Origin of the sequence: [Flexibacter] sp. ATCC 35208 (assembly GCF_001975825.1) — a bacterium.
In the GTDB taxonomy this organism is placed as follows: domain Bacteria; phylum Bacteroidota; class Bacteroidia; order Chitinophagales; family Chitinophagaceae; genus Chitinophaga.
The window spans coordinates 1-57,671 of the sequence record NZ_MTKN01000032.1; the positions used below are offsets into that span (position 1 = coordinate 1).

52 protein-coding genes, 1 tRNA gene and 1 riboswitch (1 of these 54 running past the window's edge) are annotated in these 57,671 nt (G+C 43.1%); of the genes, 32 read left to right on the top strand and 21 right to left on the bottom strand.

Annotated features, from left to right (window positions below; all coding sequences use genetic code 11):
• Positions 1 to 5 precede the first annotated feature (5 nt).
• Complete coding sequence (locus BW716_RS19830) at positions 6 to 1,049, bottom strand: MBOAT family protein (RefSeq protein WP_235643908.1); 1,044 nt, start codon at positions 1,047 to 1,049, stop codon at positions 6 to 8.
• Positions 1,050 to 1,476: 427 nt separating this feature from the next.
• Here BW716_RS19830 and BW716_RS19835 point away from each other — a divergent pair, with 427 nt between their 5' ends.
• Positions 1,477 to 2,343 (top strand): AraC family transcriptional regulator, encoded by an 867-nt coding sequence (locus BW716_RS19835; RefSeq protein WP_083725187.1) that lies wholly within the window; start codon positions 1,477 to 1,479, stop codon positions 2,341 to 2,343.
• 75 nt (positions 2,344 to 2,418) lie between these two features.
• On the top strand, positions 2,419 to 2,961 hold the full coding sequence (locus BW716_RS19840) for a YbhB/YbcL family Raf kinase inhibitor-like protein (RefSeq protein WP_083725189.1): 543 nt from the start codon (positions 2,419 to 2,421) through the stop codon (positions 2,959 to 2,961).
• Positions 2,962 to 3,145: 184 nt separating this feature from the next.
• Here BW716_RS19840 and BW716_RS19845 read toward each other — a convergent pair whose 3' ends face one another.
• Positions 3,146 to 5,254, bottom strand: coding sequence for an outer membrane beta-barrel protein (locus tag BW716_RS19845; RefSeq protein ID WP_083725191.1), 2,109 nt, complete (start codon positions 5,252 to 5,254; stop codon positions 3,146 to 3,148).
• A gap of 185 nt (positions 5,255 to 5,439) precedes the next feature.
• Between BW716_RS19845 and BW716_RS19850 the strand changes: the two genes are divergently transcribed.
• Both BW716_RS19850 and BW716_RS19855 read left to right on the top strand, forming a co-directional pair.
• Positions 5,440 to 6,474, top strand: a complete 1,035-nt coding sequence (locus tag BW716_RS19850; RefSeq protein WP_083725193.1) for a sensor histidine kinase — start codon at positions 5,440 to 5,442, stop codon at positions 6,472 to 6,474.
• On the top strand, positions 6,440 to 7,135 hold the full coding sequence (locus BW716_RS19855) for a LytTR family DNA-binding domain-containing protein (protein WP_083725195.1): 696 nt from the start codon (positions 6,440 to 6,442) through the stop codon (positions 7,133 to 7,135). Before BW716_RS19850 ends, BW716_RS19855 begins: the two co-directional genes overlap by 35 nt.
• A 73-nt stretch (positions 7,136 to 7,208) precedes the next feature.
• Here BW716_RS19855 and BW716_RS19860 read toward each other — a convergent pair whose 3' ends face one another.
• A complete protein-coding gene (locus BW716_RS19860) occupies positions 7,209 to 9,338 on the bottom strand; it encodes a GH92 family glycosyl hydrolase (protein ID WP_083725197.1) in 2,130 nt (709 codons plus the stop codon).
• A gap of 55 nt (positions 9,339 to 9,393) precedes the next feature.
• Positions 9,394 to 9,488: riboswitch (TPP riboswitch) on the top strand.
• 43 nt (positions 9,489 to 9,531) lie between these two features.
• Between BW716_RS19860 and thiM the strand changes: the two genes are divergently transcribed.
• From thiM to BW716_RS19930, 14 genes are all read left to right on the top strand, one after another.
• Positions 9,532 to 10,338: a hydroxyethylthiazole kinase gene (gene thiM, locus BW716_RS19865; protein WP_083725199.1), complete on the top strand. Its 807-nt coding sequence runs from the start codon at positions 9,532 to 9,534 to the stop codon at positions 10,336 to 10,338.
• Positions 10,331 to 10,957, top strand: a complete 627-nt coding sequence (gene thiE / locus BW716_RS19870; protein WP_083725201.1) for a thiamine phosphate synthase — start codon at positions 10,331 to 10,333, stop codon at positions 10,955 to 10,957. The genes thiM and thiE overlap by 8 nt, the downstream gene beginning before the upstream one ends.
• Positions 10,954 to 11,787, top strand: coding sequence for a bifunctional hydroxymethylpyrimidine kinase/phosphomethylpyrimidine kinase (gene thiD, locus BW716_RS19875; RefSeq protein WP_083725203.1), 834 nt, complete (start codon positions 10,954 to 10,956; stop codon positions 11,785 to 11,787). Before thiE ends, thiD begins: the two co-directional genes overlap by 4 nt.
• The gene (locus tag BW716_RS19880) at positions 11,774 to 12,418 is read left to right on the top strand and encodes a TenA family protein (protein WP_083725205.1); all 645 of its coding nucleotides are present in this window, start codon (positions 11,774 to 11,776) and stop codon (positions 12,416 to 12,418) included. Before thiD ends, BW716_RS19880 begins: the two co-directional genes overlap by 14 nt.
• 38 nt (positions 12,419 to 12,456) lie before the next feature.
• A complete protein-coding gene (locus BW716_RS19885; protein ID WP_143708925.1) occupies positions 12,457 to 13,320 on the top strand; it encodes a CPBP family intramembrane glutamic endopeptidase in 864 nt (287 codons plus the stop codon).
• A gap of 10 nt (positions 13,321 to 13,330) precedes the next feature.
• On the top strand, positions 13,331 to 14,077 hold the full coding sequence (locus tag BW716_RS19890) for a patatin-like phospholipase family protein (RefSeq protein ID WP_083725209.1): 747 nt from the start codon (positions 13,331 to 13,333) through the stop codon (positions 14,075 to 14,077).
• 91 nt (positions 14,078 to 14,168) lie between these two features.
• On the top strand, positions 14,169 to 14,870 hold the full coding sequence (gene pxpB / locus BW716_RS19895) for a 5-oxoprolinase subunit PxpB (RefSeq protein ID WP_083725211.1): 702 nt from the start codon (positions 14,169 to 14,171) through the stop codon (positions 14,868 to 14,870).
• Positions 14,871 to 15,887, top strand: a complete 1,017-nt coding sequence (locus tag BW716_RS19900; RefSeq protein WP_083725213.1) for a biotin-dependent carboxyltransferase family protein — start codon at positions 14,871 to 14,873, stop codon at positions 15,885 to 15,887. It begins immediately after the preceding gene.
• Positions 15,863 to 16,627, top strand: coding sequence for a 5-oxoprolinase subunit PxpA (locus tag BW716_RS19905; RefSeq protein ID WP_235643910.1), 765 nt, complete (start codon positions 15,863 to 15,865; stop codon positions 16,625 to 16,627). Before BW716_RS19900 ends, BW716_RS19905 begins: the two co-directional genes overlap by 25 nt.
• Positions 16,624 to 17,793, top strand: coding sequence for an NRAMP family divalent metal transporter (locus BW716_RS19910; protein ID WP_235643911.1), 1,170 nt, complete (start codon positions 16,624 to 16,626; stop codon positions 17,791 to 17,793). The genes BW716_RS19905 and BW716_RS19910 overlap by 4 nt, the downstream gene beginning before the upstream one ends.
• Positions 17,794 to 17,809: 16 nt before the next feature.
• Positions 17,810 to 18,916 (top strand): multiheme c-type cytochrome, encoded by a 1,107-nt coding sequence (locus BW716_RS19915; protein ID WP_083725215.1) that lies wholly within the window; start codon positions 17,810 to 17,812, stop codon positions 18,914 to 18,916.
• A gap of 41 nt (positions 18,917 to 18,957) precedes the next feature.
• On the top strand, positions 18,958 to 19,845 hold the full coding sequence (locus tag BW716_RS19920; RefSeq protein ID WP_083725217.1) for a metallophosphoesterase: 888 nt from the start codon (positions 18,958 to 18,960) through the stop codon (positions 19,843 to 19,845).
• A 327-nt stretch (positions 19,846 to 20,172) separates the two neighbouring features.
• Positions 20,173 to 20,988, top strand: a complete 816-nt coding sequence (locus BW716_RS19925) for a hypothetical protein (RefSeq protein WP_083725219.1) — start codon at positions 20,173 to 20,175, stop codon at positions 20,986 to 20,988.
• A 432-nt stretch (positions 20,989 to 21,420) separates the two neighbouring features.
• Positions 21,421 to 21,807: a hypothetical protein gene (locus BW716_RS19930; RefSeq protein WP_143708926.1), complete on the top strand. Its 387-nt coding sequence runs from the start codon at positions 21,421 to 21,423 to the stop codon at positions 21,805 to 21,807.
• A 19-nt stretch (positions 21,808 to 21,826) separates the two neighbouring features.
• Here the strand turns inward: BW716_RS19930 and BW716_RS38660 are convergent, their stop codons facing one another.
• From BW716_RS38660 to BW716_RS19945, 3 genes are all read right to left on the bottom strand, one after another.
• A complete protein-coding gene (locus BW716_RS38660; RefSeq protein ID WP_083725223.1) occupies positions 21,827 to 22,417 on the bottom strand; it encodes a phosphatase PAP2 family protein in 591 nt (196 codons plus the stop codon).
• Positions 22,418 to 22,665: 248 nt separating this feature from the next.
• Positions 22,666 to 23,250: an RNA polymerase sigma factor gene (locus tag BW716_RS19940; RefSeq protein WP_083725225.1), complete on the bottom strand. Its 585-nt coding sequence runs from the start codon at positions 23,248 to 23,250 to the stop codon at positions 22,666 to 22,668.
• Between the two features lie 59 nt (positions 23,251 to 23,309).
• Positions 23,310 to 25,463: a cellulase family glycosylhydrolase gene (locus BW716_RS19945; RefSeq protein WP_083725227.1), complete on the bottom strand. Its 2,154-nt coding sequence runs from the start codon at positions 25,461 to 25,463 to the stop codon at positions 23,310 to 23,312.
• 101 nt (positions 25,464 to 25,564) lie between these two features.
• On the opposite strand from BW716_RS19945, the gene BW716_RS19950 reads away from it, so the two are divergent.
• From BW716_RS19950 to BW716_RS19965, 4 genes are all read left to right on the top strand, one after another.
• Positions 25,565 to 26,659, top strand: a complete 1,095-nt coding sequence (locus BW716_RS19950; protein ID WP_083725229.1) for a FecR family protein — start codon at positions 25,565 to 25,567, stop codon at positions 26,657 to 26,659.
• Positions 26,660 to 26,752: 93 nt separating this feature from the next.
• Complete coding sequence (locus BW716_RS19955) at positions 26,753 to 30,166, top strand: TonB-dependent receptor (RefSeq protein WP_179091198.1); 3,414 nt, start codon at positions 26,753 to 26,755, stop codon at positions 30,164 to 30,166.
• Positions 30,167 to 30,178: 12 nt separating this feature from the next.
• A complete protein-coding gene (locus tag BW716_RS19960; protein WP_083725233.1) occupies positions 30,179 to 31,645 on the top strand; it encodes a RagB/SusD family nutrient uptake outer membrane protein in 1,467 nt (488 codons plus the stop codon).
• 5 nt (positions 31,646 to 31,650) lie between these two features.
• On the top strand, positions 31,651 to 32,814 hold the full coding sequence (locus tag BW716_RS19965) for a M14 family metallopeptidase (RefSeq protein WP_083725235.1): 1,164 nt from the start codon (positions 31,651 to 31,653) through the stop codon (positions 32,812 to 32,814).
• A 62-nt stretch (positions 32,815 to 32,876) separates the two neighbouring features.
• Here BW716_RS19965 and BW716_RS19970 read toward each other — a convergent pair whose 3' ends face one another.
• The 6 genes from BW716_RS19970 to BW716_RS19995 form a co-directional block, all read right to left on the bottom strand.
• Positions 32,877 to 33,899: an alpha/beta hydrolase gene (locus BW716_RS19970; protein ID WP_083725237.1), complete on the bottom strand. Its 1,023-nt coding sequence runs from the start codon at positions 33,897 to 33,899 to the stop codon at positions 32,877 to 32,879.
• 174 nt (positions 33,900 to 34,073) lie between these two features.
• Positions 34,074 to 34,907 (bottom strand): archaemetzincin, encoded by an 834-nt coding sequence (locus BW716_RS19975; protein ID WP_083725239.1) that lies wholly within the window; start codon positions 34,905 to 34,907, stop codon positions 34,074 to 34,076.
• A 6-nt stretch (positions 34,908 to 34,913) separates the two neighbouring features.
• Positions 34,914 to 35,906 (bottom strand): hypothetical protein, encoded by a 993-nt coding sequence (locus BW716_RS19980; RefSeq protein ID WP_083725241.1) that lies wholly within the window; start codon positions 35,904 to 35,906, stop codon positions 34,914 to 34,916.
• Positions 35,907 to 35,986: 80 nt separating this feature from the next.
• Positions 35,987 to 37,825 (bottom strand): arylsulfatase, encoded by a 1,839-nt coding sequence (locus tag BW716_RS19985; RefSeq protein WP_083725243.1) that lies wholly within the window; start codon positions 37,823 to 37,825, stop codon positions 35,987 to 35,989.
• A gap of 21 nt (positions 37,826 to 37,846) precedes the next feature.
• Positions 37,847 to 39,400, bottom strand: coding sequence for a RagB/SusD family nutrient uptake outer membrane protein (locus tag BW716_RS19990; RefSeq protein ID WP_083725245.1), 1,554 nt, complete (start codon positions 39,398 to 39,400; stop codon positions 37,847 to 37,849).
• An 11-nt stretch (positions 39,401 to 39,411) separates the two neighbouring features.
• Positions 39,412 to 42,471, bottom strand: a complete 3,060-nt coding sequence (locus tag BW716_RS19995; protein ID WP_083725247.1) for a TonB-dependent receptor — start codon at positions 42,469 to 42,471, stop codon at positions 39,412 to 39,414.
• 614 nt (positions 42,472 to 43,085) lie between these two features.
• Between BW716_RS19995 and BW716_RS20000 the strand changes: the two genes are divergently transcribed.
• Together BW716_RS20000 and BW716_RS20005 are read left to right on the top strand one after the other, a co-directional pair.
• Complete coding sequence (locus BW716_RS20000) at positions 43,086 to 43,460, top strand: AraC family transcriptional regulator (RefSeq protein ID WP_083725249.1); 375 nt, start codon at positions 43,086 to 43,088, stop codon at positions 43,458 to 43,460.
• A complete protein-coding gene (locus BW716_RS20005; protein WP_083725251.1) occupies positions 43,457 to 44,320 on the top strand; it encodes an aldo/keto reductase in 864 nt (287 codons plus the stop codon). The genes BW716_RS20000 and BW716_RS20005 overlap by 4 nt, the downstream gene beginning before the upstream one ends.
• A gap of 75 nt (positions 44,321 to 44,395) precedes the next feature.
• Here the strand turns inward: BW716_RS20005 and BW716_RS20010 are convergent, their stop codons facing one another.
• The 3 genes from BW716_RS20010 to BW716_RS20020 form a co-directional block, all read right to left on the bottom strand.
• Positions 44,396 to 45,202: a zf-HC2 domain-containing protein gene (locus tag BW716_RS20010; protein WP_143708927.1), complete on the bottom strand. Its 807-nt coding sequence runs from the start codon at positions 45,200 to 45,202 to the stop codon at positions 44,396 to 44,398.
• Positions 45,141 to 46,178, bottom strand: a complete 1,038-nt coding sequence (locus tag BW716_RS20015; RefSeq protein ID WP_083725255.1) for a sigma-70 family RNA polymerase sigma factor — start codon at positions 46,176 to 46,178, stop codon at positions 45,141 to 45,143. The genes BW716_RS20010 and BW716_RS20015 overlap by 62 nt, the downstream gene beginning before the upstream one ends.
• A 276-nt stretch (positions 46,179 to 46,454) precedes the next feature.
• Complete coding sequence (locus BW716_RS20020) at positions 46,455 to 46,823, bottom strand: helix-turn-helix domain-containing protein (RefSeq protein ID WP_083725257.1); 369 nt, start codon at positions 46,821 to 46,823, stop codon at positions 46,455 to 46,457.
• 71 nt (positions 46,824 to 46,894) lie between these two features.
• On the opposite strand from BW716_RS20020, the gene BW716_RS20025 reads away from it, so the two are divergent.
• A complete protein-coding gene (locus tag BW716_RS20025) occupies positions 46,895 to 47,695 on the top strand; it encodes an enoyl-CoA hydratase/isomerase family protein (protein WP_083725259.1) in 801 nt (266 codons plus the stop codon).
• A 31-nt stretch (positions 47,696 to 47,726) separates the two neighbouring features.
• On the opposite strand, the gene BW716_RS20030 is transcribed toward BW716_RS20025, so the two are convergent.
• The 3 genes from BW716_RS20030 to BW716_RS20040 all read right to left on the bottom strand — a co-directional run bounded on the left by BW716_RS20030 (position 47,727) and on the right by BW716_RS20040 (position 49,664).
• Positions 47,727 to 47,798, bottom strand: a tRNA-Met gene (locus BW716_RS20030).
• A gap of 58 nt (positions 47,799 to 47,856) precedes the next feature.
• Positions 47,857 to 48,774, bottom strand: coding sequence for an AraC family transcriptional regulator (locus BW716_RS20035; protein WP_083725262.1), 918 nt, complete (start codon positions 48,772 to 48,774; stop codon positions 47,857 to 47,859).
• Between the two features lie 59 nt (positions 48,775 to 48,833).
• Positions 48,834 to 49,664 carry an SDR family NAD(P)-dependent oxidoreductase gene (locus BW716_RS20040; protein ID WP_083725264.1) on the bottom strand — a complete coding sequence of 277 codons (831 nt, stop codon included), beginning with the start codon at positions 49,662 to 49,664 and terminating at the stop codon, positions 48,834 to 48,836.
• A gap of 99 nt (positions 49,665 to 49,763) precedes the next feature.
• Here BW716_RS20040 and BW716_RS20045 point away from each other — a divergent pair, with 99 nt between their 5' ends.
• The 3 genes from BW716_RS20045 to BW716_RS37665 all read left to right on the top strand — a co-directional run bounded on the left by BW716_RS20045 (position 49,764) and on the right by BW716_RS37665 (position 52,127).
• Positions 49,764 to 50,624, top strand: coding sequence for an AraC family transcriptional regulator (locus BW716_RS20045; protein WP_235643912.1), 861 nt, complete (start codon positions 49,764 to 49,766; stop codon positions 50,622 to 50,624).
• A gap of 76 nt (positions 50,625 to 50,700) precedes the next feature.
• A complete protein-coding gene (locus BW716_RS20050) occupies positions 50,701 to 51,792 on the top strand; it encodes an FAD-dependent monooxygenase (RefSeq protein WP_083725266.1) in 1,092 nt (363 codons plus the stop codon).
• A gap of 104 nt (positions 51,793 to 51,896) precedes the next feature.
• Positions 51,897 to 52,127 carry a hypothetical protein gene (locus BW716_RS37665; protein WP_220388793.1) on the top strand — a complete coding sequence of 77 codons (231 nt, stop codon included), beginning with the start codon at positions 51,897 to 51,899 and terminating at the stop codon, positions 52,125 to 52,127.
• Between the two features lie 163 nt (positions 52,128 to 52,290).
• Here the strand turns inward: BW716_RS37665 and BW716_RS20060 are convergent, their stop codons facing one another.
• Together BW716_RS20060 and BW716_RS20065 are read right to left on the bottom strand one after the other, a co-directional pair.
• Positions 52,291 to 53,313, bottom strand: coding sequence for an LLM class flavin-dependent oxidoreductase (locus BW716_RS20060; RefSeq protein WP_083725268.1), 1,023 nt, complete (start codon positions 53,311 to 53,313; stop codon positions 52,291 to 52,293).
• A gap of 221 nt (positions 53,314 to 53,534) precedes the next feature.
• Positions 53,535 to 53,921, bottom strand: coding sequence for a hypothetical protein (locus BW716_RS20065; RefSeq protein ID WP_143708929.1), 387 nt, complete (start codon positions 53,919 to 53,921; stop codon positions 53,535 to 53,537).
• A 332-nt stretch (positions 53,922 to 54,253) separates the two neighbouring features.
• Between BW716_RS20065 and BW716_RS20070 the strand changes: the two genes are divergently transcribed.
• From BW716_RS20070 to arsB, 4 genes are read left to right on the top strand one after another with little or no spacing between them, the layout of a single operon-like run.
• Entirely contained in the window at positions 54,254 to 54,586 is a 333-nt protein-coding gene (locus BW716_RS20070) for a helix-turn-helix transcriptional regulator (RefSeq protein ID WP_083725272.1), read from the top strand.
• A 56-nt stretch (positions 54,587 to 54,642) separates the two neighbouring features.
• Complete coding sequence (locus tag BW716_RS20075; protein ID WP_083725274.1) at positions 54,643 to 55,485, top strand: arsenite methyltransferase; 843 nt, start codon at positions 54,643 to 54,645, stop codon at positions 55,483 to 55,485.
• Between the two features lie 12 nt (positions 55,486 to 55,497).
• Entirely contained in the window at positions 55,498 to 55,917 is a 420-nt protein-coding gene (locus BW716_RS20080; RefSeq protein ID WP_083725276.1) for an arsenate reductase ArsC, read from the top strand.
• Positions 55,917 to 56,957 carry an ACR3 family arsenite efflux transporter gene (gene arsB / locus BW716_RS20085; RefSeq protein WP_083725278.1) on the top strand — a complete coding sequence of 347 codons (1,041 nt, stop codon included), beginning with the start codon at positions 55,917 to 55,919 and terminating at the stop codon, positions 56,955 to 56,957. The genes BW716_RS20080 and arsB overlap by 1 nt, the downstream gene beginning before the upstream one ends.
• Positions 56,958 to 57,035: 78 nt before the next feature.
• Here the strand turns inward: arsB and BW716_RS20090 are convergent, their stop codons facing one another.
• Positions 57,036 to 57,671 carry the 3' portion of an acyl-CoA desaturase gene (locus BW716_RS20090; protein ID WP_220388794.1) on the bottom strand. 483 nt of this gene lie beyond the right edge of the window, so 636 of the gene's 1,119 nt are visible here — the last part of the coding sequence; its start codon lies beyond the right edge, outside the window; its stop codon occupies positions 57,036 to 57,038.

A 57,671-nucleotide genomic window follows, 5' to 3' on the forward strand; every position in this document is an offset into this window, starting at 1 on the left:
ATAATTCAATACACCTCAATCAGCACTAACTGTGTTTTAGGAAAAACTTCTGGTGTGCTAAACAGGGATCGGCTAAATATTCCTTTTATGTAGTTAAATGCATAACGGAGACTCTCTGCTCTGAAAAAGATCCATGCAAAGGTCACCTGCGCAAAGGTGATGAGAATAGCGACCAGTTCTCTGAATGAGGGTAATAATTTTCCTTTAGCGGCGATTTCTATGTTATTTCTGTTCCTGTTAAAAAGCAACAGGGGTAAAAAATAGATCGCATTTAATCCACCCCAGAATATAAAGGTCCAGTTGGCCCCATGCCAGAACCCGCTCAGCAAAAATATAATAAAGGTATTGCGAACTGCATTCAGCTTTCCTCCACGGCTACCTCCAAGCGGAATGTATACATAATCTTTAAACCAGGAAGACAATGATATGTGCCATCTTCTCCAAAATTCAGCGATATCTCTCGAAAAGTATGGATAGGAGAAGTTTCTTAACAGTTCAAAACCTAATAACCGGGCTGTTCCTAATGCAATGTCTGAATAACCGGAGAAATCTCCATATATCTGGAAGGCAAAAAGGACAGCACCTAGCACCAATGTGCTTGCATGGAGGTGCGCATTGGATGAAAAAATTTCATTGGCGTACATCGCGCTGACGTCTGCAATCACAATCTTCTTGAAAAGCCCCCAGAGAATTTGTCTTAAACCGTCGCTGGCTCTTTCGGATGAAAAGTGCCTGGGATGCTGAACCTGTGGTAATAAATGGGAAGCACGTTCAATAGGACCAGCCACCAGTAAAGGAAAGAAGCTAACAAATACAGAGTAGTCAATAAGGTTCCGGGTTGGTTCACTTCTACCTTTGTATATATCAATTACATACGAGAGGCCATGAAAAGTATAGAATGAGATCCCTACCGGAAGGATGATTTTAAGTGTCCAGACGTTTGCCTGCAAACCAAAGTTGGTGAGCAGATCAGCGAAGGACAGCACAAAGAAATTATAATATTTGAAGAAGAGTAAAAATCCCAGGTTGATGGTAATACTTGTAATCAACCATAGCTTTTTCGACCGGGGAGTAGCTGCTTCACTAATTTTGATACCACTGTAAAAGTCCAGTAAGATCGAAAACGATAATAAGAAAAGGAATCGGTAATCCCAGCATCCATAGAAGAAGAGGCTGGAAACTAATATTATAATATTTTGTACTTTAGTATTTCCTTTTCCTACGAACCAATAAAGAAAAAATACTATTGGAAGAAATATTGCAAACTCTATGGAGTTAAATAGCATTAGCGTAAATGGATAATGGTTTAGTTTAGGTAGTGTCCGTTTGGAAATTAGAAAATTAAGTTGACTTTTTATTTTGTAACATTTACTTAAACAAAATTGTACTTGTTTAAGTAGTGTATAGTACCTGTTTGTCCTTGTTTAAATTATTGATAATAGTATCATAATTCTGGTAGGTTCCTATCTTTGTCACATGGATACGTTCAATCTGCCAATGGATCTGGTACAGGAAAATGACAATGTGCACATCATCGGTTACCAGTCTTCAGCAAATCTGGTGAAGAATAAGATCACCATGAACACCAACCTGTTTAGTTTCCTGCTGGCTGGCGTAAAAACAACGTTTTATGCAGAAAAGAGCGCCCGGATTGACCCATCTCAGTTCATCCTGTTATCTTGTGGCAATTGTATGATGAGCGAAAAAAATGCCCCTGAAAATGGCATTTACAAGAGTATCCTGTTTTTCTTCGATAATAAGATCCTCTCAGATTTCTTTATCAAATACCCCGGCCCACCCCAGGTTCATGTTGAACAGGCTATGAGCATAGCGGAACAACCTTTTGTTACCTTCCGGCTGGATCCTTTTTTACAGAATTTCCTACACTCCCTGGAGCTGATGCTGGCTACCGGCAAACCCATTTCAAGAGCGATGCGGGTGCTCAAGTTCGAAGAGCTGATGTTGTATATGCTGGACAAGTACCCTCAACAGGTAATGAGTCTCCGTACTGCCAACAAAGACGAGCATGACTTCCGGCAGGCGGTAGAAGCACATATCGAAAACAATATCACCGTCGATGAACTGGCTTTCCTCTGCAATATGAGCACCTCTACTTTTAAGCGTCGTTTTGCAAAGATCTATGGTGTAGCGCCCAGTAAATGGTATTTACAAAAAAGGATGGAAATAGCGGCGACCTTATTATTAAACAACCGTGAAAAACCCAGTGATGTATATCATAAAGTAGGGTACGAAAACCATTCAAGCTTCACCCAATCCTTCAAACAGGTATTCGGTCTCACCCCCAGTGAATACCAGCAACAGAAATTGACCGTTTTACAATAGCTTTTGACCTGTTAGCTGTAAACCCGCTCCTATGGCGCGTCGTACTTTTGTATCACAAACAAAATACGAGGAACTATGAAGAAATTAAGCGCCTTATTAGGAATGATAGCCATCTTCGCTATCAACGTACATGCACAGACCTTTACCTTGAAAAGTAGTGACCTGGGTGGTCAGTTCTCCAACAAACAATATAATAGTATTATGGGGTATACCGGTGAAAACCAATCACCGGCACTATCATGGGAAAATGCCCCTGCTGGTACCAAAGCTTTTGCTGTAACTATGTATGATTTTGATGCTCCAACCGGTAGTGGTTTCTGGCATTGGGTGGTGTACAATATTCCTGCAGATGTAAAGGAAATAAAAGCGGGTGCCGGTAATGCTGCGAAGCAATTATTGCCTGCAGGAGCTATTCAGGGAGTAACCGATTTCGGTCAGCCAGGTTATGGTGGTCCTGCACCTACGCCGGGTTTGCCACATATGTACCTGATCACAGTATATGCTTTGAAAGCATCGTTAACGTTAGATAAGGGCGCGACTGCGGCGTATGTAGGGTTCAATTTAAATATGACAATGCTGGGTAAGGCTTCTATTATTGCTTACGCACAACATCCATAATTTTTGTTTTTAAGCTGGTTGCAGGCTTTTCTTTCAGGCTCTTTCCAGTTCTTTCCAGCCGGCTGCAGGCCACGCCGCCAACAAAAAATCCTTTTGCTGAAGGCAAAAGGATTTTTTGTTGGAATTTTATTCTATAAATGTCGTTTTCTTCCCCTTATAATATACCAGTATCTTCAACTTTTCATCACTTCGCCCTTTCCTGTTCCTGATCAGCCGTATTATCACTGTGATTCCGCTTCCGCGCAAATGTTTCTTTACCAAAGCGATATGTAAAAGCTATTCCTACTTTCTGAGAATCATACAGGCCTCTATGTGTATAATAACTGTCCTTCACGCCGGCTGAATGATCGTTCTGTCCAGATGAACGGAAAATATCATCCATATTCAGTTTCAATGTTGCCTTGTTGTGCCACAGTTTCTTCTGCACAGCTGCATATATAATATACCGGGGATTGATGACTTCCTGTCCATTGATATTCTTACCTGAGTAATCGCCACTTGCTTCCGCACTCCATCCATGTGTCAGATCAAACTGGTTATACAATCGTACCCTCACGGAAAAAGTACCTGAATTTAGCGCTGTGGAGAATGCTTCTCCATGCAGCTGCATTTTTCCCGCCATTATATTTGCATTCATGTCCCACCATTTCGCAGGGTGTAAATTCAGATTGACAAGTAGCATGGCAATATATCCCTTCGCCACATTATCGGGTTTGGTAATGTAAATATTATCCACCACGTCACTCATCGTAAAGATGATATCCCTAAACCAGTTGTATTGCAAACCTAATCCCAGCCATTGTTTATACTGGTACTTTAACTCAGTCCTGTAATTCGTCTGTGGGCGCAGATTAGGATTACCCGTTTCATAAGTATAACTATTCGCAAAAGCCACAAAGGGATTTAATTGTTGATAATTCGGTCTGTTCACTCTTCTGCCTATGTTCCAGGTCAGTGTTTGATTACCTGCGCTATCTAATTTGTAACTCAGGAACACAGTCGGAAATGCCTGTGTATAATTCCGCTTAAACACAGATGTTGCATACGCGGAATTCCCCGGTTGTCTGCCTGTAATGTTTGTATTCTCTACACGCAAACCAGCCTGTGCACCCCAGCGTTTCCATTTCTTCTTTGCACTGATATATGCTGCATTGATATTCTCATCATAAATAAAATGATTGGAATTACTATCCACCTGCACCCATTTCTCATTATAATACCTGGAATCATAATCGTTTTTAACAAAACTGGATTTTGCGCCTGCTTCAATACCAATAGGATGTACATAATCAGCCTTCACCGCAAAGATGTGCATATCAGACCATAACCGATAATGGAAGAAATCATCGTCATTATTCAGGTTTTGTTCATCGTGATTGTTATAAGAAATATAACTGGCATCGGCAGAAAGTTCGTGTCCTTTATTATTGAATCTATGCAGGAAGTTCAGGTTGCCACTAAAGTTCTTCCAGTTGGCATCACTATAAGTAAATCCTTTGCTGATGCTATCATTGCTAGCATCACTGGTATATCCCCTGGTATAAATACTGGGTCTGTGCTGTGCATTTACTTCAAACCCGATTACATTTTTTGCATTTAAATTATAATCCATACCCAACCTGATCCCCTTGGTATTGGACCTGCCTTTTACATGCGTATGCAAATACACACTCAGGCTATCTGCAAAGTAATCCCTGTTTGTTTTATCATCATCATACGCTGCATCTTTGTTATAACTGAAACTGGCAAACCAGTTCATCTTTTTATAATTGTAGTTGATATTCAAAGAATTGTTGGATCTGTTATAAATACCCTGACTGGTACTGAGCGAAACATTGCCTGTCAGACCAAGAATGGTGTTTTTCTTCAATCTTAAATTGATCACAGCACCCCCACCTGCATCATATTTAGCCGGTGGCGCATCCATCAGTTCTATCTTATCGAGGGTGCTACCGGGTAATCCTTTCAGGTAGTTCGCCAGATCCTGGCCAGACATATAGGTGGCTCTGCCATTGATCAATACCAATACTCCTTTTCCATTTAGTTGGATGGTACCATTATGATCTACAGTCACCCCCGGTGTTTTATTCAGCACTTCCAGGGTGTTGCTGCTGGCGGCACTGATCATCGCATCTACATTCACGACAGTTCTGTCAATACTTTGTTCCAGCAATGGTTTTTTGCCAGTGACTTCTATACTCTTAAGCTGTACCTGTTTAGGTTTGGTGGTATCCTGTGCAGATGCCTGGATAATAGAAAATAGGCTGATAAAGATGGCGATTATGGGTTTCATTGCTGTGTTATTTTTAGCAAAGATTGGCCAGCAGCAGGGGGAAGCGAAATTTTAGTGATGTAACTGGCCATATCCGTGACGAAAACCTTATTTTCAAGGTTCGTCAGTCATTTTCACAGGTTCATCATTATTAGGTTGCAAAATGGGGGTTGTTACTCATATTTGTACCCAGAAATACAATCGATATGAAAACAGTGGGAAATTTGAGGATACATCTTATAGCCGCCGTGAGTTCAGGGGTGGTGTTGTTTATTCTGATAAGACAATTTGTACATACCATTACCGTCATGGACGATGAGGAGATTGCCTTTGCATTGACCGTAGGATTTCTGGGGGCAGTATATACAGGACGGTTTTTATCTTTCTTATTCATTAATGAAAAAAGGGAGGTATCATACTTTTCCCTTATTATTCTTTCCATTATATTTTTATTATCCAGCTGTTTTACTTGTCTCTTTATAGGAAAGGCCCTTCAGCGGCAGGATTTCTTCCACGATTTCCTGTTCCCGATGTCGTTCCTGATCATGAGCCTGACCCTGGGCATGCTCATCAAACTATTCCGTACCCGGATCTTCGCACACTTACATGAGGCGCAGATCCTGGCGGCCAACAGCCAGAGTGAGCTGCAAAATCTGCAATCACAGTTAAGCCCGCATTTTCTATTCAATACCCTCAATAATATGTATGGTCTTTCTATTACAGCACCGGACAAAGTACCGGCACTGCTGTTGCAATTGTCCGACCTGCTGCGATACTCCGTATACGATGCCAAGGAAATGTTTGTACCTTTAAAAGATGAGCTGACATACATCAACAACTACATGGAGTTTGAGAAGATCAGGGTAGGAGAGCGCCTGCACCTGAACACGGTAATAGAGCCTTTTGACGATACAAGTGATATGATCGCACCGATGCTCCTGATCGTATTTATAGAAAATGCTTTTAAGCATTCTAAAAATACCACCAATGACAAGATCTATATCGAAATCATGATCAGGCGTTGGAGTGATAGCATCCTCTTCTCCGTAAAAAACTCCAAAGGAGAAGTACCAGAACACAGTGGTGGCCTGGGACTGGAAAATGTAAGAAAGCGCTTATCTTTACTGTATCCCAATCAGTATGACCTGAACATAGATGATGGAGATAAATATTTCACGGTACAGTTGCAGCTAAAAATTAAGAATCATGAGAAAGATCAATTGTCTGATAGTAGACGATGAGCCAATAGCGAGGCAGATAATACAAACGTATTGTAGTCACTTCCCGATGTTGAACATCATCGCCTCCTGCGGCAATGCGCTGGAAGCAAAAGCTATTGCACAACAGGAAGACATCGAACTTATATTTCTCGATATCAACATGCCGGTGCTGAATGGACTGGCATTTTTAAAAACACTCAAGTACCAGCCACAGGTGATCTTTACCACTGCTTACAAAGAGTATGCAGTAGAAGCCTTTGACCTGGCGGCTACAGATTACCTGTTAAAACCTTTTTCATTGGAAAGGTTCATTATAGCAGTGGATAAGGCATTGGAGAAATTAACAGAACCTGAATTCACCGCCAGCAAAAAGGAAAACTTCATCTTCATCAAGGCAGATGGAAAGATCTATAAAATACTGTACGAAGATATTTACTATGCAGAGGCCAGTGGTAATTATACCAAGGTAGTCACTAAGCAACGTACCATTCTCCCTACTATTACCTTCTCTGGTTTTGAAGAGTTATTACCTGCTCATTTATTCATCAGGGTACATCGTTCATTTATCATCAACAAGGGCAGCATTACACATATAGAGGGTAACCGGGCATTTATCAATACCACAGAGATCCCTATAGGCAGCAATTACAAAGACAATTTTCTGAAACAACTGGGGTTGTAAGCTAATTATGCCAGACTCAAAAATGCCTGGCATAATAAGTTTACGTAATCACCTAACTCATTGGTTTTGCTTTTTAAAAAAAGAAAACCAATTCGCCACCCTGCATTATTTGTTCATATGTAATCGCATGTCCTTTCAGTTCTTTTCCATTATAAAGCATACTCTTCCTGCCGCCTCTCTGAACAGCTTTCAACTGGAATTTTTTATTATCAGGCAATAAAATAGTGATCTTATCAAAAATAGGTACAGACAATTCATAGTTGTTACTTACCGGATCTACAGGGTAAAAACCCATCGCAGCAAACAGGTACCAGGCAGACATCTGTCCTGCATCGTCATTCCCACTCAGACCACCCGGTCCGTCAGAATATTCTTCTGCCAGAATTTTATGTACGGTTTTACTAGTCTTCTCAGGTGCAGTAGTGAAGTTGTACATAAAAGGGATCTGGTGCCCCGGCTCATTCCCATGCCAGTATTCATTCTTTCCAAACAAACTATCCAGTGAAGCTTTCAGGTTTATTATTTTAGCCAGTCCAGTTACATCCTGTGGAACGTAGAATGTGTACTGTCTGGGTGTTCCTTCAGTAATATAAGGTTCCTTCTTATCAGCATTGAATGGACTATACCAGGTACCATCTGCATACTTACCTCTTGCCATGCCTACCTTTGGATCAATGACATTATTATAATTCTGCGCACGCTTAGTCAATATTTCATAATCTGCTGTTTTGCCCAAAGCTTTCGCCACTGTAGACAATGCATAATCATCATACGCGTATTCCAGTGTACGGCTCACCTGTTCCTTCTTATGAAATGCAATGGGTACACTATCTTCCATCGGAATATATCCATACTTTATATAACTATCCAGTGCTCTTCTGCCTTTCCCATTTAAGTAATCATCGCCTTTGCTCATTTCAAAAGCGTTCTTCCGCATCAGTTCATAAGCTGCATTCACATCATAATCCCTGATCCCTTTATTGAAAGCAGAAGCAATAAAAGCCGTAGCGTGGTCCCCGATCATTGCAGCTGTATAACTATTCCAGCAGGGAAATATAGGTAGCCACCCACCTTGCTGTCCTTTCAACACTAAAGAGTTGACAAAGTCATTCACCAGGGTTGGCTGTAATATTTCAAACAAGGGTAATTGCGCCCTGTAAATATCCCACATAGAGAAATCATCATAATAATTCCCTTTGCTGACACGCTCATTCTGATAATCTCCTGCAAATCGCGGATACTTGCCATCTACATCATTGAACAACCTTGGGTGCTGCATAGCATGGTATAACGCCGTATAGAAAATACGTTTGTCTTTTTCCCTGGTTGTTTCCACCTGTATCTGGCTCAGTGCTTTGTTCCAGACAGCTTCATTCTTCGCTTTCAAGGCAGCAAAATCCCAATCGGGTATTTCAGCTTCCAGGTTTTTACGGGCATTATCAATACTTGTAAAAGAGGTTCCAATACGTACCCTTACCTGTTCACCTTTTTGCAGGTAATAAGCCGCATAGCCAGATTTATCTATGGTAGTCACTGTCTCAATCTGCATCACAAAGAAGCCACAAAAACCTGCCGGTTCTCCCCATCCCTGGTAAATACGATGCACAGGATTGTAACCTGTAATCTCATGTCTGTATGCGTTAATCTTCACAATACCTTCCTGCCGGTCACTATTTGCTGTCAGCAACAGGTACAGACTATCCGTCTTTTCCATAGTGAACTGGATCATGCTACATCTTAAAGTGGCTGTGATCTCCGTACTAACAGCAGGTAGGGTTAATTTGTAATAAGCAGGGGTACTGATTTCCTTGTCATGGGAAAACGGTGTTGCATAGTTAGTCGTAAAGTGCCCGGTGATAGGCATAATGGTGAAACTACCATAATCCTGGGTACAGGATCCACTCAGCCAGTGTGTACCTCTAAACCCGGTCAACAGGCTGTCTCTGTAAGTATATGGCGGAAAACATTTGTTTTCGGTCGTATTTGTTTGTGGAGTCCATTGCGTCATACCAAAAGGCAGTCCAACTGCCGGAATGGTATTGGCATAAGATTCAGTGCCGCTGCCATGTTTCCGGGAAGAAGCCGTAGTGCTGGCTGCTGTGCCAGAAAGTGGCTGAACATAACGTAGAAGGTCTGATGTTTGGGCAGAAACACTTCCGTGGAAAAGGCAGGCGATGGCCGCCATTGATACAATTAACCGCATAGACACAAGTATAAAAAATAATTATGTCATTTTCTCCCGTTGTTTGCTAAATTTGAGCAGGCTTTAGGGGTGTTCCTTCACTGGGACTGAGAATTACTCTTCGAACCTGATCCGGCTAGTACCGGCGTAGGGAAAAGCAGCAGCTTAGCGCATGCGTACTCCTGGCCATTATACTTAAAATTTATATGGCATTATGAAGGAGTTTATCAGGGAACAGATCCTGGCTGTTCGGCAACAATCCCCGCTGGTTCACAGTATCACAAATTATGTAGTCATGAATAATACTGCCAATGCATTGCTGGCAGTAGGTGCATCTCCCATTATGGCCCATGCTCATTCGGAAATGGTGGACATGGTCAGGATTGTAGGAGCACTCGTCATCAACATCGGTACCCTCGATGAATACTGGGTAAAGAGTATGGAACTTGCTATCGGTCAGGCGAATACCCTGGGTAAACCATGGATACTGGACCCTGTAGGAGCAGGTGCAACCCCCTACAGAGATGAAGTATTAAAACAATTACTGGAACTGAAGCCTACCATTATCCGTGGCAATGCGTCTGAAATCATGGCCCTTGCCCGTAAGAATGCCGGCACCACCAAAGGCGTGGATAGCACACAGGAAAGCGCTGCCGCTGTAGAAGCAGCTCGTTTTCTGCAACAGGAGTTTGGCAGTGTAGTTTGTGTATCTGGTGCCGTGGATATCATTGTTGGCAAAGACACCACGATATTATTATCAAACGGACACCCATTGATGGCAAAGGTGACAGGTATGGGGTGTACAGCTACTGCCCTGATTGGCGCTTTTGCAGCAGTTAATCCCAAAGATCCATTTTGTGCAACCGTTTCAGCCATGGCGCTCCTGGGTATAGCAGGTGAAAAAGCGGCTAAGGTATCTGCCGGGCCGGGTAGTATGCAGGTACATATACTGGACCAGTTATATCAACTGACAGATGAGGTAGTGGCTTCACTGATTAAAATAGAGGAATCTAATGTTTAATCGCAGATTATACCTGGTTATCAGCGAAGAAGCCTGCAAAGGCAGGGACCTGGTTGCAGTGGCGAAAGCAGCTGTGAAAGGGGGCGTAGATTTAATTCAGTTACGCGAAAAGCAACTGGATAATCCTGCATTTTTAGAACGAGCCCTTCGTCTCAAAGAAGCGCTCATTCCTCACAGGGTACCCTTGATCATCAACGACAACTTATGGGTGGCACAGCAATGTGGTGCTACAGGTATACATGTTGGTAACAGTGATCTGGCGCCATTGACTATCATGGCTCAATGGCCTTCCTGCGGGATTTTAGGGTATTCTATAGAATATGAAAAACAGATCTATACAGCCGATGCGGTGGCTTCGGATTACCTCGCACTAAGTCCCATTTTTGCAACACCAACCAAAACGGATACCGTTACAGAATGGAAACTGGAAGGGATCAGGCATATCCGTGCACTCACAGATAAACTACTGGTAGCGATTGGCGCTATTCACGAAGGCAATGCTGCAGATGTGATTAAAGCAGGAGCAGATTGTCTGGCCATTGTATCTGCTATTTGCGGGGCACCTGATCCTGAAAAAGCAGCAGCCGCCATTCGTCTTCAAATAGAAAAAGCACTATGACAAAATATAAATATGTACCTGTGTTGACCATCGCAGGTTCTGACAGTGGGGGAGGGGCAGGCATACAGGCTGACCTCAAAACCTTTGCTGCATTGGGTTGCTTTGGAACATCCGCGATCACAGCGATCACGGTACAAAATACATTGGGTGTAACGGGGATCCATAGTATTCCCCCCGAAATTGTGACAGGCCAGATACGTGCCGTGATGGATGATATACAACCTGCTGCAATAAAAATAGGGATGATACATTCACCTGCGTTAGCATCAGCGCTTGCCGAAACGTTGGTATTATATCCCAATGTACCTGTAGTACTCGATCCGGTCATGGTGGCAACCAGTGGAGACCGGCTGATAGAATCAGCCACCATTTCAATACTGAAAGAGAAATTATTCCCTTTGGTATCATTGGTTACACCCAACCTGGATGAAGCGGCTATCCTGGCAGACATGCCTTTGCAGAACCTTGCTGATATGCAACAGGCAGCAGATCGTATTTTACAAACAGGTTGTAAAGCCGTGTTGGTAAAAGGTGGTCATCTGGCAGGTAAAGAATTGTTTGATGTTTATAAAGATCAGGGAAATATTGTGCATATCATATCCAGTCAGCACATAGATACTGCAAATACACATGGCACCGGGTGTACCTTATCTTCTGCTATCGCAGCTTATCTGGGTCGTGGAGAAAAGTTGGTGACAGCCATTGATAAGGCCAGTCAATATATACATACCGCCATTGCCGCAGGGCAACATGTACAAACGGGGAAGGGCCATGGCCCTGTGAATCATTTTTTTGCACCTGAAAAACAAATTACACATGAGTTGGAGTGAAAGGGCCTGGCAGCGTACTGCCCATATTTATGATGAGATTATTGAGATGCCATTTATAAAAGAACTGATAGATGGTACATTGCCCATAGAAAAATTTAAGTTTTACATTGCGCAGGATGCACTGTACCTCGAACAGTTCGGGCGTGCACTGTCCTTGATAGCGGCAAGAGCATATACAGTAGAACAGGTATTGCAATACACCCGTTTTGCAGAAGGTGCTATTGTAGTAGAAAACGCTTTGCATGCCGCTTATTTCAAAGAATACGACATTACAGAAAAGACGACTGCTTCTCCTTCCTGCCATCATTATAACAGCTTTTTATTGAGTACCTGTGCATTGGCTTCTGTAGAAGTTGGCATGGCGGCAGTACTGCCTTGTTTCTGGATTTACAAAAGAGTAGGTGATTACATCTATGCACAACAAACAGGGGCAGATCATCCTTATCGTAACTGGATAGATACGTATGCGGGAGAAGCCTTTGGCGAACTGGTAAAGAAAGCGATCGCCTTCTGCGATGTAGTGGCCACACCCGCTTTGGAAGAGGTTATGCATGGGGCATATGAAAAAGCATGCCAGCTGGAATTTATGTTTTGGGACAGTGCATACAGACTTGAAAAGTGGAGTGTTTAAGTGATTGGTAGTCCTGATTTTTTTGCTATATTGAGGGCATGACCCAACAACAAAATCCACGAAAAACAATCGTCATCTTCCTGCTGATCACCTTAGCTATCAGTTCTATTTTTTATGCCTTCATCATTCATACAGGAAAAATCATGGGTGGTCGGGGTGTTTTTGTCACTGGTATGATGTGGAGCCCGGCATTGTCTTCTTTTTTGACCTCATGGATCATAAAAAGGCCCATCAGTGCCATGGCCTGGAAATGGGGAGAGTCCCGTTACCAGTTATGGAGTTACCTGGTGCCACTATTATATAGCCTTGCCGGTTATTTAATTATATGGACGGTGGGTTGGGGTAAGTTTTATGATCCGGAGTTTGTAGGTGGTGTTGCTGAATCTTTTGGTTTGGAAAAGCTACCCAAAGGAATTGTGATAGCATTATATATACTATTGATGGCAGGTTTCGGTATGGTGCGCAGTGTGTCGAGCGCATTGGGAGAGGAGATAGGCTGGCGTGGATTCCTGGTTCCTGAAATGTACAAGGTAATGGGGTATACAAAGACCTGCCTGATAACAGGTTGTATCTGGGCGCTCTGGCACCTGCCTATATTGTTGTTTGCAGATTATAATAGTGGTACCCCTGCCTGGTATGGTTTCTCCTGTTTTTCCATGCTGGTGATCAGTGGTAGTTTTATTTATGCCTGGTTCCGCCTGAAGTCTGGTAGTTTGTGGACGGCGGTGTTGTTGCACGCCAGTCATAACCTTTTTATACAGGCAATTTTTACACCACTCACCCTTACTTCCGATAAAACTAAGTACTACTATGATGAATTTGGGATAGTAATTCCTATCTTGAGTGTGTTGGTAGCAATTTATCTCTGGAACCGGAGAGGAGAGTTACCGGCGCCAAAATAAGAACAGCTACATGAATGCATCTACGCGTCCCTTTGTATTATCGGGAGGGGGAGCCAGGGGATATGCTCACCTGGGAGTACTGAAAGCCTTTGCCGACCAGGGGATTACACCATCCGCCATTGCCGCTACGAGTGCCGGTTCTATTGCCGCCGCTTTTATCTGTGATGGGTATACAACGGATGAAGTGAGAGAAATATTCCAACGCAATAAGATCGGTCTCTCCATGGAGTGGCGTAACTGGCGTACAGGCCTCCTCTCGTTAAAAACAGTAGAGAAGGTATTGACGCAAACCCTTCGCCATCAAAACTTCGAAGAGTTAGCAACACCATTGTACATCGCGGCTACCGACTTCAACAAGGGTACACAAATGATTTTTGACAAAGGTCCGATCATCCCTGCCGTCTTAGCGGCATCTTCCATTCCATTATTATTTCAGCCGGTAGTGATAGATGGAAGTCCTTATGTAGATGGAGGTCTCACGGGCAATCTGCCTGCCGAACCTTTGCTGGAAAAATACAATGACATCATTGGCGTGCATGTAAATCCGCTGACAGAATATCACCCTGAAAATGGGTACCTGGCCAATATCGATCGCACCTTACATCTGGCCATCCGTGAGCCGGTGTTGAAAAATAAAGCACGTTGTCAGTGGTTTATAGAACCGGATGGGTTAGGGAAGTTTGGGATGTTTGATTTTAAGCACTTTGATGACATTTATAACATAGGATTGGAATACACGCGTCAGCTTTTTTCCTGATAAAACAGGACATTTTTCCCATGCTGGCAGGGGCAATCCTAAAAATAATTCTGAACTTTTTCCTCAATATCGCGTACCTTATTCCTGAATTATGAGCATCGATTACACTATCAACCCGCTAGGCGATCACTCCCTGATCATTGAATGGTCACAAGAAATCTCACCAGCTGTTCACGACAAGGTCATGAACGTGTATAATCACCTGCTTACCATGCAGCTGCCATACATTCTCGATATCATACCAGCTTACGCTTCGCTTACAATCGTATACGACATCCTGTTAGTTCGCCGCGAGCAAAACAACAATGCCTTTACGACGATGCAGTCATTGATCGCACCGGCATTAACCGCTCCGCTCGTTATACAAGAGAGGACATCACGCCTCCTTGAAATTCCTGTGTGTTACGATCCTTCTCTCGGGCTGGATCTGGTTACTATGGCATCTCAGAAGGGCATGAGCGAAGCCGACATCATCGACCTACACACATCACAGACATACACCGTTTACATGCTGGGTTTTCTACCGGGGTTCCCATATATGGGCAAGGTAGACGATCGCCTTGCTACGCCAAGGCAAAAAAAGCCCCGCTTAAACATTTCGGCGGGCAGTGTCGGCATAGCCGGGGGGCAAACCGGCATCTACCCATTAGCATCACCAGGGGGCTGGAACATCATCGGCCAAACACCTATCAGAATGTTTGACCCTGCATTAGATTCCCCCTGCTATTGTCATCCCGGCGATGAGGTAAAATTCATACCTATCTCGCTGCGTGAATTCCATAAAAAGATATAAATGATACAGGTCATCCAACAGGGTTTACTGGATACAATACAGGACGGGGGCAGATATGGCTACCAGCATCTGGGCATCAATCCCGGAGGCGCCATGGACAGAGCCGCCATGTATGTCGCAAACATTCTCGTAGGCAACAATCCGGAAGCCGCCGTAATAGAGTTACATTTTCCTGCAGCTGTATTACTGTTTGAACAGGATACCCTCATCGCCCTTTCCGGTGGCGACTTCGGCGCGATGGTGAATGAACAGGCTTTAGTTACGAATCAACCCATCTGGATATCGCAGTTGTCGATATTACGTTTTACTAAACCAGTCTCTGGCGCACGTTGTTATATCGCTGTGAGAGGCGGGCTCTCGACCACGCCCTGGCTGGGTAGTCACAGCACCCATCTCAAAGCGGGTGCCGGTGGGTTTGAAGGCAGGAAGTTGCAAAAGAACGATCGTATTCCGGTGAATCATGTTGATGAAGATATCGACAAGGCCTTGCGAAATAAATACCTGCATGCTACCCAACAAGCCACGCCATTACCCTGGCGGGCAGATGTGCGGGATCTGTATTCAGATGGCAGTGAGATCAGGGTGGTGACAAGCCTTGAATATCCTGAACTGACGCCCGCTTCGCAGTCGGTATTTACCACCCACCAATTTACCTTGTCGGAACATTGTGACAGAATGGGATATCGCCTCAAAGGACCGGTACTACACATGATCAAAGAAGAAGAGCGGCTCTCGGCCGGAATTACCAGGGGTACCGTACAATTATTACCAGATGGCCACCTGATCATACTCATGGCCGATCATCAGACAACCGGCGGTTATCCGCGCATCGCCCACGTTGTAAGTGCTGACCTCCCTATATTAGCACAGTTACTACCACACAGCCAGATTACCTTCAGGATCATTCCTCATGACGAAGCCGAAGAGTTGCTTATCGCAGCAGAGCAACACTTGCATTTTCTACAAAATGCCTGTAACTTACGATGGCAGGAATGGCTGCAACACAACCAAAAATAAGTATGTACATCGACCTGAACTGTGACATGGGCGAAGGTATGCCTAACGATGCCGAAATAATGCCTTACATCAGCAGTGCAAATATTGCCTGTGGCTATCATGCCGGAGATAACGGCACCATGGAACAAACAATCACCCTCGCACTGAAACATCAGGTGGCGATCGGTGCACACCCGGGGTTCAGGGACAAAGAGAATTTTGGCAGAACAGAACAACGATTGTCAGATGCTGAAGTCTACGATTTGATTGCTACACAGTTATATACTTTAGACAAAGTATGTCTTTCGCTGGATGCTACTATCCGACATGTGAAACCACATGGCGCATTATATAATATGGCAGCCAGAGATCAACACTTATCAACCATCATCGCACAAGCCATCAGAGATACCAATCCGGCCCTATGTTTATTTGGACTGAGTAACAGCTGGCTCATAAAAGCGGCGGCAGCTATGGGCCTTAAAACAGCCAGTGAGGTATTTGCAGACAGAACTTATCAGGAGGATGGCTCCCTTACACCACGCAGTCAACCCAATGCCCTGATAGACAATGAAGCAGATGCGCTGCAACAGGTATTACAAATGGTAACAAAGCAGGAAGTAACGACTGTCAATGGAAAGACAGTACCGATTCGTGCCGAAACCATTTGTCTGCATGGTGATGGTGCGCATGCAGTGGCTTTTGCAAAAGCAGTGCATAAAACTTTAGAAGAACACCACCTAACCATACAACACACTTGAACAAACAACGCTCTTCCATCCTGCTGGGTGCCGCCTTTTTGATGGCTACATCGGCAATAGGTCCGGGGTTCCTGACCCAAACGACTGTTTTTACACAGCAGCATGCCGCTGCTTTTAGCTTTGCTATTTTCGTATCTATACTGTTGGATATCGGTGCACAGCTGAATATCTGGCGGATACTGACAGTGAGCCGCTCCCGTGCCCAGGATCTGGCCAATGAATTGTTGCCCGGATTGGGTTATTTTCTGGCATTCCTGGTGGTGCTGGGAGGTCTTGTGTTTAACATCGCTAATATTGGTGGGTGTGGATTAGGGTTAAAAGCACTATTCGGATTAGATACTTTGTATGGCGCTATATTGAGTGGTGCTATCTCTCTCTTTATATTCTGGATGAAAGAGGCGGGAAATGCCATGGATCAGTTTACCCGCTATTTAGGGATACTGATGGTGTTGCTCACATTGTATGTAGCCATCAGCTCTCATCCTCCTGTAATGGATGCCTTGCGGCAGAGTGTATGGCCGGATAATATAGATACTAAATCAATTATTACGCTTGTAGGTGGAACAGTAGGTGGGTATATCAGTTTTGCAGGTGCACATCGCTTGCTGGATGCTGGAATAGGAGGGCGTGAATCTATCCCACAGGTAAACAGGAGTGCGGTAAGTGGAATTTTAATTACAAGTGTGATGCGGAGTTTGTTGTTTTTAGCGGCATTGGGTGTGGTGACCCATGGCTTTCAGCTGGATAGCAGTAATCCTCCTGCATCAGTATTCAGGATTGCTGCCGGTGAAATCGGTTACCGTTTCTTTGGTATGGTGATGTGGAGTGCTGCGATCACCTCGGTAGTAGGAGCAGCGTATACCTCCGTTTCATTTTTAAAAACATTCCATCCTTTTATAGCGAAAAATGAAAAATGGTTTATTACCTTTTTCATTGTATTCAGTACCGTGATCTTTGCGGTGGTAGGTAATCCTGTTCAATTGCTCATTATAGCAGGAGCGCTGAATGGATTGATACTACCTGTCGCACTGGCGGTTATGTTGGTAGCGGCATCCAGCATGTTGAAGGATTACAAACATCCTTTGGCATTGTCACTGATAGGCTGGGTAGTAGTAATAGTCATGGGTTGGCTGAGTATCCTCACGCTGAACACGTGGATCATGTAAGATATTTTTCTGCGTTATGAATAAACAAATGCTGTTAGTAGCAACAGGTATCATTGGCCTGATTGTACTATTATCCCAATGCATCAAACAGCCCGTTACTCAGGATCTGAGAGGAGCCGCGTATGCAGGTGCGAATACCTGTGCGGGTTGTCATCAGGATATTTACAATCATTATTTACAGACAACCCATTTTAAAACGACCAGCAAGGATATATTAGGTTCATTTCCGGCTTCCTTTGCCTATGATAATGGTGAACGGGTGTTGATGTCCGTTACTGATAGTGGCAAGGTACAAGGTTCTCATCTCTTTCATTTATCAGTAGGCTCCGGGCGTCATGCACAAACCTATTTATACTGGCAAAATGAGAACTATTTTCAGTTGCCGGTATCTTATTATGTCAGTGCAGGTCATTGGGCGAATAGTCCCGGTTTTCCTACTTCCCATCCTAAATTTGACAGACAGATCCCCAGTACCTGTTTTGGTTGCCACAGTTCTGCTGTGGGTATCAAAAACGTCACAATGATAGGCCGTAGTTTGAACGAAACCTTTGAAAAAGGGAAGCTCATTTACGGCATCGATTGCGAGCGTTGTCATGGTCCTGCAGCCGCACATGTCGCTTATCATACTGCGCATCCGAACGAAAAGAAACCCATGCATATGACAGCTGTCCGTGCGCTTGGCAATCAGCAACAACTGGATATGTGTGCACTGTGTCATTCCGGTTTAAAGACACCACAGAAATCGCTCTTTGGGTATAAACCCGGTGATGCTTACAGCGACTATTTCTTCCCTGATATCAGTGGTCCTTCCAGGCCATCGCAATTGGATATACATGGTACCCAATACCAATTGTTTACAGCCAGCCGATGTTTCAAAGAAAGCAGGCAGATGAACTGTACCACCTGTCATGATCCACATCGAAATGAAGCGAATAATACAGTAGCATTTTCTCAGAAATGTATGCAATGCCACCAGCAGCAACCTTCGCCCCGGTGTAAGTTTGATAAAATGGCGGTGTTAAATTGTATTGATTGCCACATGCCGAAATTACCTTCATCAAAGATTGTATTGTCAGGTGCCTATTACCTGCGTACCCACCTGATTGGTATTTATAAACAATAACTTAACACAGGGCATTCAGTTGGATTTTTACCTTTGCTGCGATGTTAAGAAGAACCTTATTCAAAAGAATGGGCGGCTTGTTATTGGCGCCTGCATTGCCATTGAGTACGCTGGCGGCAACCGGTGCAAAACCTGCATTGCGCATCGCCCATCTCACAGATATTCATTTGAAAGACAAGTTTGATGCGCCCCGTCACCTACGGGATTGTTTACATCATGTACAGTCGCATTCACCCAAAGTAGATTTTATTCTCAATGGGGGAGACCTGGTATTTGATATGAACAAAGAAGATCTGGCGACTAACGAGGCGCAGTGGAAACTGGTGAAAGGGGTGTTCAAATCAGAATCTGGTTTGCCCATGTATTCAGTGTTGGGGAATCATGACATCTGGTGGAAGGAAAAGAATGAAAAGGAATATGCTTTACAGCAGCTGGAAATGGCGAAGCCTTATTACAGTTTTGTAAAAGGGGGATGGAAGTTTATATGCTTAGATAGTGTGCACCTGGATATTGACAATACGTGGTATATTGGAAAATTGGGTGAGGATCAGTTTCATTGGCTGGAAAGCGAATTGAATAATACAGATAAGAACATGCCGGTGTGTGTCTTATCACATATCCCTATACTTACAGCTACATTAATGATTGAGGATAACATTGTCAATAAGTGGACGATGTTGGGTGGAGATATGCATACGGATACAGCTGCGATCATCAGTTTGTTTTACAAACATCCGAATGTGAAATTGTGTCTGAGTGGGCATATACATTTAAGAGATAAGGTGGTGTACAACAATGTGACTTATATCTGTAATGGTGCGGTGAGTGGTGCCTGGTGGGAAGGGAACAGGAGGGAGACGGCGCCGGGGTATGGGTTGATTGATTTGTATGCAGATGGGACGTTTGCAGAGAAGTATGTAAATTATTAAAAAGCCTTGCGGCAGCAAGGAAGGTTTTGCTTCTTGCTGCCGCCATTTCGCTCTTTTTAAACCACTGTTTTCAGCTACTTTTCAGGCCTTAAATTTCAATATCCCCTCCGGGAAAATCTTCCGGTTTTTTCGAAACCGGCATAGCTGTTTCTTCAATCGCCCATAGAGCCATGCGTGCAGGCATCCTATGGATGTTTTATGGAAAGAAGGAGGGTACCTGCAACCTGCAAACTTTTGCAGATGAATTCGCTACCCGTTATCAGGAAAACTAACCGCTGATATCAATATATTTTTATATTATAAAAATATGTTATCTTGTGGTTCGCTATGAGATACACATTATTTATCCTTGGAATAACCTTGGGGTTTATTGCTTGTAAAAACTCAGTTGCCAGTAAACCTGAATCTGAAATTGAAACCGCCACCGAATCCGCGCCCCCTGTAGCAGAGTTGGATTCCGTAGGTAACTATGAAGCATTGGATACAGCCCTGAGTTTTGCCGGCATATGGGTGAATGAAGGATATGTAAATGACCTGCATATCACACAATCCCCTCGTCTTTGCAGAGCCGATAGTATTAGTTGTCTGGAGATCCCGGCACGCACATTGATGGTCACCAGGTATATTGGTGGTTTCCATGATGGCGCAGCAGATCTGGTGGTTGTGAAAAGTGGAGATCAATACCTTTTTACCAGCCCTGACCGTAGTAAAAAATATGCTGATACTATCCAGATTTTTTCTCCTACAAGGATCAAAATTCGCGATACCTATCTCTATAAATTAGTGAAGGGAGATGTGACTAAACCTGATTGGGGAATATTGGAAGAGTTGTTATTCAGTGGTACTTATCATCTGGAAGATGGGAAGAAAGTGGTGTTTGGAGAGAATGACACCATCACAGGGTTGGATCTATTTACCCATTATACGCCGATCATTGATGATTGGTATGCTGAAATTAACAATGATGTAGATTATATTGAATTCCAAACATCGGAGAATAAGAGAGAGAAATATGGATATAAGTTTTTTATGGATACGCTGACGATCTTTAAAACCAAGTGTCTCCAGGAAAATAGCAGAACAAAAGCGTGCACATTTGAGACTTATGGTGATAACGTGTATACACTGATAAAAGAAAAATAGCGGCTCCGCATCAAATCGATAGCAATAGCCTTTTTGCCGGCCGCAGGACACAATCTAAAAAAAGATCGCNNGCGATCTTTTTTTAGATTGTTAATTCCCTGACCTGATATCTTCCGTCATCCCCTTATAAGAAAAAGGTACGCTCCACATTGCTCCGGAGGATCGGCAATCGTTCATCTTCGTATTCAAAAGGCCTGCTATCTTGGGTTATAAATAGAATAGAATCTTCATTTCCGCTGCAAACTTAAAAAAAGAAAAACTTGTTCCTTGCTACCGCAGGCCCAAACAGCGCATTTCATTCCTCCTTAAATATCACTCAAAAATAATTTCAATCATTATTCCCAAACCTTCACATTTAGATTTTATATACTATATTTGACCCTCCAATTTTAGCATATCGAAGGGCCTAATACGAACGTGAATTCTGAGACTATGAAATATACCATCCTTTTCGCATCAGCATTTATGCTAATGACGAGTTGCAGACAACAAGCGATAGATACTGCCAATAACGATAGTGTCTTCACCCTTGAATCCGCACCTCCCATTGCACAACATACCGATGATGCAAATGTGCTGAAAGTGTACGTCGAAAAAAACGGCACCATCTTCGCCAATGGCACTCAGGTCACCATCACCGAATTGGACAATCAATTGAAACAATTGAAGGAAAAAAACGGCATTGTCTGGTACTCAAGAGACAATCTTTCTGACGATCCTTCCCGCGAAGCAATGGCTGCCGTCAACGAAATATTGCAATATGAATTAAGCGTGAAGTTTTTCGCTGACAAAGAATTTACAAAAGAAGCTGATTTATAACGCATGCAAGGGCGGATTTTCAATGAAAACCCGGGCGTATAAATCCTAAGGCAAACGAAGTGCCTACACCCAATAAGGCGCCCGTAGCCACATCCGTAGGATAATGTACCCCCAGGTACATCCTGGAATAGCCTATCGCCGATGCCCATACCATGGAAGGCGCTATGATATACCATTTGGGATATGCCCTGGCCAGCGCCGTAGTAGCACTGAAAGCAGAAGAAGTATGACCAGAAGGAAATGAATAGGATGTAGGTTCGTACACTGCTTTCAGTCTTACATTACTTACAAAGGGTCTGGGTCGCTTTACAATCACTTTAATCAGCGTATTCAGAAGGAAAGTAGTCGCTGTACTACTTGCAATATACAGGGCGTTCTGCTTCATGTCAGGATCGTTTTTAATTAACCCCGCTGTCAATACCACTACAGGTATGCCCACATCTACATAATCATTCATATTGGAAATAGTGCGCCACATCTTTGTCTGCCCCGGCGTACGGTGAGCCGCCAGATCTTCGAGCACACGATCATCAAACTGTTGTAATTTTGATTGGGCAAATGTATCAGGGTGTAAAAATATTAACAATGCCGGAATGATGTACCATTTCATGGGTACAAATGTAGTTATTTGGCATGAGGATATAATAAAACGAACATTCTCAGTAGTATATATCAATTTCAATTTTCTTAGAAAGAATCACCCGGCTCTCCCATGCAGTTGCCTGCGGCCGGCTTGACTAAATTCAAAATGATTCACTACCAGATTCAGGACTTTATTTCAATTGTATATATAATAGAACTAATATTCTCAGACCTTTATTTCATATGCTGATAAACGAACCCAATATTCCCTCCCCCTTACTTCATTTGCTGATACAACAACACCAACACAATCAAATCCTTCAACTTATCCCTCAATATCGCCAACGCATACGTCAACTGATTCTCCACCGTCCGCTTACTAATTCCCAACCTCACCGCAATCTCCTCATTCGTCAGCTGCTCCTTCCTGCTCATCAAAAATATCTCCCTACACCTTTTGGGCAACCCTGCCAACGCCGCCATCAATCTCACCTCCAACTCTGCCTCCCGCAATTTATCCACTGCCGTATTCCGTTCTTCAGATTGTGATAGCAATTCCAGCGTATCTGTATAAGTCACCCGCTGCTGTTGCTGCTGATGCGCCTTTCTATACACATGATAACGCGCTGCCGTGGTCAGATACGCTGGAAAAGACTGTATCTGCAACTGCGTCCGCTTCTGCCATAAATTGAGGAAAATATCATGTACTACTTCTATGCAGGTCTCCTGATCTTTCAGATGATGAAATGCAGTCGTATACACCCTGTACCAGTACCGGTCATACAAAAGCGAAAAAGCTTTTGTATGACCCTCCTGTATTGCCTCCCATAAATTTTCATCTGCCGTCTGATCATTAATCATAACAGAATCAAGATAGGAGTTTTCAACAAAAAATCATAATCAGTACAACCGACCACCTTTTAATTCCGGATAAAACTCCCCGTCACCGTTTTCGCCCCGTGAATGACCACGAAATACATACCCGGTTGCAGAGCAGAGATATCCAGCGTTTGCTGTTGCCCTACTACCGACATCTTTCGTACACCTTTCAGATCGTATACGGTAATATATTTCCCATTCACATCCACTCCTGAAAATTGAATGGTATTTGTAGCCGGATTAGGATAAATCACCAGTGAATTGTTGGCAATCCGCTTCATAAAAGAAGCCGGAATCTCCTCAGGATGCAGCACAAACTTTACCGCATCTGCAATCACATACCCATTTGCAGAATCATTTCGTATTAACACATTCCCGGTTGTCCCTGTTGCAAAATCATACGTACCTAAATATTTCCACACCCCATTATCTATTTGCTGATTAATGATGTAACTACTGCTACCACCTGAATAATTTACATCCACAGGTGTATTGGAAGCTCTATTAGTGCCGGAAGACCATCGCATATACACATCATATGTACCTGCCACAGCCAGATCAGGAGAGTATCGCATACTCTTACCACCGGTAGCACCTGTATTCCCATCCACCATATAATTTGTACTATAATACCCCGGTAATGAAGTACTGCTGTTCCAGGTACCTGTTGCCACCGCTCCCGTATTATCCACAAAAACGATATTGGCCGAAGGCATATCTTCCACCACATGTCCCAGTGCGCTCTCTACCGTAGCCACTGAGGATACCCTGTAATAATAAGTCACATCATTCGTCACATTGGCATCTGTATAAGTAGTGCCTGTAATGCCCGAAGCTATTAATGTATAGGGTCCTGTTGCTGCTGTAGCTCTGTACACATTGTAGCTGGTAGCACCTACGGCAGTTTTCCACCAGTTTAACTGCACCACCTGATTCCCCGCCTCACTTGTTAAGTACATGGGCAGGTCAGGTGCAAAACCGACAGGATCAGTAGTAGCCGAAACTTCCCCGCTATTGCCATACACATAATAATAAGTCGTATTGGCTGTTAATCCTGTATCAGAATAATTGGTCGTAAGCACTGTATCAATGATGGTATAAGGTCCGCCACTTATGGTCGCACGCTTTAACTCACCTACTGAATCCGGAGGTAGCGCCAGATTAATAGCAGTAGGAGACACTCCATATGCTCTCAGATTGCCTGACTGTGGCTGTCCGGAATTCTGTGCGTCAATAAACCATTGCTGCATGAACTGCCCCTGATTCTCTCCATTCATCAGGTTCCAGCTCCAATCGAAATACTGCGGTTTCCAGAAGTTATCGAAAATATACCCGATCCAGCCTAATTCCGGATGCGCATCCATATAAGTTCTGAAAGGCGTTCCCCACGCAGTCGTTGTACCATGTGTCACCGCATCTGAATAACTACTGTTATCATTCCAGCCAAATTCCGTTACCATCACGGGAATGGTCTGCGCAGCCGTACCAAACTTCGTATTCAGGTTAGCCGTTGTTGCTGCTCCCTGATTAGGATAAATATGATATACATATACCAGGTTCGCTCCCGTCATCGGACTTGCCAAAGCACTGTTTACACGCGTGCTCCATTGCGGCCCACCTACCAGGATAATATTTTTAGGCGCCACTGCCCTGATCGTATCAATCACTGGTTGTATATAACTCTTCCAGGTCGCCCATACATCCGGATTGATCGGTTCATTATATACTTCAAACAATACATTCGGTGTATTCGCATACTTTGGCGCCACATATTTCCAGAAGTTCATCACTAATACCTGCGGTATACCACCTGAACCATAATTAGAAACAAAATGCAGATCTACGATAACATACAATCCCTTAGCAATCGCCTGCTGTACATAAGGATCTATGATATCAGCAAAACTCTGTGCCGGATCGCTCACCTTGGCACACGTCACCTGCAACCGTACAACGCGGGATTGCCAACCTCTGCCGGCATCTGCCTGCCATTCCAGCATTTCGCTGATAGATTTGGTATTACAGGTGGTACATTCATTATTATGCTCCGGCGCCAGAATAGATACACCTCTCAGGGTAATATTGTTACCAATGGAGTCTTTGATCCGGTTACCATCTACATGGAGCCAGGGTACCTGGGCAAGAACTGCAGAATAAAATGCAAGGAATAACCATAGTAAAGTTAGGGTCTTCATAAAAGTGGAATTAAAGAGTGAAAACAAACAGTACTTAAATTTAAAAAAAAAACTTCAAAACTATGTGTGTGTCTTCCCCCCATTTGTCTCTTTATTAATGTATGACCAGGGAAGAGTATCTCAAACTATATGAAAAGTATGATGCCGGACTTTGCAATAGCGAGGAACTGGAACTATTGCATGCTTACCAGGATGATTTTGAATTGCTGAACCTACCCTGGAATCCTGCGATGGGAGAGGAGTCAGTGATAAAAGCACGTAGTTTTCCCCGCATCCAAAAGACCCGGATCTTCAGCATACTTTCAGCAGCAGCGGCTATTCTACTGCTCATTGGAACAGGTCTTTTTTACTTCCTGCATCCTGCAAAAGAGGTAAAAACTACTGGAATGAGTATTCCACACATACTACCCGGTGGTACTCAACCAACGCTCACATTATCCGATGGTTCAGTTGTGACACTGGATAGTCTGCAAAATGGTACGCTGGCAAAACAGGGCAATACAACGATTACCAGTCACCATGGTCAGCTGACCTACGAAGGCGCCGACGAAAAAAACAACATAGTATATAATACCATCAATATCCCTAAAGGAGGTCAATATGCACTGGTACTTTCTGATGGTACCAAAGTATGGATCAATGCTGCTTCCACACTGAGATTCCCTGTTCGATTTGGAAATGAACGGATCGTAGAACTCACAGGTGAAGCCTACTTTGAGGTGGCCCAACAACCGGCACACCCATTCAAAGTAATTACAGGACACAAAATGAACATCGATGTACTCGGTACCCACTTTAACGTGAACGCCTATGTAAATGAACCAAAGGGAATCGTATCTCTGATGGAAGGCAGCGTGAAAGTCAGCGATGCGCAACATACCTGTATCCTGAAACCCGGCCAGCAGGCATGGGCAGATAATGACCTGCGCGTGGCAGATGAGATGGATGAAGAACAGGTACTGGCGTGGAAAAATGGTCAGTTCCAGTTTGCCAATACTTCTCTGGAACAGGTACTCCGACAACTGGAAAGATGGTATAACATAGAGGTCAGTTACAATCAGCTACCGGCCAAACACTTTTACGGAACTATCCCCCGTAATGTGGAACTGGCGCAGGTCTTAAATATGCTAACTGTTACCGGCGGGGTAACATTCTCAATGGAAGGTCACAAGTTAACAGTAACAAATGGAAAGTAAACGATAAGCAAATCAACCAATTTTTAATCAGCTGTAATAGCACGCCGGCGTGCTAAAGGACATTGCATTTTTATCAACCAAATGATCATCGCTATGGCATTTAGAAGAATTACCAGTAGCTGTCTGCTGCTGCTAGTATGTATCCTCCTGCAAATCCCGATCATGGCATCACCGCAACAAAGGATTGTGCTGTCAGTAAAGGATGCGCCACTCGAAAAAGTATTGAAAGAACTAACCAGACAAAGTGGTTACCATTTTCTTTACACCGCAGAACTCATGAAAGAGTCAAAACCCGTGACCTGTAACACGAATACATCCAGCATCGAGGACGTATTAAAACTTTGTTTTAACAACCAGCCATTATCCTATGATATTGTCGACAAAATGATCCTCATCAAATCGAAGGAACATGACAAAAAGGAATGGATGATGGCCACTCCCGACCAGTTCACCATCAAGGGACAGGTGACGGACGAAGGTGGCGTACCACTACAGAATGTCACCATCAGTGTGAAAGGTAATACCAGTGTACACACCATGACAGATGCGAGAGGAAATTATTCCCTTACTGTCAATGATGAACATGCCGTATTGATCTTTTCATTTGTCGGCTATGGACGAAAAGAAATGTCCATTGCCGGCAAAGTCACACTGGATGTAACGCTACAGCCAGAGACAAAACAACTGGAAGAAGTAGTCATTGCCTATGGTACTTCGAAAAATAAAAACCTGACCAATGCTGTGGCACAGGTCAAAGCGAATGAAATTGAAGACAGACCTGTGACCAACCTGACCAGCGCCCTTACCGGTGCAGCACCGGGTATACAAACAACGATTGGCGGTGGTCAACCCGGAGATGGACCAGATATCCGTATCCGTGGTTTTGGCTCTGTAAATGCCGGTAATGCGCCATTGTATGTAGTAGATGGTGCGCCTTATGACAATGCACTGAGCAGCATCAATCCTACAGATATCGAGAGTATCTCTATCCTGAAAGATGCTTCTTCTGCAGCCTTGTATGGAGCCCGCGCCGCCAATGGTGTGATCCTCATCACCACTAAAAAAGGGAAGAAGAATAGTATGCAGGTGAACGCCAATGTATCACATGGCTTTAGCGCCAAAGCTTTCCCTGATTATGATAGAGTGACATCGAAAGATTATTATCCACTGGAATGGGAAGCCTATCGCAACAGCCTCGTGTATTCCAGTGGTTCCAGTGTAACAGATGCCAGCACCGCTGCTTCTGCCAATATCAAATCCGCATTGGGTTATAATCCCTTCAATGTAGCCGACGATCAGATCGTACTCACTGATGGTACACTGAACCCGGATGCAAAATTACTATATGCAGACGATGTAGATTATGGCAACTGGAAACGCGCGCTGGAACGAAATGGAGAACGTAGTGAATACAACCTCAATGTAAGCGGCGGTAGTGACAAAGGCACTTATTACATGTCTGTAGGCTATCTGAAAGATGATGGTTTCTCCATCCGCTCTAACTTTGAACGAGCTTCTGCCCGTGTAAATGCGACAGCTACTCCGAATAAATGGTTCCGCACCGGTGTGAACCTGGCAGGTACAATGGTATCATCCGATCAGGCAAATACCGGGAGTGGTCTCAACGAAAATCCATTTTATATCGCCCTGAGAATGGGCCCTATTTATCCTGTATACGAACACGACGAAGATGGTGCATATGTAAAAGATGCTACCGGTCAGAAAGTATGGGATGCGGGTTCTGCGCGTCCCGTATTTACTGGCAGAAATGTATTGGCAGAAACAGTGTTGAATCAGAACCGTCTGAAAAGGAATATGCTCACAGGCAATACCTTTGCTGAAATTACTATTCTGAAAGATTTCAAGTTGTCCACCAACTTTAGCAGTGCTGTGAACAACTACCTATCCTCTGTCTATGACAATGCGGAGATTGGCGATGCTGTGGGTTCCGGTCGTTCATATCGTACTAACTCAATCACGACGACGACTAACTTTAACCAGTTATTGAACTACTCCAAAGAATTAGGACAGCATGGTATCAAAGTATTGTTAGGTCATGAAAATTACCGCTACGAATACAATTACCTGTATGGACAAAGAACCAGTCAGATCGTAGAAGGCTCTACTGAATTAGACAATTTTGCGACGCTGGCCGATCTGAGTTCATATACCAATACTTATCGTACGGAAGGCTTATTCTCCCGTGTAGAATATGCGTATGCTGACAGATACCTGATGGCAGCGTCCTTTCGCAGAGATGGATCATCCAAGTTCTCTCCGGAAAACCGCTGGGGAAATTTCTGGTCATTGAGTGCAGGATGGGAAATCAATAAAGAGCATTTCTTCAAAGCAGACTGGGTAGATCAGCTGAAATTAAGAGCTTCTTATGGACAGGTGGGCTCAGATGATTTGTCAGGTTACTACCTGTATCAGGCATTGTATTCCGTAGGGTATAACAATGGATCAGAACCGGGTTTGCTACAATCGACTATTGCCAGCCCTGACCTGAAGTGGGAGTCCAGCAATAGCCTGGATGCGGCGATTGATTTTGCATTCTTTAAAAACAGACTCTCCGGTACGTTCGAAGTATTCAACCGTGGTTCCAGCAACCTCCTCTTTGATGTACCCTTACCTGTTACCTCCGGTGTGGAAACACAGGCAAAGAACATTGGTAGCATGTACAACAGGGGGATAGAGATCCAGTTGTCCGGCGATGTGATCCGTCACAAAGACTTTAGCTGGAACCTGGGTATCAATGCAACCACTTTCAAAAACAAAATCACAAAGCTGCCACAGGAAGAAATTATCACAGACAGCAAAAAGCGTAAGGTGGGTCATTCTCTCTATGACTTCTGGCTGCGTGACTGGTATGGTGTAAATCCTGCAAACGGCGCCACCCTTTACAAAGCGGATGCATTTGATGATGCAACGACCACTTTTGTCAATGACAAAGGAGATACGGTGACTACAGATCATAACAATGCCCGTTATCATTACGCCGGCAGTGCAATACCTGACATTTATGGTAGCATCACCAATACATTTAAATATAAAAATTTCAGCCTGCAATTCACCTTTATATATCAGTTGGGTGGAAAAGTATATAATGGAGAATACGCTACGCTCATGGGTTCTGGCACCACTTACGGTTATGCACTACACAAAGATCAGTTGAAACGCTGGCAGAAAGAAGGAGATATCACTGATGTACCGCGTATGGACAATAGTCAGAGCAGTGCGTTCAATGCATCGAACAGTGATCGCTGGCTGATGAGTGGATCTTACCTGAGCTTAAAATCAGCTACGCTTGGGTATATGGTGCCAAAGCAGTTGCTGTCAAGAATTGGCGTGCGCAGTGCACAGTTCTATGTGTCAGGCGAGAACCTGTTTATGCTCACTTCCATGAAAGGGATGGATCCATCGAAGGCGTTTACAGGTGTGATCTCATCTACCTCTACTTATTCACCGGCACGCATCATTTCAATCGGTGCTAATTTTTCACTCTAATTTTTCCGGCACATGAAAAAGTACATCTTCATAATAGCAGCCATCACGCTTTTTTCCTGTAAGAAAGAGTTGAATACCTCTCCAACGGATGCCATCTCTGATCAGGTGGTATTCAGTAATATCAGCAATGCAGAAGAGGCCTTGAATGGAATATATCGTGCACTGTATATACAATACGCCGGCCAGTCAGAAGACGGGCAGGGCGCCATGATGATCAATATCGACTGGATGGGCGACGATGTGGTGCATACGGCAGCAGGTACCTCTTATTTCAGGGAAGCGTATAAGTGGAACAGTCATCGCGATGCCTCCAGTGCATTGACATACTTTGCCTATCGCTTTTATTATATCATCATCTCTAATGCAAACAGTATCATCAACAACATCGATGCAGTAGAAGGGGAGACGAGCGAAAAGAACCGTATTAAGGCTGAAGCCCTGAGCCTGCGTGCATGGGGACATTTTTACCTGGTGCAGTTATTCGGCGAGCGGTATGATGCAGGTAAGGAAAATACACAGTTAGGCGTACCCATCATGACCACGAGTAACACAGATGCACATGCACGTAACACTGTAGAAGAAGTGTATACACAGATCAATGCCGACCTGGATGCAGCTATCACCTTATTCGGCGATGCAGCGGCACGTACGGCCAAAACACACTTTAATCTGAATGTAGCCGAAGGTCTAAAAGCAAGAGTGGCGCTCACCATGCAGGACTATGCAACAGCGGCCAGTTATGCGATGAAAGCACTGAATGGCTTTCCGCTGATGACGAATACCGTATACATGGCAGGCTTCACCGATATCTCTAACAATGAATGGATGTGGGGTATCAATCAGCTGGCAGATCAGTTGTATACTTATGGCACATTTTATACTTATATGTCGGCTAACTTTTACAGCTCATCACACACCAAAAACAATCCGAAAGCCATCAATAAACTGTTATATGCAAAGATCACAGCCACCGATGTTCGTAAAGGACTCTGGGATTCTACAGGTAAGAATACTGCTTTTCCTATTGTGAACAATGGGGTTCGCAAAGCATATATGCATCGTAAATATCTCGTAGCCGATATCAACTCTACAGCAGGTGCCATTCCTTACATGCGTGCAGCAGAGATGTACCTGATAGCAGCAGAGGCATTGGCGAGAGAAGGTGGTCATGATGCGGAAGCTGCGGAAGCATTGTATACCTTAGCTGTAAACAGGGATCCGCAATACCAGTTAACTACCAGTACAGGTACTGCATTATTAAATGAGATCATGGTACAGCGCAGGGTAGAATTGTGGGCAGAGGGTTTCCGGTTCCTGGATCTGAAGCGTACGAATAGTGCGCTGGACAGAACGAACAGTAATCACACGTCTGCACTGGCCAATATATTGTCAGTCGATGCAGGTGACAAACGCTGGCAGTTCCTGATACCTGATGATGAAATGAATGCGAATTCATTGATGGAGCAAAACCCGTTGTAAAGAAGATGAAAAGACTATTTTATATGCTATTCCTGTTGTGTGCCTGTAAAGGTACACAGCAGGTAACATCCTCCTTCGTGAAGGTAAAGATGCAGGTGAGAAAGGAGTATGATTTTAAAGGAGGCGTACACTTCAGCAACCGTTTTCCTGGTGCCCGGGCGAATGACATCAGGCAGGTAGATGATAGTACTTTTAAGATTACCATTCTTCCTGAAAATGCACCCATCAATCCAAGTCCCTGGTATGCATTCAGTGTATGGACAGATCGGCCCGGGCGCATACATCTCTGCTTAGATTATGACAGGGAGCAACATCGCTATGATCCTAAAATCAGCAACGATGGCCGGCAATGGACAGATACGACACAGGTGCGTCTTTCGGCAGACAGTACAAAAGCATGGTTCACCTTATTGACATCTCCTGATTCACTCATAGTGGCGGCACAGGAAGTGATTCCTTCTGTTGCGGTGTACAACTGGATAGATAGTCTGCCCAATGTGCAACACGAAACTATTGGCTACAGCATTTTGCACAAGCCAATTGTTGCCCTGCATACAACAGGGAGTGATGGCAAAAAACTCATTGTTGTATTAAGCCGTCAGCATCCACCGGAGGTAACAGGTTATTTTGCTATGCAGGAATTCGTTCGGGTGGTAACTGCCAATACGCCGGAAGCGATTCGCTTTCGTCAGCAATATGAGATCCTGATCATGCCTATGTTAAATCCGGATGGCGTGGACGAAGGAGACTGGAGGCATAACCTTGGTGGTGTAGACCTGAATCGTGACTGGGATGAATTCAAACAACCTGAAACGAAAGCAGTAAAAGACTACCTGAAAAAGACCATTGCTGCACAGGAGGCGAAGGTGTATTTCGGTCTTGACTTTCATTCTACTTACAAGGATGTATTTTATATCAATGAAGATTCAGTGCATACGAACAGGCCGGGGTTTACCCTTCAGTGGTTAAAGGAATTCCAGCAGGCGATACCTGGGTTCAAAGCCAGGGTAAAGCCTAGTGGTAATGGGGGGAACGTCTCCAAAAGCTGGCTCTCCCGCGAGTTGGGGGCAGAAGCATTGACGTATGAAGTGGGGGATAACACCAGCAGAGATCAACTAAAGATGAAAGGCCGGGTAGCGGCTGAAGTCATGATCAGATTATTGCATTAAGAAAGCCCACCGCAGGTATTTGTTTCCTGTTGCTGCTGAAGGCAGCAACAGGAATTTGTTTTTTATTCACAATTTGCAATCCTTGGATTATCGCTGGATCCACACGGAAATAAATATTTACTCTGCGTAAACGCGGCTACAGGATTATCCGTTTCTTCCAGTGCCGTCATACCCTGTGGCAGACTTACCTGTGCAGATGATCCATTGCCTAATGCCGTATTTTTCGCATTCGCATTTCCATTAAAGCTATAATCGATCATCGCATCCAGCAATCTATAGACCACATAATAATCATAGGCATCATAAGCCGTTCTTGTATTCGGCAAATCATGGGCAGCAGTATAAGTATATCCATCTACCACACTTTGCTTCACTAAAATATAATCCTTCTCCGCATCCGTAATATTGATATGCTTAAACATATCTATCGACATTCTGTGATCATTTGTCACATCATCATTATATACTTCTGAAATCAATTTCGTATTGGAAGGAAAACTTTGCAATTGTGTATCGGTAATATTATAAGAATACCACTGTGCCATGGTAAAAATAAACCGGCCGTTTTCACCCCATCCATTGTCCACAAATCCTTTATATGCCAATGCATAAGAAGCACCGCCGCCAAAAGAGTGCCCCATAAATCCCACCTTCTTAGTGTCAATAATATTTGGATAGTCATTCACTGCTTTCAGAAAACTCTGCCACAAAGTATTATACCTTGAATCTACTGTTACACCTGTGGTAGGATAAGGTGCAAACACCACTGCATAACCTTTCTTTGCAATAAAATTGTACAAGCCTATATTATAAGACACCTCTTCACCTCCATAAGGATGTGAATAAAAAATAACAGGCACAGGCCCCGTCGCTTCTTTGGGGTAGAATACGGTGACTTTTTTACCAGTATAAGTAGGACTATCAAAACTTACACTGTCCACCGTATAACTGCCATCTGCACCATACCCGCTGCTGGGGCGTGATACTGGTCCAGTCAGATCATCATCAGTGTAAGTAACTGGATTAGTGGTCGATTTTCTGCAGCTACAGCAGAGTACTAATAGGGCGATTACGAACATTCTCATGGTAGTAAATTATTATATCAGTAAAGAAAATAAAAATTCCAGAGAGAATATCTATAATCGGGGTGAAACAGAATATTTGTATGGTAAAGCTGATAATAGATCCCGTCAGTTAATTTCTCTTTTTTTATAAATGAGATGCCCGATCTGAATCGCTATCAGGCAGTTAAGTCATTTTTATTGGCCATCCTTATTAAACACCTCCCAATCCCACTCAAACCCCTTATCCTTACAATATGCCATCAACTCTTTCAACCGTTGCTGATTATCAAACCTCAAATTCCAATATAACTTCTGCTGGCATTCACTACACAACCTTAACGGTGTTCTATCCGTCTCATACAAACCATTCGTTCCATTCATCACACACTTTGCATGTATACAATGATTCATCGACAACATATGTCCGATCTCATGTGAAGAAATATTCACCAATCTCCTTAAAAAACTTGTATCCTGTAACCTGTATATAGATGTCACACCTACCCTTCTGCTATAAGATCCCAGTCCAAACACATAATTCCAGTCCGCTTGCGGATATAAATCCCTTGCGCTGATCGCCATCATCGCAAGTCCGTCTTTCGGTTTCCGGCTAATCAACACACTATCCAATATATAAGGAGCTAATAACTGCACATGCCCCTCGAACTTCCTTGAAGCAATGCCACTATCAGATATTGGCTCCAACAATACTGCTTTCAGCTGAAAGAAAATCTCCATGTAATTCCTCGTCTCCTGCAACACTTTTTCCTGCATAGCAGTAAAATCCCCCATTGGCAAAAGATAAATCACCTTCTTATCTGTTACCGGTTTAGTGGCCTGATAAGCTGCCAGATTTTGTCCCTTTTCTTTATGCTTATATAACCAATCTCCATACGCAGGTGGCGGCAATGAAATATCATTCTTAGCAACAGCATTAAAATAACCAGCCTGCGAATCCATCTCCGGATCCTTTTTTTGATGGCAGGAAAATAACAAACAGGTAATAAGGATAAAAAATAAATACTTCATCAGGTATTATACATTATGCTTTAAAACACTTTTCAACACCTTCAATGCACTCTTCGTATCCTGCGATAATCCGCTGATAATATCTCTAAACCCATATAGCAGATGATCCAGGTTATTCTTCTCACTCTTCCAATCAATGAACCTCGCACTTTGCGGTGTCTTTGCAAACCCCTGCAAAAACTCATATTTAGGATGATTGAAAAGCGAATTGATCTGCTCCTGCAAATCCTTCACCTGTTCTTTCAATGTAGTATTATACAGGTGTAACTTATCATTCGTCAGCGACTCAGGATGCCTGTCTTCCTGCTCAATCCACTGAATTTCCAGTTGTAACATGCTCAACAGATCCTCTTGCTCTTTCGCTATCACCAGCTGTTTCATCAGCTCCTCCTTCAATTGTATCTTTGTTGGATCCTGTTCCAGATCCGGATGGAAAAACTTAGCCAGTTGTCTGTACAATTGTTGAATATTCTTTCTGCGCAGTGCATCCAGCAGCCGTTCCTTCTCTTCTTTATAACGTTCGCGTTTTGTCGTACTAACCGGTGCAGGCAAAGTCTCATCACTAGCCGCCGCCGCTCTCAGCTTAGTCAGATACGCTTCATTGATATCATGGTAGGAGGTCTCAGACAAGGCATTGAATATATCCAGCAATTCCCCCTCCGGATCCGTCTGCTGATACCTGAAGATATCGTTTAATAACTGAAGGATCAACAACCGCAGGTCTTCTTTCTCATGGTCAGACAAGCCTTTGGAGATAGTCATAAACCCATTCATCAACACAGCCAGTTGCCCCCGCAAATCAGTCAGCTGCTGAATGAAGGGATAGATAAATTTGATATAATGCTGGCGTTGCTTATCCAGTACTGCCGTCAATTCCGCCAACTCCTGCCGGAGTGCGGCAATTTGTTGAATCAGTTTATTAAAAGTCTTTTGCTCTTTGCTAAGACTGGACTTTTTGATACTGAGTTCCCCTGGGCGCTTATCTAATTCCTGTGACATAGGGTCAAAAATAGGAAAAGCCCGCGGAACTCCGCGGGCTTTTCAGCTTTATTAAAATTATCTCCGCACTGCGGATACTTTTATTTTATCGGTCCCTGCTGATCACTTCCATTCGGATGATGTATCAACTTATTATTCCTGTCATACGTATCAATAAACGGATACAACCTATTCACCGTCGCCTGTATCTCAAACAACTTCTTCAACTCTTCCAACTTCTCCGGATACTTCTTCGCTAAATCCACTCTTTCATTAAAATCCTCGTTCAAATTATACAATGCCCACGTATCATCTTCAAACCTGGTCTTCTCCAATTTCTTCCCCTCCGAAAAATTATAATCTATCCCATCTGGTCTATGCGCCGCACTAATCTTCCACCCATCATAATACAACGCCCTCGCACCAAAAATATAATAATGCTGTATCAGATGTCTTGACTTCGCCTTCGCATCATTAATAGAATAAGCTAATGATGTACCCTGTATAGAATCCTGCTTCACACTCCTGATATACGCCGGTTTCTGCAACCCTACCAATTCCAGCGTAGTAGGCAGTATATCTATCACATGTCCATACTGCTCACGGATCCCACCTTTCTGCTGAATCCCTTTCGGATAATAAATGATCAACGGATTATGCGTACCACCCTCCGAATGCGCATCCTGCTTCCAATCTTTAAAAGGTGTATTCGCTGCCTGTGCCCATCCAATCGGATAATTTGTATTCGCCCCCGCAGTACCAATAGAATCAATAAAAGTTAGGTTTTTCTTCAAGTACTCCGCTTCAGAAGATTGATTCGTACTATTCAACCCTGGTTTAATCACACCATCCACAGTCCCTTCCTTACTCGCACCATTATCCCCGATGATCACGTAAATCACTGTATTCTGTTCCAGATTCTGCTCTCTCAGGTAATTCACTAATCTACCGATCTGATAATCGGTATAAGTCAGGTATCCCGCATACACCTCAAAGAAACGTGCAAACAATTTCTTCTCCTCCGCAGAAAGACTATTCCACGCCTTCACCCTCGAATTCCTATCCGGCAGCTGTGCATAGTTAGGTATTACACCCAGCTTCTTTTGCTGTGCTATTACCTTTTCTCTGTACACATCCCATCCTTCATCAAACTGCCCCTTATACTGATCACTCCAATATTTATCTACCTGATGCGGTGCATGCGTAGCCCCCGGTGCATAATAGAGGAAGAACGGTTTATCCGGCGCCACCTTATGTTGTCTGTCAATATACGCAATCGCCTTGTCCGTAATCTGCTCATTCAAATGTCTGCCATCAGGTTTGATATGTTCATTATCTTCTACCAGATCTGGCTTATACTGATCAGTAGAAGACCCCAGGAATCCAAAGAAATGCTCAAATCCTTTTCCACCCGGCCAGCGATCAAATGGACCTGCATCCGTTGCATCTTCATCCGGTGTCAATCCATATTTACCTACTGCAAAAGTATTATACCCATTATCTCTCAATATCTCCGCTATCGTACCTGCAGAAGAAGGGATACGTCCATCCCATCCCGGAAAACCTGCAGACATTGCAATGTGCGAGAACCCGCCTTCATGTACAAAATGACTATTCCTCCCCGTGAGCAACGCAGAACGTGTCGGGGCACAAATAGCAGTTGTATGGAAATTTGTATACCGCAACCCGTTGTTGGCTAACTGATCCAATACCGGTGTACGAATCAACCCGCCAAAACTACTCGAAGCGCCAAACCCCACATCATCCAAAAGGATCAAAACAACATTGGGAGCTCCTGCCGGCGCCTTGATAACAGGTGCCCACCACTCCTGTGATTCCGCAAGGGTTTTACCTACCTTGCCTTTATAGGTGGTATCCTGCGCATATAAATAGGAAGAAAAACCTCCTACCATGAAGAATAGCAAAAATTTCTTTTTCATACTTAGAAAGAATGGGTTTTACTACCACCCGGGATTCTGTGTGAGTAAAGGATTATTGTCGATTTCTGTTTGAGGAATAGGATATAAATAGTGCTTTGCCGCCACATTGTTTTTTCCCACTTTTTGCAGACTGGTGAGCAAAATACCACTGCCACCTGCATCCTTCTCACGGATCAGATCAAACCATCGCTGGTATTCATACACCAGCTCTAACCTACGTTCCAGGTACACAGAATCTCTGAACTGATCTTTAGAAAGACCTGTTACCAGATCAGGTAATCCAGCTCTTGCCCTCACCCTGTTGATAGATTTATAGGCCTTGGCAGTTGGGCCATTCAACTCATTTTCCGCTTCCGCATGAATTAATAAAACTTCTGAATACCGAAGGATCGTCACATTGGTAGAAGACTCACCAGCACTGGCATAATTAGGATCCCACCACTTATTATAGAAAGGAGTGGAGTCATTTGGAACAGCCGTGTTCGATAATGGCAACGCATATTTTTTACTGTTAGTCGGACTTGTAAAACTGCGTACAAATGTTACATCTCTTCTCTTATCATCTGCCCTGAATATTTTGTAAATACTATAGTAATTGTCATTCCCATTTGTATAATAGCGCACCATGTGTGCATAGTTGCCAGTCAATCCCGGTATAGAAGAATAAATGGCTCTCTGCGTTTCATTGTTATCCTGGCTATTGGAATTAGCCAGCATCTGTGCGGAGAACACATGCTCTATTCCATTTTTATAAGCAGGTAAAAAGACATGAGAATAATCGGTGAACAGATCATAACCATAACTACCAGTACCACCATCCTGTGAAGAAAGCACTTCTTCAGCTTCAGTCACTGCACTTTGGTATTTGCTGGTAATATTCAGTGGCAGAGAAGCTTCATATAAATATACTTTGGACAGCAATGCCTTTGCTGCACCGGCAGTCGCTCTTCCTACATCCGGAGAAGAATAAGAAACAGGCAGGGAAGCTGCTGCGGCTGTAAGGTCTTCTTCAATCTTTGCATATACAGAATCAGATGAAGTTCTTGTCGTATAATAAGAGGATGCCAGTACTTCAGACTCATAAGTCGTTACCAGCGGCACATCGCCAAACAGCCTTACCAGGTTGAAATAAAAAAGTGCTCTCAGAAACTTCGCTTCGCCAAGAATTCTTGCCTTCTTTGTCTCATCGCTAAAAGTAATATCCGGCACTTTGGCCAATACTACATTCGCTTTTCTGATCCCCGCATAATGTTGTTGCCATAACTCATAGATACGTTGATTACTGGTAGAATGAGATAATACTGCCAGTGAACGTACATCAGAGTTGGTAGCACCCGGTCCCGGATCTTCATCATCATCCGCCATATTCATACCTGTATTAAACAAGGTGTTGTAAGGGCTTTGCACAGTGCCCGTATTCAGGTGGTAATACACAGCATTGATCGCTGTTTCTGCATCTGATTCTGTCTTATAATATTGTTCTTCCGATACAAATGATTCCGGATCTTCTTCCAGAAATTTCTTGCAGGATGAAGACAATAAACTGATAGCAATAAGTATATAATAGAACTTCATAAAAAATCAAATTAAAGAGTGAGGGTAATACCAGCCTGGTATGACTTATTGTTTGGATAAGAGTTGTTGTCAACGCCTTTATTGATAAGGGTTTGGCCATTACTGCTTACTTCAGGATCAAAGCCTGTATAATTCGTCCAGGTAACCAGATTCTGTGCAGAGATATACAATCTTAATCCCTTTAATTTTGCTGCTGTTAAGAAAGATCCTGGAAAAGAATAACTCAGCGAAACATTCTTGAGTCTGTAATAAGTAGCGTCTTCAATAAAACGATCAGACATCGTAATCGCCGGATCCTGATAAGCCTCCTTTACATCTGTATTGGTGTTAGTAGGCGTCCATCTTCTCAGCATTACTTTCGATCCATTGGTATACCCCGTTCCCAGTTCCAGCTGCGCTTCATTGGTATTATATAATTTTCCACCTACAGAAGCCTGGAAGAACACATTCAAATCAAATCCTTTGTAGCTGAAAGAGTTTGTCAAACCAGCAGTAAAATCAAGTTGGTTGTCAATAATGATACGGTCTACAGATGTAATCTTGCCATCTCCATTGATATCTTTATACTGTTGACCACCCGGACTTGCATCTGCCTGTGGGGTTAATGGGGTCATACCTTCCTGAATAATGCCATCTGTCTTGTACACGATAAAGGAACCCACAGGATGCCCGATCTTGGCAATAGATGGCGCTGAGCTGCTTGGAATGTATTCATTTACACCTTCCGTCAGTTGGAGGATCTTGTTTGTATTCCTGGAGAAATTCAGGATCGTATTCCACCTGAAAGCACCAGTGAGGTTATTGGAGTTGACATTCAGCTCAAAACCCTTGTTGGAGATGGCGCCGATATTCTGATAGGTGGTAGAAGTCTGGTTATTCGTCAGATCGGCCAATCCTGAACTACCTGGTACAGTACCTGTCAACAGCAGATTCGTCGTCTTCTTATAATAGTAATCGGCCACAATAGAGATCCGTCCATTCAGCAATCCTACATCCAGTCCTCCATTGACCTGGAAAGTTTTTTCCCAGGTGAGGTTCTTATTGGATACCGTACTTGGGGCATAACCTGAAACCGCCGTTCCTGAGAAATTATAGGGGTAATAAGTGATTTTGGCCAGCGACTGGTAAGCATCTATGTCTTGGTTCCCCGTGGAACCTGCACTGAGACGGAGCTTCAAAACATTGATCCCTTTTACGTTTTCAAAGAATCGTTCCTTATAAATATTCCAGCCGATGGCCCCGGATGGGAAGTACCCCCATTTATTGCCGGCAGAAAATTTGGAAGAACCATCCGCCCTGAATGAAAAGGTAACGAGGAACCTGTCGTCAAAAGCATAATTCACCCTGGCGAGATAAGAGGCCAGTGACCATTTCAGCGCAGAAGAACCCGGTGTGGCAGCACTGGTACCACTACCCAGGTTATTATAGGAAAGCGCATCAGAGGTATAGCCATAAGATGCCGCCGTTACCCCTTTTGACTGTGATTGCTGTGCGGTGAAACCTGCTACTGTACTGATTCTGTGCTTGTCGTTGAATTGCTTGTCGTACGTGATCGTATTTTCCTCTAACCAGTTCGAAGTAAAGAGAGACCCTACAGCTGCATAGCCATTATAAGAAGATCCTTCATAAGTAGATTTAGGCAGGTACCTGTTCTGCTTATTGTCTATAACATCTGCACCCAATAGCACCTTGGCTTTCAGACCTTCGGCGATGGTGTATTCACCAGTCATATTACCCAGAAAACGATTCGTACTCGTCTCATTTGTCTGGTTATTCAATGTATTGATTGGATTAGCATACACTGTTTCAAAAGGACTGTTGATAACATAAGATCCATTATCCTGATAAACCGGTAAGGAAGGTGGCGTATACAGCAATCCGGATACAATATTGGAAGGTGCTACATTCGCTTTTGTATGTGTACCAATAATGCTGGATGTTAATTTCAGTTTTTTATTATAATCATGCTCCACATTCAGACGTGCAGAGAAACGTTCAAAACCTGTTTTAATAAGAATGCCTTCCTGCTTCAGGTAGTTACCCGCAATTGCTAAACGTGTCTTCTCACCACCTGAAAAAATAGACAGGCTATGACTCTGCATCGGCGCAGTGGTAAAAGCTTCCGACTGCCAGTCAGTCCCTTCGCCTGTAGTATCCAGTGTATAACCTGTTACAGTCGGCAATGTTACAGTTTTACCTGAATTCGTAGCCGCATCTTTTCTCAATGCCCACCATTCACGTGCATTCAGTAAAGGAATCGTTTTAATTACTTTTTGTACCCCATAGTAACCATCATAATTAATAGAAGATTTGTTCTTTGATCCTTTTCTGGTAGTGATCAATACCACACCATTCGCACCTCTTGAACCATAAATTGCAGTAGCAGAAGCATCTTTCAATACATCGATAGATTCAATATCGGCAGTATTCAATGTAGACAATGGATTAATATTAGGTCCATTCGTTACACCGGCATTCGTTACGCTATAATTGTTATTGATAGGAAAACCATCGATCACATAGAGTGGATCACTCCCTGCAGAAATAGAGTTGTTACCACGTATCTGCACACTCACACCACCACCGGGTTGTCCGTTTGTCTGGGTGACCACCACCCCTGATACAGACCCTTGCAGCAAGCGTTCAATGGAGTTTACAGGTTGTTCTTTCACAGCAGGAGGTACAGAAGCAATAGACCCGGTAACATCACTTTTCTTCTGTGTACCATAACCTACAACTACGACACCTTCTAATTGATTCAGTGTTTGTGTCAATTCAATTTTCGCAGGTGAAGCAGTTAATTCAACTCTTAAAGTATCGTACCCAATAAAGCGTACAATAACATGGTAGGGCAACTTCTGTCCGGTTATCAATTGAAAATGACCTTTATCATCAGTGACGGTCTGATTGGTTACACCTTCAATCCTGATAGATGCACCGGGTAAAGGCTCTTTGGTTCTGGCATCCACCACTGTTCCGCTCACGGAAGAATTAATCAGTGGCTTATCCTGTGCAGGCGATAGCATTGCGTACAGCAATGGCAAAGCCAGTAAAACTAACTTTTTATACATGACATTTTTGATTATAGACAAAGACTTCCCCCCGGCCATGAACGTATGGCCTGCGGATGATGAATTAACAGGAAATAAAAGAGAGGATTATTAACAGCAGCAGCAACTAGTCTTATTGCCAGACACACTGATAGGGATGGAATGAATAAACTGATTCTGTTTCATTGTTATATTATTAGGTTGATATAGAAGCAATACTATTGGTTGGGCATAGCACAGTCATAGCTAAAAGCGCTGGCTTAGCAGAATAAAAAAACGGAAAAATAAATTAGTAAGAAATCAACTACCTCAGTATAACATTCTCGATACTGATATAAGGGAGGTTTTGGTGGAGACATGCCTTATAACATAGCAAACATACAATGTTTTGTTTAATCTACAAAATTAATGGACTAATAGTTATATTTGCTCTCCCACCAATCAAATCATCTCAATCAAATCGAATGAAAAGTATAGGAGCCCTGCTCGCGGTGCTGACAATTTCTGTTATGCATACCGCTGCCCAGACCAAACCCCTCAATAGCTGGTTTTATGATTATACCAGCCTGAAGAGCGGGGAATAAAAACTTGACACTTCACCATTTTTTTGCTTACCTATACTCGATATTTGCATTATGGGTAAGCAAATTCCAGATAACATAATCAGCAGGAAGGAAGAGATCACCTCACAATTCATGCAGGTCCTGAATGATCATATGGATGATTTCATGGCAGGGCGTGCAGTGAAGATGTATGAGCTAAAGGATATCGCCAGGATCATGTGTCTGCACCCGGTACATATCAGTAATGTAGTCAAACTACATACGGGACACCATGCCTGTTATTTCTACGAACAGCGTATTCTGGAAGAGGCTATAAAACTATTGGCAGACCCAACCCTATCTATCAAAAACATCGCGCATAAGTTAGATTATGACGTGTCCAACTTCACAAAGTTTTTCAAACGATTTACCGGCGAAACGCCTTCATCATATAGAAAATCACTATGATAATATTTGGAAAAGATACAGCATATCCGCTCACTGCCCGCAGACCAGGATATGGCACTATGCGATTGACCGGGCAGGATGTGTGGGGAGAACCAGCAGATCGCAATGAAGCCATCAGATTATTGAGAAGAGCTGTAGAATTGGGCGTGAATTTTTTCGACACCGCAGATTTCTATGGACCGGGTGTAACGAACAGATTACTGGCCGATGCACTCTACCCTTATGCTTCAGACATCATCATTGCCACAAAAGTAGGTGGTACGAGGGGTAGCGATAAAAGCTGGCTACCTTATAGTCAACCTGCAGAGTTGAGGAAGAGCATCGAGAATAACTTACAGGAATTAAAACTGGAACAGCTACCGCTCGTGCATTTTGGAAAAGCAGCAGGTACGCCGGGAAGTTATGAAGAATCGTTGGAGGAGATGCTGGCATTGCAAAAAGAAGGGAAGATCCTGCATCTTGGATTGACGAACATTACGCCGGAGCAGTTCCATTTGGCTACCAGCAAAACGAATATCGCATCAGTTGAAAATCTGTATAGTTATACACATCGTGTCACTGATCCTAACAGTCCATTTGGTTTTCAGGGAGGGGAGGTATTGGCGTTATGTGAGCAAAAGGAAATTCCTTTTATTCCATTTTTCTCCTTACAAACATCGCTCGGTGGGGAACAGCAAAAACTACAACAGGTGGCAGATGCACATGGTATTACAGTGGCGCAGATGAATATCGCCTGGTTATTACATAAATCAGTATGGATACTACCTATACCCGGTACTACATCTATCCCGCATTTAGAAGAAAATATTGCTGCCGCAGGCATCTCATTGTCAAAAGAAGAAATGGATTTTCTTGGTTAGGGGTATTTTCTTAGATAATGCAAAGGGGAGACTGCCTCAAAAGTCAAAGTTACTTTTGAGGCAGTCTCCATATATTTACAGGTTATTCAATGCCAACTGTGCACGCTTTTTCATTCGCCCGTCCATCTTTACCAGATCTTTAAATAGTTGTCTTGCCTGGGCTTTCTGCTTTTTATATTTGAAACACATGGCCAGCTGATATCTCGCTAATTCTCCATAATTGCTGGCGGTGTCTGTCGTTAATTTTGTAAACATTGGCATGGCTTCATCCAGTTTTCCTTTGAAATAATAAGCCATGGCGGTTTTATAAAGAGATTGATCAGATTCGGTTTCAGCTATAACCGGTGGTGGAGCCGCAGTCATATTATCATCACTGGTCACCACATCAGTATGCGCTGTGCCTACATCAGTAAGTGACGTGCTGGCATCCGTATGCGCTACTCCAACTGAAGCAGCCACAGGTTCGGCTTTCGCAATAGCCGGATGAATGTTTTCATGTTTTACCTGTTGAGTAGCCAGAAAAGCAATGCCAGTTACGATCGCTGCTGCCACTACACTCCAAAAATAAGTGAGGAATCTTTCCTGCGTTTCAATCTTCTTCTGATAACGTTCTACTTCAAACACAGGTGCAATTTCACTACTACTGCGAATGAGTTCCTGAACTTTCAGACTCATAGCCTGGTATTGCGCGTGGTATTTTGGTTTTTGGAGAATCTCTACCGCATCACTGCATAGTTCACAATTGACAAGATGTTGTTCGAGAAGGTGTTTTTCCATGTGGGTTAAACGGCCATCTACATAGCGGGGAAGCTGGTCTTTACTAAAACAACGAACCCTGCTGAAGATCTTTAATATCTTGTCCTTGTTGTCTGAATTTTGCATAGTCTTGTGTTTCGGGATTTTCAACGATCAGCATTAAAGCTGGTTCCTGTTTGATAGGTTTTGGTTGTTCTAAAGTTGTTGCATATTCTTCGACGGTCAATGGCTGTTGCACGTCCTGTTTTGGCTTGGCGGCTTTCGCATATCCACGCTTTGCACTCTTCACCGGTTTCGCGTATTCTACTTTCATTTCTTCTTCGATCTTCATAACTTCCATCTTTCCATTTCCGGCTACCATCTTCACCTTCTTATTCCGCTTCACTACTTTCATCTTTTCATGCTCATCTACCTTTTTCACCTCCTCCCGATTCACGACTTCTATCTTTCCATTCTCATCCACCATCCTTACCGCTTCCTGCTGCTCCACAATTTCCTCCTCTAACCCCGCATACTCCATCGGCCTCACTTTCGCATGCTCCAACTTCTCCAATATAATCAACGCCAATTCCTGTTTTGCTTTTCTAACCAGTTTCCTGATCTTATCCATTGTATACTCCCTCTCCGCTGCTATCTCTGCAAACGTTTTCTGATCAAAATAAAACTCCTTCAACATCTCCCTATGCGGTGATTCCAACTCATCAAACGCCGTTTTCATACACAACGCTAATTCCTTCCTTTGCATCAGATGGGTATTTGCCTTCTCCACTTTATTCTCCAACCGTGTAATATCGCTGGATACAGAAGTTGGAAAATAGTAAGTATTCCTTGCCTCTCTGTTTCCCTGTGACTTAATAAAAAACTGCATCCATTCTCCTATTTTAGGAATCGTCTGTGTATGCAAACTTTTAAATAGCCGTTTTAAAAGAGAAGGGAAAAATTCATCAGGGGTATTATCGTAATTGTTTAAAGAAGGCAAGGAAACCGCCGCCAGTAAATGGCTATATCTCTCAAGTAAAATTCCTGCTGCTTCCTCATCTTTCAGTTTTCTTGCTCTGGCCATGAGCTCATGGTCTGCTATATTTGCAAGTTGATGTAGCATAGTTCTAATTAATATTTACAAATAGAAATATATGGGAAAAAAACGCATTGAGGAATTAGCCAATAAGTATGCCGTATGAGCTGGCAAAAAATAAAGAAGTTTGATAATCAATGGTATGTTGCAAAAGCTATCTCTTGCATATTAGATAAATTACATGTGAAATTCCACGGTACAAACAGGTATTTAATTGGATGGAAAACTATCCAAATAAATAATAATCAGATAATTGTATTTTGTTTAATGGCTCACTGTTACCAGTCACATTTTGTGGAAACCTCAGTTACAAGTTGAGGAAGTATTAATCACTTTACGATGTTCTCTTCCCCAATGGATCAAACTTTCCACAATCGGGTACAATGACTCGCAATAGGCGGTCAGTCTGTATTCTACGTTTCTTGGAAAATCTGGATCTTCCCTTCTTTCAACCAGGTTATTCAATTCCATCATCTGCAATTCTTTTGACAGCATGGCAAAAGTGATTCCCGGAATACTTTGCGCAATCTCTCTATACCTGCGCAAACCATTATGCAACGCTAATACAACAGGCATGCGCCACTTTCCACTCAACACATAGAGGGCATCCTGCGCATACCTGATTTCTTTCTCATCCTTTATTGTACAGATGTACGGTTTTTTCTTTTCCATATGCTATAGTTTACAATAGCAGTTTTAATCTCAGTCAATACTGCAATTACATTTGCTAAAACTTTTCTGAAATGACAACAAAGTTATTACATCTACACATAGAAAACGGAGTTGCTAATATTACTTTCAATAATCCACCTGTGAATGTACTGAGTGGGTCATTGATGAAATCATTAAAGGAAGTCCTCCATGGATTATCCAATGATGTAAAGGTAATTGTCTTTGACAGTGCGAACCCCGATTTCTTCATTGCCCACGTAGATATCAATATTCTCGATGAACAGGAGGTATTGAATGAATTACAGCTAACGGCGCCCGAAGGTTTAAATATATTTCAGGCAGTTGGCGAAATGCTGAGAAACTTACCGCAGGTTACTATCGTAAAACTAAAAGGCATTGCCCGTGGTGGTGGCGCAGAATTTGTCACCGCCGCAGATATGAGTTTTGCTTCTTTAGAAAAAGGAAAGCTCGCACAATGCGAAGCATTGATGGGCATCATCCCCGGTGGTGGCGCTACCCAATACCTTCCTGCAAAAATGACCCGTGGCCGTGCATTGGAAATTATGTTAGGGGCTGATCTTTTTGACGCTGCTACCGCTGCGCATTATGGTTGGATCAACCGTGCCCTGCCAGATGCCGAAATTGACGCATTCGTAGACCAGCTGGCACAAAACATGGCTGCCTTGGAAGAAGGAATCATTTCTACAACAAAGAAAGTATTGGCAGCAGGTTTTAAAGCAGAGAATGATGGATGGGCTGCATTGGCATTTACACCGCGAACCGCAGAGATCATGAAAAAGGCGATGGAAAATGGCGCTCAAACAGTAGCGGGAGAATTGGAAATAGAATCGCTACTCAGAAGCATAAAATAAAAAAATCCCGGCATAACCGGGACTTACTTTGTAGCGAGGAGCGGATTCGAACCACTGACCTTCGGGTTATGAGCCCGACGAGCTACCTCTGCTCTACCTCGCAATGAGGGTGCAAATTTAAGAAAATAAATATCTCTGCCAAATATTTTAAAAAAAACAGGCTAATTAAATGATTGTCTGAACTGCAAAGGAGACACTTTTGCCTTTACTTTAAAGAATTTACTGAAAGATTGTGAGTGCTCAAACCCAAGCTGGAAAGCTATTTCAGACGCCGATAGGGTAGTGGTGGACAACAACTCCTTTGCTTTTTCAAATAGCCGTGCCTGTATTAGCTGCTGCGCATTCTGGCCAGTGAGTGACCGAAGCATATCGCTCAGGTAACTAGGGGAAAGGTTCAGTTGTTCTGCCAGGTATTGAACAGAAGGCAATCCTTTGGATGATGGATAATCATGTTTAAAATAATCATCAAAGAAGTCTTCCACGCGTTGCAACAGATCGTAGTGCATGACTTTGCGCGTCAAAAACTGGCGCTTATAAAACCGGTTAGCGTAGTTCAGCAATAACTCAATATGAGAGATGATCACATCCTGGCTAAAATCATCGATCCGGCTATTGAGTTCCGTATCAATCATCTGGAAGATGGAAATGATGGTATTCTTTTCCTCTTCTGAAAGATGCAGTGCCTCATTGGTGGAATAAGAAAAATACCCATACTGCCTGATCTTTTTGGCAATAGGGTAATTCAGGAGAAAGTCCGGATGTATCAGCAACACATACTCAGAACAGATTGCAGGATGGTTGGAATTTTCTCCGATGATCTGACCCGGAGATGCGAATAGCAAACCACCCTCATCAAAATCATAGTAGCTCTGACCGTACCGTATTTTTCCGCTAAACTTCGGTTTATAGGATATTTTATAGTACGTGAGCACATGAGGTCCCGCCGGCATATTTTCTATTTGGGTAGTCGGTCCATTGAGCAAACTCACCAGCGGGTGCTTCGGATTCGGTAACCCTAGCATGCGATGCATCTCAGAAAGAGATCCCATTTTATAAGGAAGATTTTCTTCTTTTTTCATGTTTCTACACATTAAAGAATGATAACCGGTATAAAGATCGGTTATCATTCTCAATTATATTATTTTGATTCTCCCTGTGCGGCACGGGAAACATCATCCCAGGCTTCCCAGGTTGCTATACGCTCAGCATACGCTGCGCGCAGGCCTTCCAGGTTATGACTACCCAAATTAAAGCGCAATGGTGGATTGTCTGCATCTACCATTTTAAAGAGGGAAGGCGGTGTAGCAGCTGGATTGCCTCTTTCAAACGAAGTGAGCCGTGCAAAAAACTGCTGTTTGAAATCTGCATAAATGTCAAGCCCTGCAGCGAACTTCAGCGATTCCTGTGTCCCGAATTCTGTAGCATAGGCCCCTGGTTCGATGATCGTCACTTTAATACCGAAAGGTTTCACCTCTGCTGCCAGGCTTTCGTGAATCGCTTCAAATGCCCATTTGGAAGAACAATAGTATCCGATCACAGGCAATACAATATGTCCCAGGTTACTGGATACGCCAATAATATGACCGCTACCTTGTTTTCTCAGAAAAGGCAACGCTGCCTTAATCACAGCAAGAGGACCTAATACATTCGTTTCGTACAGTGCCCTTACATCATCAGCACTAGCTTCTTCAATGGTGCTCACAAGAGAATAACCTGCATTATTCAGTACGATATCCAATTTGCCAAAGTGGGCATGCGCTTTTGCCACAGCCGCTTTCACCTGTTCCTCGTTCGTTACATCCATTTCCAGTGTCAGCACATTTTCACCATACTTAGTGTTAAAGTTCTCAATGCTGGACAGCTTGCGAGCAGTAGCCACTACCTTATCGCCCCGCTCAAGTGCAGCTTCTGTCCAAACCCGTCCAAACCCTCTTGAGGTTCCTGTAATAAACCATATTTTACCTGACATAATATTTATGCTTTAATTGTTGCTCAAAGATCGGCATATACTGCTTTCGGCTTGTAGCCCTATCGAGGCACTTTGTAGCCAAAAAATTATATTTGTAATGTGAAAAAAAGAAAATCCATTCCGGTCAATCCGATGGCGAACCAGTTTGGTTCAGGCATAGCTGTTGAAAGACTCGCTGTGAAAGAGTTAAGTACTCCGGAAAAGGAAGAGGCTGGAAGGTCACACAGAGAGGATGGACATTCGTTTTTTCTGCTTGAAAAAGGCAGTGTTACGGTGGAGATAGATTTTCAGCAATATAACATCAGGCCATTGCAAATCCTTTATATGCATCCTAATCAGGTACATCGCATATTATCCTTTAAAAATGTAACTGTTAGTGTCTGGTCCCTCAATAATGAAAACCTGCATCCTGAATACCTGCAATTATTAGAAGAGATCACACCGGCAAAACCCCTCTTATTAAAGAAAGAAACATTCTCCCTTATTACGGATGCGGTATCCCTCAGTATCCGTTTTTTTGAACGTCAGAACGACAGGCTATATCACCCGCTACTGAAAGATAGTTGCAATGCATTGGTCGCATTGGTGATTGCAGAATACCTGGCGCAAACACCATCCACACAAAAACTGTCGCGATTTGAAACCGTCACCAAAAGCTTCAAAAAAATATTAGAACGTAATTATACCACAGCCAAACGGCCGGCAGACTATGCACTGCAACTAAATATATCTATCCCTTACCTGAATGAATGTGTCAAAAACACAACAGGCTATTCCGTTTCCAATCTTATACAGCAACGTGTCATATTAGAAGCAAAGCGTTTGCTCATGCATTCTGATAAGACCGTAAAAGAGATAGCCACAGAATTAGGCTATGATGATTATCCCTATTTTTCAAGATTATTTACCAAAGTGGTCGGAAAAACGCCTTTAGCTTTCCGGAACAAAAACCTCGATTAGTCCAATAGTTACTTTTTCCAGACCTTATTTTCCTGCATAAGGTGCAGTTACTTTGTACCAACAAAAACGGAATAAATTGAAAAAAGAAGTACTCGTCTCGGGCGCAAGCATAGCTGGGCTTTCAATAGCTTATTGGATGAATAGATCAGGTTACAAAGTAACGGTAGTAGAAGTAGCTCCGGCACCCAGAATGGGAGGTACGGCAGTAGACCTGCAAGGCTCCACGATTGATGTGGTGAAGCGGATGGGGATCTATGAGCCGTTGAAGTCAGGTGCATTGAACCTGGAAACCATCGTATTCAAAGATACGAATGATGCCACAGTCGGCTCAATAGCGGTAGAGCGGAAGGGGGAGGAGATCGAAATTGAAAGAAGTGAATTAGTACGAATTTTATTAGCGCAATTAAAAGGTGAAGTAGCATTTGTTTTTAACAACAGCATTACCGGTTTAGATGAAACAGCCGATAATATAATGGCTACTTTTAAAGATGGTTCGGGAAAAGCATTTGACCTTGTATTTGGTTGTGATGGCACGCATTCAGGTGTAAGGAAAATCTGGTTTGGTGATGAAAGTGAATTCTCACATTTTCTAGGTGCATATTTTTCTATCTCCATTGTAGAAAAATTGCTGGTAGCGCAAAATACCATTCAATTCTATAATGTTCCTGGCAAGGTGTATATGTTGAATGCATACAAGCATAAAACCGATATTGTCTTTTGCTTTCTTTCAGAAGAGGAAATACCATACGATTATCGCGATGTAGGGCAACAAAGAAAGATCATATTGGAGCAGTTCGAAGAACAGGGGTGGAGAACTACCGGATTATTAAAAGAAGTTGCCGATGCAGAAAACTTCTACTTCGATAAATTTTGTCAGATCAAAATGCCGTCCTGGACAAAAGGCAGGGTTGCTTTAGTGGGTGATGCGGCTTATTGTGCTTCGCCAGCTGCAGGTAGAGGTGGTTCATTGGCAATGGATGGCGCCGCTGCACTGGCAGATGCGCTGCAAGTACATGATGGGGATTACGAATTGGCATTTCAGGATTATAATAGGAATCTACGTCCGTTAATAGAAGAAGTACAGGCAGATGCAGCGAATAATGTAAGAGAAAAATTAATTCCTTCAACTGAAGAAGGGATTCAGCAGATGAGACTGGGAGGGTTTTAAAACGCCAGCTTTAAAATGCCTGACTTTTAAACAAACCAAATACGCCTTTTCAACAAACCCCCTAATCTGTTTTACACCGAAATTTGAATCATCAAATTATTGAGATGAATACAAATATCGATAAAACAGTCCTGGTGACTGGCGACGCAGGTTTTATTGCCGTTCATTGTATATTACATTTATTACAGGCAGGCTATCGTGTACGGGCTACGCTCCGTTCTCTAAAACGGGATGCAGAGGTAAGAGCTATGCTCAAAGAAGGCGGTATAGAGGCAAAGCACCCGCCTATCAAAAATCAAAGACCCTGGCAGAACTTGCCGCCTGGGAATTTATAGAAAAAGAAGGCAATGGACTGGAACTATCAGCAGTCAACCCTGTCGGTGTTTTAGGTCCTGTACTGGGAGCTGATTATTCACATTCCATCCACCTGATTAAAAATCTTTTAACAGGTAAAGCGCCGGGTTGTCCCAATCCTTACCAGTTTTCCTCACGAAGCTCTTATCTCCATCCCAACCCTGGTGCTACATGCTCCAAAATCGACGACAGGATATGCACATTATACTCAACTCCCAACGTATTAGGTATTGTCAATAGCACCGTATCCGCCTCCTGTATAGCTTCATCCTGCGCCAGCTGCTTAATCAGCTGATCCGGTTCTCCTGCATAGCTCCTTCCAAAAATAGCGCGTTTGTCACTTTCGATCATTCCAATTTTGTCAGCTCCATTACTATCCCGTCCAAAGAAATGCCTATCCTGATCATTCATCAGTGCAAAAATAGACCTGCTCACCGAAACCCTTGGTTCGCGTTGATGCCCTGCCTTTTTCCACGCTTCTTTGTACAACCTGATCTGTTCTGCCTGTTGTACATGGAATGGCTTCCCACTTTCATCCCATTTCAAAGTAGAACTTTGCAGGAACATGCCATTTTCAGCTGCCCAAACAGCGGTAGCATTAGAAGCTGCCCCCCACCAGATGCGATCCCGCAATCCTTCAGCGTGGGGTTCCAATCTTAATAACCCTGGAGGATTAGGAAACATAGGGTAGGGGTTGGGCTGTGCAAATCCAACGCCTTTGAGCTGATCCAGAAATTGCAACGCTTTTCTGCGGCCCATCTCTGCATCCGTTTCTCCTTCGGCTGGTTCATACCCAAAATAACGCCACCCATCGATCACCTGTTCCGGCGACCCTCTGCTGATGCCCAGTTGTAATCGCCCGCCCGAAATCAAGTCGGTCGCTCCGGCGTCTTCCACCATATACAGGGGATTTTCATAACGCATGTCAATAACACCCGTTCCAATCTCTATCTTGCTTGTTTTAGCGCCGATAGCAGAGAGCAAAGGAAATGGGGATGCTAACTGAGCTGCAAAATGATGTACCCGAAAATATGCGCCATCTAAACCGATTTCTTCGGCAGCGACCGCCAAATCAATAGATTGAAGTAAGGTGTCACTTGCCGTACGGGTCTTATAGGCAGGATGATTGGACCAATGTCCGAACGATAAAAATCCTATTTTCTTCATACGTCTCTTTTCGATTGTAAAATAGCCGTTACAAAGATAGATATTATATTATAGACTGGTACGAGGAGTTGATTTTCACAATCTGGATATCTGCTAACGTCAGGGCGTAAGTATTTCAGGGTTCAATGGCTCGTTCATGGAAGTTTCACCGGCTAACAAAATTTCGCCCAATGAAGATATGGGTTTCTTCAGTTGATCATATTGATTCTGGCAATAAGAAATTACCGCAACAATGCCCAGGCTATCACCGCAGCAGCTATCAGCAAAATAATCATCCAGGTATAATTGGGTGCAGGTTTTGCCTGCTCCTGCAATATCCTGTCTATAGCCGAATTCGCACTTCCAAATTGCCCCAACTGTTCTACATAATCTTTGCTTGCAGCAAGACTTTGACCAGAATGGTCTCTATATAGCTTGATCGCTTCTATTTTATTGCCCTGTATTAATAACGTGCGTAGCTGATCGTCGATATTTCCTGTAAAGGTTGTTTTAGACTGAACTAACTGGTCAACATAATCTTTTGCTTCTTTTATTGAGCATTTTGTTTCTTTCTTCACTAATGCTACAGCATGGACTTTTTTGTTCTGTGACAAAAATATTTGTATCATTTGTAATTTATCCTGAGGTATTATCATATAGGTAAGATAATTAAAAAAGCCTTCCAGTCCAAAGACCCGATAGCTCTTAAATTTTTCTATGAGAGGCAAAATCTATAATAAATCCTTAAAAACTAAATATTATCATTCATTACTTCTGCCAAAAGACGGTAAGACTGCAAACCAAAATCGTGTAATCCCAGGCAAAGTCAATCTTCTATTAATTGAAATCCTTTTGAATAGCAGATATGGAAAGTAGATATGCCAGGGCCTCTCAACCCACTATTTTTTTAAAAAAAAAGGCAACAGTATATTTTTTAAATATTTAATCGTAATATTGCGATATGGGAGCAACGAAATCAGATTTATTTACCAGGCAGCAAAATGAGTTGGCTAATATGGCGAAAGCGCTGGCCCATCCTGCCCGTATTGCTATCCTACAATATCTGGTTAAAAAGAATGCGTGTGTGTGTGGTGATTTGGTAGAAGAACTGGGGTTAGCCCAGGCAACCACTTCACAGCATTTAAAAGAACTAAAAAATGCGGGTATCATCCAGGGTACCATTGAAGGGATCAGTGTATGTTACTGTATTAATCCAAAGGTATGGAAACAGTACAATGAACTCTTTAAAAGCTTTTTCAAAGAAGTCACACTGAATGGAGAAAAATGCTGTTAGCGTTTTTTTTACCTCCTTTCATCGTAATATTGCAATAATACAATAACACCTCAACCATGAAAACTGAAAACGAGTTAAAAGAACTGGTAAGGCAGAAATACAGTGAAATTGCCTTACAGGATAAAGAAAGTAACGCATCCTCCTGTTGCGGTTCCGGAAGCTGTTCCACGGAAGTATACAACATTATGACAGATGATTATAGTGCAGTTGAAGGATACAACCCGGAAGCAGATTTAGGTTTGGGATGTGGTCTGCCTACGCAATTTGCCCAAATAAAAAAGGGCGACACCGTAATCGACCTGGGAAGTGGAGCGGGTAATGACTGCTTTATAGCCAGGCACGAAACCGGGGAAACAGGCAAAGTCATCGGTATAGATTTTACCCCGGCGATGATTGATAAAGCCCGTAGCAATGCAGCAACCAGAGGCTTAAATAATGTAGAGTTCAGGCAGGGAGATATTGAAAATATGCCTGTTGCAGCGAATCAGGCTGATGTTGTAGTCAGTAACTGTGTGCTTAACCTGGTGCCTAATAAAAATGGAGTTTTCAAAGAGATATACCGTGTATTAAAACCGGGTGGACATTTCAGTATTTCCGACATCGTATTAGAAGGAGAATTGCCGCCAACCATTCAGCAGGCAGCTGAAATGTACGCAGGCTGTGTATCGGGAGCCATCCAGAAAAGCATATATCTGGAATTAATTAGCTCCAATGGTTTTACCAATATAATTATTCAAAAGAATAAAGGGATAGTAATACCGGACGATATATTGAGTGCTTTTTTATCACAGGAAGAAATACACCAATTCAGAAATAGTGGTACCGGAATATACAGCATTACCGTTTATGCAGAGAAGCCTGATACTGAAACATGCTGCGCCCCTGGTTGCTGCAAATAAAACTCAAGCCAAATGAAGAAAATATTAGTGTTATGTACAGGCAATAGCTGTCGCAGTCAGATAGCAGAAGGCTATTTAAGATATTTTGCATCCGGAAAAGCTGAAATATACAGTGCAGGTGTCGAAACACATGGTGTAAATCCCCGCGCTATAGCCACCATGAAAGAGGATGGGATAGATATATCGATGCACACCTCCAACAACATGAACGAGTACAGAGACATTCCTTTTGATTTTGTTATCACAGTATGTGATAATGCAAAGGAGCGTTGTCCCTTCTTTCCTTCTTCAGCACAAAAGTTTCACCACAACTTCCCGGACCCTGCTAAGGCTACGGGTACAGAAGAAGAAATCATGGCCCGGTTTCGCGAGGTGCGTGAGCAGATAAAAGCCTATAGTCAAGACTTTATTCAACAGTACATAACTAAATAATGAGTGCAAAACGTCTCAGCTTTTTAGATCGTTACCTTACTATCTGGATCTTCCTTGCAATGGCAATTGGCATAGCTATTGGGTATATCGCCCCCAATACGGGTGCATTCATCAATAGGTTGTCAGTTGGAACCACCAATATACCTTTAGCCATTGGTTTAATACTTATGATGTACCCGCCATTTGCCAAAGTCAGATTTGAACAGATGGGTAAGGTATTTATGAATGTAAAAGTATTAACAGCATCATTACTGTTAAATTGGGTAATTGGGCCTGTTGTTATGTTTGTATTAGCGTTGTTATTGCTGCATGGCTATCCCGAATATATGTCAGGTCTTATTTTAATTGGACTTGCCCGTTGTATTGCAATGGTAATTGTATGGAATGAACTAGCCGGAGGCAACAGGGAGTATGCTGCCGGATTGGTTGCCCTTAACAGCGTTTTTCAGGTGTTGCTTTATAGCTTTTATGCATGGTTGTTCTTAACCATTTTACCCCCGTTATTTGGCTTTGAGGGAATGGCTGTACATATCACTATCGGAGAAATAGCAAAGACTGTAGCTATGTACTTAGGATTGCCATTTGCAGGGGGAATAATAAGCAGGGTGGTCTTGTTACGTGTAAAGGGAGAGGTATGGTATAACGACAAATTTCTTCCGCTTATTTCGCCGGTAACGCTTATCGCTCTGTTATTTACGATACTGATCATGTTTAGCCTGAAAGGAGAGCTAATTGTACAAATACCTGCAGATGTGCTACGTATTGCATTGCCATTGATTATTTATTTCGTGGTCATGTTTCTACTGAGTTTTGTTCTTGCTAAGGCAATGGGAGCCGATTATGACCAAAATGCTGCCATTTCGTTCACCGCATCGGGCAATAATTTTGAACTGGCCATAGCAGTCGCTATTGGCGTGTTTGGGATTAATTCAGGACAGGCATTTGCTGGTGTAATTGGGCCATTGGTAGAAGTGCCTGCTTTGATTATATTGGTACGGGTAGCGTTGTGGTTAAAAAAGCGTTTCTATCAACCAGCATAATCTTAAACAAAAAAGCCCCGGATCTTTCGACCTGAAGGCTTATATACTAAATGCAGTAGAGAGCACGCTGAAACGATGTTAGGCTAACTGATTTTTCCCCAGTATTTTCAACATCCTTGCATGCTCAATCAACGCTATCAGGAAAGTCCGTTTTACATGATAAGGCAATCCAAATTCCTCTGCAGTCTGTTTTACAATAGGTGCCAGTTTCCGGTAATGAACATGACATATATTCGAAAATAAATGGTGTTCAATCTGAAAATTGAGACCTCCTATAAACCAGGATAACACCCTGCTGCGTGGTGCAAAATTTGTAGAACTAGCCAGTTCGTGAACGGCCCAGGTATCTTTAATATGTCGTTTGTTACCTTCAACAATCGGTTCCGGGAATTTAGCATCTGGCATAACATGAGCTGGCTGGAAAATACATGCAAGCATAAAACCAGCCGTAAAATGCATAATTACAAACCCAGCCAGCACATAATACCATGCCTGACCAGAGAATAGAATTGGTAACACTAATACATAGCTGTAATAAAACATTTTGTACCAGGTAATATGAAAAATAGCCCTCCTTAAAGATATTTTTTGTTTAACAAGCAGATCCCGCTTTTTATAACGAATTACCTGCAGATAGTCTTTTGCTGTCATCCAATACAAGGTCATTAACATATAAAAGAACCAGGCATACAGGTGTTGGTAACGATGAAACCA

Bases quoted from the DNA above. Each gene is read 5' to 3' on its own strand.
- BW716_RS19990 (WP_083725245.1), bottom strand. From the start codon at position 39,400: ATGAAGTTCTATTATATACTTATTGCTATCAGTTTATTGTCTTCATCC.
- BW716_RS20075 (WP_083725274.1), top strand. From the start codon at position 54,643: ATGAAAACTGAAAACGAGTTAAAAGAACTGGTAAGGCAGAAATACAGT.
- thiM (WP_083725199.1), top strand. From the start codon at position 9,532: ATGAAGGAGTTTATCAGGGAACAGATCCTGGCTGTTCGGCAACAATCC.
- arsB (WP_083725278.1), top strand. From the start codon at position 55,917: ATGAGTGCAAAACGTCTCAGCTTTTTAGATCGTTACCTTACTATCTGG.
- BW716_RS20035 (WP_083725262.1), bottom strand. From the start codon at position 48,774: ATGAAAAAAGAAGAAAATCTTCCTTATAAAATGGGATCTCTTTCTGAG.
- BW716_RS19960 (WP_083725233.1), top strand. From the start codon at position 30,179: ATGAAAAAGTACATCTTCATAATAGCAGCCATCACGCTTTTTTCCTGT.
- BW716_RS19880 (WP_083725205.1), top strand. From the start codon at position 11,774: ATGAGTTGGAGTGAAAGGGCCTGGCAGCGTACTGCCCATATTTATGAT.
- BW716_RS19905 (WP_235643910.1), top strand. From the start codon at position 15,863: ATGGCTGCAACACAACCAAAAATAAGTATGTACATCGACCTGAACTGT.
- BW716_RS38660 (WP_083725223.1), bottom strand. From the start codon at position 22,417: ATGAAATGGTACATCATTCCGGCATTGTTAATATTTTTACACCCTGAT.
- BW716_RS19955 (WP_179091198.1), top strand. From the start codon at position 26,753: ATGGCATTTAGAAGAATTACCAGTAGCTGTCTGCTGCTGCTAGTATGT.
- BW716_RS20040 (WP_083725264.1), bottom strand. From the start codon at position 49,664: ATGTCAGGTAAAATATGGTTTATTACAGGAACCTCAAGAGGGTTTGGA.
- BW716_RS19995 (WP_083725247.1), bottom strand. From the start codon at position 42,471: ATGTATAAAAAGTTAGTTTTACTGGCTTTGCCATTGCTGTACGCAATG.
- BW716_RS20060 (WP_083725268.1), bottom strand. From the start codon at position 53,313: ATGAAGAAAATAGGATTTTTATCGTTCGGACATTGGTCCAATCATCCT.
- BW716_RS19890 (WP_083725209.1), top strand. From the start codon at position 13,331: ATGAATGCATCTACGCGTCCCTTTGTATTATCGGGAGGGGGAGCCAGG.
- BW716_RS19980 (WP_083725241.1), bottom strand. From the start codon at position 35,906: ATGTCACAGGAATTAGATAAGCGCCCAGGGGAACTCAGTATCAAAAAG.
- BW716_RS19920 (WP_083725217.1), top strand. From the start codon at position 18,958: ATGTTAAGAAGAACCTTATTCAAAAGAATGGGCGGCTTGTTATTGGCG.
- BW716_RS19965 (WP_083725235.1), top strand. From the start codon at position 31,651: ATGAAAAGACTATTTTATATGCTATTCCTGTTGTGTGCCTGTAAAGGT.
- BW716_RS19840 (WP_083725189.1), top strand. From the start codon at position 2,419: ATGAAGAAATTAAGCGCCTTATTAGGAATGATAGCCATCTTCGCTATC.
- BW716_RS20015 (WP_083725255.1), bottom strand. From the start codon at position 46,178: ATGCTACATCAACTTGCAAATATAGCAGACCATGAGCTCATGGCCAGA.
- BW716_RS20000 (WP_083725249.1), top strand. From the start codon at position 43,086: ATGGGTAAGCAAATTCCAGATAACATAATCAGCAGGAAGGAAGAGATC.
- BW716_RS20020 (WP_083725257.1), bottom strand. From the start codon at position 46,823: ATGGAAAAGAAAAAACCGTACATCTGTACAATAAAGGATGAGAAAGAA.
- BW716_RS37665 (WP_220388793.1), top strand. From the start codon at position 51,897: ATGAATACAAATATCGATAAAACAGTCCTGGTGACTGGCGACGCAGGT.
- BW716_RS19915 (WP_083725215.1), top strand. From the start codon at position 17,810: ATGAATAAACAAATGCTGTTAGTAGCAACAGGTATCATTGGCCTGATT.
- pxpB (WP_083725211.1), top strand. From the start codon at position 14,169: ATGAGCATCGATTACACTATCAACCCGCTAGGCGATCACTCCCTGATC.
- BW716_RS20025 (WP_083725259.1), top strand. From the start codon at position 46,895: ATGACAACAAAGTTATTACATCTACACATAGAAAACGGAGTTGCTAAT.
- BW716_RS19940 (WP_083725225.1), bottom strand. From the start codon at position 23,250: ATGATTAATGATCAGACGGCAGATGAAAATTTATGGGAGGCAATACAG.
- BW716_RS19975 (WP_083725239.1), bottom strand. From the start codon at position 34,907: ATGAAGTATTTATTTTTTATCCTTATTACCTGTTTGTTATTTTCCTGC.
- BW716_RS19845 (WP_083725191.1), bottom strand. From the start codon at position 5,254: ATGAAACCCATAATCGCCATCTTTATCAGCCTATTTTCTATTATCCAG.
- BW716_RS20065 (WP_143708929.1), bottom strand. From the start codon at position 53,921: ATGATACAAATATTTTTGTCACAGAACAAAAAAGTCCATGCTGTAGCA.
- BW716_RS19860 (WP_083725197.1), bottom strand. From the start codon at position 9,338: ATGCGGTTAATTGTATCAATGGCGGCCATCGCCTGCCTTTTCCACGGA.
- BW716_RS20005 (WP_083725251.1), top strand. From the start codon at position 43,457: ATGATAATATTTGGAAAAGATACAGCATATCCGCTCACTGCCCGCAGA.
- BW716_RS19835 (WP_083725187.1), top strand. From the start codon at position 1,477: ATGGATACGTTCAATCTGCCAATGGATCTGGTACAGGAAAATGACAAT.
- BW716_RS19950 (WP_083725229.1), top strand. From the start codon at position 25,565: ATGACCAGGGAAGAGTATCTCAAACTATATGAAAAGTATGATGCCGGA.
- thiD (WP_083725203.1), top strand. From the start codon at position 10,954: ATGACAAAATATAAATATGTACCTGTGTTGACCATCGCAGGTTCTGAC.
- BW716_RS19985 (WP_083725243.1), bottom strand. From the start codon at position 37,825: ATGAAAAAGAAATTTTTGCTATTCTTCATGGTAGGAGGTTTTTCTTCC.
- thiE (WP_083725201.1), top strand. From the start codon at position 10,331: ATGTTTAATCGCAGATTATACCTGGTTATCAGCGAAGAAGCCTGCAAA.
- BW716_RS19885 (WP_143708925.1), top strand. From the start codon at position 12,457: ATGACCCAACAACAAAATCCACGAAAAACAATCGTCATCTTCCTGCTG.
- BW716_RS19970 (WP_083725237.1), bottom strand. From the start codon at position 33,899: ATGAGAATGTTCGTAATCGCCCTATTAGTACTCTGCTGTAGCTGCAGA.
- BW716_RS19855 (WP_083725195.1), top strand. From the start codon at position 6,440: ATGAGAAAGATCAATTGTCTGATAGTAGACGATGAGCCAATAGCGAGG.
- BW716_RS20080 (WP_083725276.1), top strand. From the start codon at position 55,498: ATGAAGAAAATATTAGTGTTATGTACAGGCAATAGCTGTCGCAGTCAG.
- BW716_RS19930 (WP_143708926.1), top strand. From the start codon at position 21,421: ATGAAATATACCATCCTTTTCGCATCAGCATTTATGCTAATGACGAGT.
- BW716_RS19945 (WP_083725227.1), bottom strand. From the start codon at position 25,463: ATGAAGACCCTAACTTTACTATGGTTATTCCTTGCATTTTATTCTGCA.
- BW716_RS20010 (WP_143708927.1), bottom strand. From the start codon at position 45,202: ATGCAAAATTCAGACAACAAGGACAAGATATTAAAGATCTTCAGCAGG.
- BW716_RS19925 (WP_083725219.1), top strand. From the start codon at position 20,173: ATGAGATACACATTATTTATCCTTGGAATAACCTTGGGGTTTATTGCT.
- BW716_RS19850 (WP_083725193.1), top strand. From the start codon at position 5,440: ATGAAAACAGTGGGAAATTTGAGGATACATCTTATAGCCGCCGTGAGT.
- BW716_RS19900 (WP_083725213.1), top strand. From the start codon at position 14,871: ATGATACAGGTCATCCAACAGGGTTTACTGGATACAATACAGGACGGG.
- BW716_RS20070 (WP_083725272.1), top strand. From the start codon at position 54,254: ATGGGAGCAACGAAATCAGATTTATTTACCAGGCAGCAAAATGAGTTG.